We start from the raw sequence: 53,287 nt of genomic DNA on the forward strand, positions 1-53,287 counted from the left end.
TCCCTGTGGGAGCGGGTTTACCCGCGAAGAGGCCGGTACAGGCTAATGCTGAGCCTTGGGCAGCACCGCCAGAAAGTTATCCCGCGCCACCTTATTGGCTACTTCTTCCGGCAAGGCATCCAGAAACGGCCTGAACCCGTGCATCTGCTCCCCCAGGCTGCCAAAACGCCCCACCACATCCGACCCCAGCATGAACCGCTCCGGGTACTGTTCGACCAACGCCAGCCATTCCTTGCGCGGCACGCCCTTGTCGTCCAGCAGATAAGGCTGCAACACACTCCACGACAGGTCCACATACAGGTTTGGGTAATCCTCCAGCAACCGCGTCAGCACCGGCAGCAGGAAGTCCATCTGCGTCTGGTGCCGGTGAATTTCCATGCTGCTGCCGGCATGCGCCCAGATGAAGCGCGTGTGCGGGTGGTTGCGCAGCGGCTCTTCGATCTCCGCCAGGTACAGCGGGTTGCGCTCGCGCTTGGAGGTGATGTTGGAATGCAGGAGCACCGGGAGGTCGCGCTCGGCCGCCAGGTGGTAGATGCGCGTCATGGCTTCGTTATTGGCCCGCGGTGTATCGCCACTGGTCAGCGCAGTCAGGTCGTCATGCCGGGTAAACACCTCGCCGATCCCTTGCCACAGCCCCGGGTTAAGTTCGAGCATGCGCTCGATATGGCTGACAGCATTCTTGTCCACTGGATTGAAACCGGTCAGAAAAGGATGAAAACGTTTTCGCTGCTCGGCCGGCAGCTTTTCCAACGCGGCAGCGACATAGGTATCGGTGGCGCTATACCAATAGGCATCAGCGTCGTCGCCGGCGTAATAGCGCGGGCGCTTGGGCTCGTCTTCGTGCCATTTCTTAGCGACCGGAATACCAGAAATCATCGAGTGCTCGACACCCGCCTGATCCATGGCCTTGATCAGCGCCGGCATGCCCTCGGTCTCCTGGAAAAAGTCCACGTAGTGCAAATGGGCATCGCTGTAGCGGTAGTCACGAGCCTGTGCCGCCTGGCATAGCCAGCCAGACAACAGCATGCAGGCCAGCGCTCTGGCAATCATGGGCGTGCTCCTTCTCCATGCATGAACAGGGTAGACCGGGCAGCCAGCGCAACGGTTCAGCATTGCCCGGCAAACCGCTATGCTTGGGGCATTTCCACCTCGCCTGGAGCCCACCATGAGCAGCCCCCTGATCATCCGCCCACGCGCCGAATCGGTCGAGGGCCAACCGATCCTGCGCCCGCTGCCCTCGGCCCAGTGCCGCAGCGTCGGCCCGTTCGTGTTTTTCGACCATATGCTCGAGACCGACTATGCGCCGGGCCATGGCATGGATATCCGCCAGCACCCGCATATCGGCCTGTCCACCCTGACCTATCTGTTCGAAGGCGCGATCCTGCACAAGGACAGCCTTGGCTCGGAGCAGCGCGTACTGCCGGGTGATGTGAGCTGGATGACCGCCGGCAAAGGGGTAGCGCATGTCGAGCGTACACCTGTGGACGCCTTGGCCCATGGCTCACGCCTGCATGGGCTGCAGGTGTGGCTGGCCTCTCCCCAGGCACTCGAACAAGGCGAACCGAGCTACAGCCACCACCCCGCGGCGAGCTTGCCGGTCAGTGACAACCTGGGCGTGCGTATCTGCATGATTGCCGGCAGCGGGTTCTGCCTGGAGTCACCGGTGCCGGTGCTCTCCCCTACCCTTTATGCGCATGTGCTGATGCAGGCGGCCACTACCTTGGTAGTTCCTGACGAACATGCGCAGCGGGCGCTGTATCTGCTCGACGGCGAACTGTTCATGGACGGCGAGCAGGTCGAGGCCTGTAGCCTGATCGTGCTGGCGGAAGGGGAAGAGGTCACGCTGTATGCCGAGGAGGAGTGCCAACTGGTGCTCATTGGCGGCGAGCCGCTGGATGGACCGCGGCGGATGAACTGGAATTTTGTGGCCAGTGATGTGGAATTGATCGAGCAGGCACGGGCCAAGTGGGCAGCGGGGGATTGGCCGACGGTGCCTGGGGAAACGTCGAGAATCGAGTTGCCTCGCTGAATTGGGGCCGCTTTGCGGCCCCATGCAATGTCAGCGCTGGAACACTTCGGTGAGCAGGTTGTGCATCGAGCGGAACGCCCGCTCAGAGGTACGGCGGTCGTACTGCATCTTGCCCGGCACATTGGCATTCGGGTCAGTGAACGAATGCACCGCACCACCGTAGCTCAGCAACTGCCAATCCACCTTGGCCGCATTCATCTCCTCCTCGAACGCCGGCAGTTGCTCCTTCGGCACCAGCGGATCGGCAGCGCCATGCAGCACCAGCACCGAGCCCTTGATGCGCTTGGCGTCTTCCGGGTTCGGCGTATCAAGCGTGCCGTGGAACGACACCGCCGCCCTCAGGTCGGCACCGGTACGGGCCAGTTCCAAGGCGCAGCAACCGCCGAAGCAGAAGCCGAAGGTGGCGACCTTGCCTGGCTCCAGTAACGCCTTGGACTGCGCCAGCAGCTGCGACAACGCCTCGTTCATGCGCTTGCGCAGCTCGGCCCGGTCATTTTTCAGCGGCATCATCGCCGCGCCAGCCTCATCCGCATTGGACGGGCGTACCGACTGCCCATACAGGTCGGCAATCAGCACCACGTAACCCTTTTCGGCCACTTCCTTGGCAATGCGCTCGGCGCCTTCGCCAATACCCATCCAGTTCGGCGCCATCACCAGGCCGGGCTTTGGCAGCGCACCCGGCTCGTAGACCAGGCGGCTCTCATAAGTCTTGCCGGACAGGTGATAGACCAGCGATTCGACGATTACCTTGCTCATCAAGCACTCCTTAGGCACTTTTTCATAAAACAACCCGCCATGAAAAAAGCCCGCCGAAGCGGGCTTTCCTATGCATCAACTCAAGCAGACAGCTCGACCAGCAGCTTGTTCAGGCGACGAACGTAAGCCGCCGGGTCCTTCAGGCTGTCACCGGCCGCCAGCGCGGCCTGATCGAAGAGGATGTGCGACAGCTCGGCGAAACGGTCTTCGCTCTGCTCGTTGTCCAGCTTCTCGATCAACGGGTGAGTCGGGTTGAATTCGAAGATCGGCTTCGAGTCCGGCACCTTCTGCCCGCTGGCTTCCAGGATCTGGCGCATCTGCAGGCCCAGGTCCTGTTCACCGATGGCCAGAATCGCCGGCGAGTCGGTCAGGCGGTGCGACACCCGCACTTCGGCCACGCTGTCACCCAATGCACCTTTCAGACGCTCGACCAGGCCTTCTTTGTTCTTGGCGACTTCTTCCTGGGCCTTCTTGTCCTCTTCCGAGTCCAGCTTGCCCAGGTCCAGGTCGCCACGGGCGACGTCGACGAATGCCTTGCCGTCGAACTCGTTGAGGTAGCTCATCAGCCACTCGTCGATACGGTCGGTCAGCAGCAGTACCTCGATACCCTTCTTGCGGAAGACTTCCAGGTGCGGGCTGTTCTTGACCTGCGCGTAAGACTCGCCGGTGAGGTAGTAGATCTTGTCCTGGCCTTCCTTGGCGCGAGCCAGGTAATCGGCCAAGGCAACGCTCTGCTCGCCACTGTCGTCCTGGGTGGAGGCGAAGCGCAGCAGGCCAGCGATCTTTTCCTTGTTGGCGAAGTCTTCAGCCGGGCCTTCCTTCAGCACCTGGCCGAAGTTTTTCCAGAAGCCCTTGTACTGCTCAGGCTCGTTCTTGGCCAGCTTCTCCAGCATGTCCAGCACACGCTTGGTCAGCGCGGTCTTCATCGAGTCGATGATCGGGTCTTTCTGCAGAATTTCGCGGGATACGTTCAGCGACAGGTCATTGGAGTCGACCACACCCTTGATGAAACGCAGGTACAGCGGCAGGAACGACTCGGCCTGGTCCATGATGAACACGCGCTGCACATACAGCTTCAGGCCGCGCGGTGCTTCGCGCTGGTACAGGTCGAACGGTGCACGGGCCGGTACATACAGCAGCGAGTTGTATTCGAGCTTGCCTTCGACCTTGTTGTGGCTCCAGGCCAGCGGGTTCTCGAAGTCATGACCGATGTGCTTGTAGAACTCCTGGTATTCCTCGTCCTTCACCTCGGAGCGCGAACGGGTCCACAGGGCGCTGGCGCGGTTGACGGTTTCCCATTCCTGCGCAGGTTTTTCTTCACCCTCGGCGGCTTCGGCCTGCTCCTTGGGCAGCTCGATCGGCAGGGCAATGTGGTCGGAGTACTTCTTGACCACGTTGCGCAGGCGCCAGCCATCGGCGAATTCCTGCTCGTCCTTCTTCAGGTGCAGAACGATGCGGGTACCGCGCTGCGGCTTGTCGATGGTGGCGACTTCGAACTCGCCCTCACCTTTGGACGACCAGTGCACGCCTTCGGCGGCCGGCTGGCCGGCGCGCCGGCTGTAGACGTCGACCTTGTCGGCGACGATGAAGGCCGAATAGAAGCCCACACCGAACTGACCGATCAGGTGCGAATCCTTCTTCTGGTCACCGGTAAGGTTTTTCATGAAGTCGGCGGTGCCGGACTTGGCGATGGTGCCCAGGTGGGCAATGACATCCTCGCGGCTCATGCCGATGCCGTTGTCCTCGAGGGTCACGGTACCGGCGTCCTTGTCGAAGCTGAGGCGGATCTTCAGGTCGGCGTCGCCCTCGAGCAGCTCTGGCTTGGCCAGGGCCTCGAAGCGCAGCTTGTCGGCGGCGTCGGAGGCGTTGGAGATCAGCTCACGGAGGAAGATCTCCTTGTTCGAGTACAGCGAATGGATCATGAGGTGCAGCAGTTGCTTCACCTCGGTCTGGAAGCCCAGCGTTTCTTTTTGAGTCTCCACACTCATGGTCTTCAAAACTCCGATCTGATGGCAGTGGCGCCTGGCGGCCGACGTGGCCTGCCTTAACGGCGGATGTCATGCAGATGGGGGCTGCCCGGACGATTTCAAGGGCTTTTCCGGTTCGATCTTGAAATGTGCGCGAGCAGTGGCGATCGGCGACTGCCGGTCTGCCTGCCAGGCGGTGATGGCGACATTGGTCACCCGCCGCCCCTGACGCCACAGCTGGCAATGGGCGTAGGTATCGCGAAAATGCCCGGCACGCAGGTAGTCGATGGAGAAATCGATGATCTTCGGAATGCTCGCGCTCTCGCTGTAGATCAGCAGGTACAGGGCCGCGGAAAGTTCCATGAAGCCGGCAATGACGCCACCATGGATGGCCGGCAGCAACGGGTTGCCGATGTTGTCCTGGCTGGCCGGCAGGCGGAACAGCAAGTCGTCGCCATCGCGCTGGCACTCGATGCCGATCAGGCCGGCGTATGGGATCAAGGCCAGCAAGGGACCGTAGTCACCCACCGCGTGAGCCGCGTTCAACTGCCTGCGAACGTCTTCAGGGATCATGCCCCACCCTCCTTCAGGCTGCTGCCGAAACGGATGCCACCCTTGATCTCCTGACCCAGGCGCATGAAGGTCCCTACCGCATGGCAGATCGGCTGCCCAGGGTCGTCCTGATAGGCCGTGCCACGGGTGAAAATGACGTCGCGGGTCACGCGATAGCACTGGGCATGGCCGTAAATCGGCTTGCCCGGTACCGCGGCGTGCATGTAGTCGATACGCAGATCCAGCGTCGGGCACACCTCGAAGCGTGGCAGCACGCACAAGGTGGCCATGCCACACGTGGTATCCATCAACGTGGTCAACGCCCCGCCATGCACCGCGCCGGTTTGTGGGTTGCCGACGATCGCCGGCGACCAGGGCATGACCAACGTCATGCCGTCGCTGTCGGCCTGGGCCACACGCATCTGCAACAACTGGCAATGTTTCAATGCTGAAAGAAAGCGTTCGGCCATGGCCTGCAAGCTTGAATCGTTCATACGCTGCTTCCGTGATCACTGCAGTGGCGGCATAAAACCTGTAAAAAGTCTATCTAGCACGGGGTGTTATATATCTTTAAAACGTGTGGAACTTATTCCGCATGACTGAACTCGAAGGAACAACTCACTTATTCACCAAGAGGAAACACCCCCATGCGTAAACCTTTTGCTTTTGCTCTGATGCTGGCTGCTGCCATGGGCCTGGCTGCTTGCGATAAAGCGAGCGAAGACAAAGCCCAAGACGCACAAGAACATCGTGAACAAGCCCAGGAAAAGATGGGTGATGCTCAGGATAAGATGAACGACGCCGCCAAGGAAAACGCCGAAGCTGCCAAAGATCAGGCCGAAGCCGAGCAGAAGGCCGCCGAAGAGGCCGCCCCCGCTACTCCTGCGCCGTCAACTGCGCCTGCAGAACCTGCTAAGCAGTAATCGACCCAAACAAAAAAACCCGACATCGTCGGGTTTTTTTGTGCCTGCTTTTAGTGAGTTAAACGTTTCAGTTAATGCTGCTGGAACTTTCCCTGGGCACTTCTGTCATCGCACTCTCAGTGGGGGTGAACACCATCACGTCCAATACATCGGAATGGAACTCCCGTCGATACAGAATCAGCACGACACCCACACTCACGACCATGAACAGCCAGGGGCTGATGAACCAGGTAAGCATGGCCATCCCGAAGTAATAAGAACGCAGGCCAAAGTTGAATTGGTTGGCTGCAAGGGACAGCACCCGTGCTGCGCGCGAAGCGAAAGCCTTGCGCTCCAGTTCATTGACCTGGCGCTCACCGATCATAGGCGCGGACCCCACCAGCACTGCGGCAAAGTTGTACTGACGCATGCACCAGCTGAAGGTGAAGAAGGCGTAGACAAAGACCATTGCCAGGCACAGCAGCTTGATCTCCGACATGCCTTGGGACGCCTGCTGCACCAGAGGCAGGTCCGCCAGCAGTGACAGCGCGCGATCCGAAGCACCCAGCACGGTGAGAATACCAGCGAGGATGATCAGAGTACTGGAGGCGAAGAACGAGGCATTGCGCTCCAGGTTACCGATCACGCTGGCGTCGGCGATGCGGTTGTCGCGCAGTAGCATACGGCGCATCCAGTCTTCCCGGTACAGGTGCAGCACGCTGGCCAGGCACGCGGTGTCGCGGCCCTTCCAGATGGCATAGCGGGTGTAACCGCCCCAGCAGAGGGCGAACCAGCAGACAGCCAGGAGGTTGTGGAGGTTGCTTTGGATGAAGTTCATGCAGAATTCCCGAAGGCCAGGTGCACAAAGAATAGTGACCGGATTTCGACGCCTACAAGCGGTAAAAGGCACAAACATGAAATGAAAAAGCCCCGCATCCTTTCAGATGCGGGGCTTTCGAGTCTCCACCTTTGGCGAGCACCCTACGGCTTGTGGCCGGTGCCGCCCTCAGGCTTCAACTTCTCAGGCCAACGCTTCGCGCGGCTTGCCGAGCATGCGGTCGCAGGCCACGGCGCCGATCAATGTCACGACCGAAGGCACCAGCCAGGCCAGGCCCTGATCACTCAGCGGCAGGTGCGCCATGACGTCTGGCAGCACGTGGGCGATGTCGCTGCCCTTGATCGCGTCGACGATACCGAACACCAGCGAAACCAGCATCACTGGAGCCAGGATGCGAGTCGGCGAATTCCACAGGTCCTTCACGAAGCTCAGGCCCACCACCACGATGCACGGCGGATAGATCGCGGTCAGCACCGGGATCGAGAACATGATCAGCTTGGTCAGGCCCAGGTTGGAAATCAGCAGCGAGAAGCCTGCCAGGATCACCACCAGTGCACGGTACGACAGCGGCAGAATCTGGCTGAAGTATTCGGCGCAGGCGCAGGTCAGGCCAACGGCAGTCACCAGGCACGCCAGGGCGATCAGCACGGCAAGGAAGCCGCTGCCCAGGGAACCGAAGGTGTGCTGTACATAAGCGTGCAGAACAGCGGCACCGTTGGTGGCATCGGCGGCGATATCGTGGCTGCCGGCACCCAGGCGGAACAGGCTGATGTACACCAGGGCCAGGCCGACACCGGCGATCAGGCCGGCGATGATGGCATAGCGGGTGATCAGCTTCGGCGACTCGACACCGCGCGAGCGGATGGCGTTGACGATGACGATACCGAATACCAGGGCACCAAGGGTGTCCATGGTCAAGTAGCCATCGGAAAAGCCTTTGGAGAACGCAGCGGCGGCATAGGCCGGCTGTGCTTCACCGATGGTCCCGGCTGGCAAGGCGAAGGCAGCGATACCCAGCACCGCCAGGGCGATGATCTTCAGCGGCGCGAGGAAGCGGCCGACAGTGTCAAGCAGCTTGCCCGGGTACATGGACACGGCCAGTACCACGACGAAGTACACCAGGCTGTAGATGAACAACGCTGTCGGGCTTTCACCGGTCAACGGCGCCACGCCCACTTCGAACGACACGGTCGCGGTACGCGGCGTCGCGAACAGCGGGCCGACTGACAGGTAGCACACGGCCGCCAGCAGGCCACCGAAGAACTTGCCGATCGGACTGCTCAGGGCGTCCATACCACCACCGACCTTGGCCAGGGCGACCACGGTGATGACCGGCAGGCCCACGGCGGTAACCAGGAAGCCCAGGGCCGCCATCCATACGTGCGGGCCAGACTGCAGACCAACGATAGGCGGGAAGATGATGTTGCCAGCGCCTACGAAAAGCGCAAACGTCATAAAGCCAAGCGCCAGGATATCCTGGCCTTTGAGAACTTTCATTTAAGGTAGTACCACACTGCTGAAATCGGGATTCGAGAGGGGATTTCCCTTTGGATGAGGGGAAATGCTGCCCGGCTTGATAGGCCAGACCCGTTTAGCGTGTCGTTCCCTTTTGGGGTACGGGCACAGAGTGAACGCGTAGATTAACCGTTTTACCCGGTAAACGCACTGATACAGTGCTGCTTGTCCGATGTGCGTACATGTTTGTCCTCTGTGTGACCGAAGACAGTAGGAATTATCTCCGTATTGAAACGTTCGTCTGCTTCAAAATTCCTATGGTACCCATCGAAAATTCCGCATTGCCTGTGCCGGCCTCTTCGCGGGTAAACCCGCTCCCACAGATACCTCACAAGTATCAAGGCTAGTGATTTTCCTGTGGGAGCGGGCGTGCCCGCGAAGAGGCCGGTGCAGGCCCCCCCCCCCCCGAAAACGACAAAGGCCACCCGAAGGTGGCCTCTGTGCGCGTGGGGGGTGTAGCAGGTATTACTTCTTGGCTTCCCAGCCGGTCAGCTCGGCCAAGGCCTTGCCGATATCAGCCAGGGAACGCACGGTCTTCACACCAGCGTCCTGCAGCGCGGCGAACTTCTCGTCCGCAGTGCCTTTGCCGCCGGAAATGATGGCGCCAGCGTGGCCCATGCGCTTGCCCGCAGGTGCGGTAACACCCGCGATGTAGGAAACGACTGGCTTGGTGACGTTGGCCTTGATGTAGGCCGCAGCTTCTTCTTCAGCCGAACCGCCGATCTCACCGATCATGACGATCGCTTCGGTCTTCGGGTCTTCCTGGAACAGCTTCAGGATGTCGATGAAGTTGGAGCCTGGGATCGGGTCGCCACCGATGCCCACGCAAGTCGACTGGCCGAAGCCGGCGTCGGTGGTCTGCTTGACCGCTTCGTAGGTCAGGGTGCCGGAACGCGAAACGATACCGACCTTGCCTGGCAGGTGGATGTGGCCTGGCATGATGCCGATCTTGCACTCGCCCGGAGTGATGACGCCTGGGCAGTTAGGGCCGATCAGGGTCACGCCCAGTTCGTCGCACTTGACCTTGGCATCCAGCATGTCCAGGGTAGGAATGCCTTCGGTGATGCAGACGATCAGCTTGATGCCGCCGAATGCCGCTTCCAGGATCGAGTCCTTGCAGAACGGAGCCGGAACGTAGATGACCGAAGCGTCAGCGCCGGTGGCTTCTACGGCTTCTTTCACAGTGTTGAACACTGGCAGGCCCAGGTGGGTGGTGCCACCCTTGCCTGGAGTAACGCCGCCGACCATCTTGGTGCCGTAGGCGATGGCTTGTTCGGAGTGGAACGTACCCTGCGAGCCGGTGAAGCCCTGGCAGATGACTTTGGTGTCTTTATTGATCAGGACGCTCATTACTTGCCCTCCGCAGCTTTGACAACTTGTTGAGCAGCGTCGGTCAGGCTGGTTGCCGCAATGATGTTCAAACCGCTTTCTGCCAGTACTTTAGCGCCCAGTTCGGCGTTGTTGCCTTCAAGGCGAACGACAACCGGAACTTTAACGCCGACTTCTTTCACTGCACCGATGATGCCTTCGGCAATCATGTCGCAGCGAACGATGCCACCGAAGATGTTGACCAGAACAGCCGCGACATTGCTGTCGGACAGAATGATCTTGAACGCTTCGGTAACGCGTTCTTTGGTCGCGCCGCCGCCCACGTCGAGGAAGTTGGCTGGCTTGCCGCCGTGCAGGTTGACGATGTCCATGGTACCCATGGCCAGGCCGGCACCGTTGACCATGCAGCCGATGTTGCCTTCGAGGGCAACGTAGTTCAGTTCGAACTTGGCAGCGTGGGCTTCACGGGCGTCGTCCTGCGACGGGTCGTGGAAAGTCTTCAGCTTAGGCTGACGGTACATGGCGTTGGCGTCGATGTTGATCTTGGCATCGAGGCAGTGCAGGTCGCCATCGGCCTTGATCACCAGCGGGTTCACTTCCAGCAGGGCCAGATCGTGGTCTTTGAACAGCTTGGCCAGGCCAACGAAGATCTTGGCGAACTGTTGAACTTGCTTGCCTTCCAGACCCAGCTGGAACGCCAGCTCACGACCCTGGAACGGCTGAGCGCCAACCAGTGGGTCGATGGTAGCCTTGAGGATCTTCTCAGGAGTTTCGTGAGCGACTTTCTCGATGTCCACGCCACCTTCGGTGGAAGCCATGAACACGATACGGCGGCTCGAACGATCCACTACAGCGCCCAGGTACAGCTCTTTGGCGATGTCAGTGCAGGACTCGACCAGGATCTTGGAGACTGGTTGACCGTTGGCGTCAGTCTGGTAGGTCACCAGATTCTTGCCCAACCACTGCGCAGCGAACGCCTTGGCGTCTTCCTTGCTGCGAACCAGCTTGACGCCGCCCGCTTTACCGCGACCACCCGCGTGGACCTGAGCCTTGACGACCCATTCCGAACCGCCGATCTTGTCGCAGGCTTCAGCCGCTTGCTCAGGGGTATCGACAGCGAAACCCTTGGAAACTGGCAGGCCGTATTCAGCGAACAGCTGCTTACCCTGATACTCGTGAAGATTCATGCTTTTTACCGTCTTCGTTAGGTACTGCGCTTCGGCGCTGCGCCATTACTGGCGCCGCACCACCTGTGACCATTGACCCCGGGTTTTCCCGTGTAGTCCGGTCCGGCGGACGTTCCGCGGTGAGTCATGCACGCAAGACTCACGACGGGCAGCCCGCCGTGGTTTCTTATAATTAACGCTTCTTACGGTTGGCCACGTGAATGGCGCCGCCATTCACTGCCAGCGCTGCTTCATGCAGCGCTTCGGACAGGGTTGGATGGCTGAAGACCATCATGCCCAGATCCTCGGCACTGGTGCCGAATTCCATTGCGATTGCGCCCTGCTGTACCAGTTCGGCAGCGGATGGGCCAATCACGTGAACGCCCAGCACGCGGTCGGTCTTGGCATCGGCGATGACCTTGACGAAACCACCGGTATCGTTGGCTGCCATCGCACGGCCGCTGGCCGCGAACGGGAAGGTGCCTACGTTAACCTCAACACCCTCGGCCTTCAAGGCTTGTTCGGTCTTGCCGACCCACGCAATTTCCGGGTGGGTGTAGATGACCGACGGGATCAGGTCGTAGTTCATCTGAGCCTTGTGGCCCTTGATGCGCTCGACAACCATGATGCCCTCTTCCGAGGCCTTGTGCGCCAGCATCATGCCACGCACCACGTCACCGATGGCGTATACGCCAGGAACGCTGGTAGCGCAGTAGTCGTCGACGAAGATGTAGCCACGTTCGTCGATGGTAACGCCGCTGTCGGAAGCCAGCAGATCAGTGGTCACGGGGCGCCGGCCGACCGCGACGATCAGCTTGTCGAAGGTGATCTTCTGCTCGCCTTCGGCGTTGGTGTAGGTCACTTCGACTTCGTTGCCGTTGACTTTCGAGCCGGTGACGCGGGCACCCAGCTTGATGTCCAGGCCTTGCTTGGTCAGAGTCTTCTGGGCTTCTTTCGACACGGCGGTGTCGGCAGCCATCAGGAAGGTGTCCAGCGCTTCCAGGACGGTGACTTCAGCACCCAGGCGAGCCCATACCGAGCCCAGCTCCAGGCCGATCACGCCAGCACCGATCACGCCCAGGCGCTTCGGTACCGATTGGAATTCCAGGGCGCCGGTGGAGTCGACGATGACGTTCTGGTCGACCGGAGCCGGCGGAATGTCGATCGGACGCGAACCGGAAGCGAGGATGACATTCTCGGCTTCAATGACTTCGGTGGTGCCGTCAGCCTGGGTGACTTCAACCTTCTTGCCAGCCAGCAGTTTGCCGTGGCCCTGGATCGAAGTAACGCCGTTGGCCTTGAACAGGGTGGCAACGCCACCGGTCAGGTTCTTGACGATGCCCGCCTTGCGGCCAACCATCGCGGCGACGTCCATCTTCACTTCACCCGTGGAGATACCGTGGACGTTGAAGCTCTCTTTGGCTTCCTTGTACTTCCAGGAGCTGTCCAGCAGCGCCTTGGACGGAATGCAGCCTACGTTCAGGCAGGTGCCGCCCAGGGCCAGCTTGCCCTCGGCGTCGGTGTACTTCTCGATACAGGCAGTCTTCAGACCAAGTTGTGCGGCCTTGATGGCAGCAACATAGCCGCCAGGGCCTGCACCAATTACCACTACGTCGAATTTCTGGGTCATAAAAGATTCCTTATCAGCTACAAGCTACAGGCCGCGGACCGCGCGGCATGGCTTCTCGCGAAGCCAGGGCCGGCACGGTACGCAGCCAGAGGGTTAGATGTCCAGCAGCAGGCGAGACGGATCTTCCAGCAGGTTCTTGATGGTGACCAGGAAGGTTACCGCTTCCTTGCCATCGATCAGGCGGTGATCGTAGGACAGTGCCAGGTACATCATCGGGCGGATAACCACTTGGCCGTTGATGGCCATCGGGCGCTGGATGATGTTGTGCATGCCCAGGATGGCAGCCTGTGGCGGGTTGACGATCGGGGTCGACATCATCGAGCCGAAAGTGCCGCCGTTGGTGATGGTGAAGGTACCACCGGTCATCTCTTCGATGGCCAGCTTGCCGTCACGGGCCTTCTTGCCGAAGGTGGCGATGCCGTTCTCGATTTCAGCCAGGCTCATCGATTCCGCGTTACGCAGAACCGGTACCACCAGGCCACGGTCGCTCGACACGGCAACGCCGACGTCGGCATAGCCGTGGTAGACGATGTCGTTGCCGTCGATCGAGGCGTTGACAGCCGGGAAACGCTTCAGCGCTTCGGTGGCCGCCTTGACGAAGAACGACATGAAGCCCAGGCGTACGCCGTTGTGGGTCTTCTCGAACAGGTCCTTGTACTTCGAACGCAGGGCCATGACTTCGGTCATGTCGACTTCGTTGAAGGTGGTCAGCATGGCCATGTTCGACTGGGCTTCGACCAGACGCTCGGCGATCTTGGCGCGCAGACGGGTCATCGGCACGCGCTTCTCGGTGCGGTCGCCAGCGGCAACGACAACCGGGGCAGCAGCGGCGGCGGCAGGCTTGGCCGCTGGGGCCGGAGCCGACTTCTTGTTGGCGACGGCGGCAACGACGTCTTCCTTGGTGATGCGGCCGCCTTTGCCAGTGCCGGCAACGGCAGCCAGATCGATACCGCTCTCTTCAGCCAGCTTGCGAGCGGCAGGAGCTGCGATCGGGTCGTCTTCGCCAGCGTCGGCGGCAGCAGCGGCTGGAGCAGCGGCGGCCGGTGCAGCTGCAGGCGCTGCGGCAGCAGCGCCACCTTCAACGATCGAACCCAGTACTTCGTCGGACAGGACGGTGTCGCCCTCGCCCTTGACGATAGCGCCCAGCACGCCGTCGGCGGTAGCCAGAACTTCCAGGACGACCTTGTCGGTCTCGATGTCGACGATCAGCTCGTCACGCTTGACGGCGTCGCCCGGCTGCTTGTGCCAGGTGGCAACGGTGCCATCGGCAACCGATTCCGGGAAGGTTGGGGCTTTGATCTCGATAGCCATTATCTGTGTTTCCTTAAATTCGGTTTCAGGTGCGCGAAGGCATTAAACAGTGAAGGCGTCTTGCAGCAGTTTTTCCTGCTGCTCGGCGTGCTTCGATGCGTAACCACAGGCTGGCGCGGCGGAAGCGTCGCGGCCGGCGTATTCCAGGACCAGCGCCTTGTTGTGGCGGCCCAGGATACGGCGCATGTGGTGCTGACTGCTGTACCAGGCGCCCTGGTTCATCGGTTCTTCCTGGCACCAGACCGCATGCTTGAGGTTGGTGTATTGCGCCAGGATCTCGACCAGGTCGTCCTCAGGGAACGGATACAGCTGCTCCAGACGCAGGATCGCGATGTCTTCGCGGCCTTCGGCACGGCGTTTTTCCAGCAGGTCGTAGTAGACCTTGCCGCTGCACAGCACCAGGCGCTCTACCTTGGCCGGGTCGAGGTTGTCGATTTCCGGGATCACGGTCTGGAACGAGCCTTCTGCCAGGTCTTCCAGGGTCGAGATGGCCAGCTTGTGGCGCAGCAGCGACTTCGGCGTCAGGACTACCAGCGGCTTGCGCAGCGGGCGGATGACCTGGCGACGCAGCAGGTGGTAGATCTGTGCAGGGGTGGTCGGTACGCAGACCTGGATGTTGTGCTCGGCGCACAGCTGCAGGTAACGCTCCAGACGCGCGGAGGAGTGCTCCGGGCCCTGCCCTTCATAACCGTGTGGCAGCAGCATGGTCAGACCGCACAGGCGGCCCCACTTATGCTCGCCGCTGGTGATGAACTGGTCGATCACGACCTGGGCACCGTTGGCGAAGTCACCGAACTGGGCTTCCCAGATCACCAGCGCATTCGGCGTGGTGGTCGAGTAGCCGTATTCGAAGGCCAGTACCGCTTCTTCCGACAGGAAGGAGTCGTACAGGTCGAAACGCGGCTGGCCCGGGAACAGGTTCTTCAGCGGTACGTAGGTGCTGGCGTCCTTCTGGTTGTGCAGCACCGCGTGACGGTGCGAGAAGGTGCCACGGCCGATGTCCTGACCGGTCATGCGGATCGGGTGACCTTCGAATTGCAGGGTGGCGTAAGCCATGGTCTCTGCATAACCCCAGTTGATCGGCAAGCCACCGGCCTGCATCTTCTGACGGTCTTCGTAGATCTTCGCGACCTGACGCTGTACGACGAAGCCTTCGGGAAGTTCCAGCAGCTTGGCCGACAGGTCCTGCAGGGTCTTGAGGTCGAAGCGGGTGTCGTGACGCGCGGTCCAGGCATGGCCCAGGTACGGACGCCAGTCGACGAACAGCTCGCGGTTCGGCTCCTTGACCAGGCTCTTCACCACGTGCAGGCCGTTGTCCAGGGCGTTGCGGTACTCGTCGATCTTGGCCTGAGCGCGCTCGGCCTCGATACGGCCCGCCTGGATCAGCGAATCGGCATACAGTTCACGGGTGGTGCGCTGCTTGGTGATCTGCTGGTACATCAAAGGCTGGGTGCCGTTCGGCTCGTCGGCCTCGTTGTGGCCGCGGCGACGGTAGCAGACCAGGTCGATGACCACGTCACGCTTGAACTGCATGCGGTAATCGATGGCCAGCTGGGTCACGAACAGTACGGCTTCCGGATCATCACCGTTGACGTGCAGGATCGGCGCCTGAATCATCTTGGCAACGTCGGTGGCGTACTCGGTGGAGCGCGCATCCAGCGGGTTGCTGATGGTGAAACCAACCTGGTTGTTGATCACGATGTGCACGGTGCCGCCGGTCTTGAAACCGCGGGTCTGCGACATCTGGAAGGTTTCCATGACCACGCCCTGGCCGGCGAACGCAGCGTCGCCGTGGATCGAGATCGGCAGAACCTTGTCACCCACGGTATCGTTGCGGCGGTCCTGACGGGCGCGCACCGAACCTTCAACCACTGGCGAGACGATTTCCAGGTGGGACGGGTTGAACGCCATGGCCAGGTGAACTTCGCCACCCGGGGTCATCACGTTCGAAGAGAAGCCCTGGTGATACTTGACGTCACCGGAGCCCAGCTCGTTCATCTTCTTGCCTTCGAACTCGTCGAACAGCTCGCGCGGGTTCTTGCCGAAGGTGTTGACGAGCACGTTCAGGCGGCCACGGTGGGCCATGCCGATCACGACTTCCTTGACGCCGTAGGAGCCGGAACGCTGGATCATTTCGTCCAGCATCGGGATCAGGCTTTCGCCGCCCTCGAGGCCGAAACGCTTGGTGCCTGGGTACTTGGTGCCCAGGTATTTCTCAAGGCCCTCACCGGCGGTCACGCGCTCGAGCAGGTGTGCCTGCACGTCGGCCGAGAATTCCGGACGGCCGCGCACGCTTTCCAGGCGCTGCTGGAACCAGCTGCGCTGCTCGGAATCGACGATGTGGGTGAACTCGGCGCCAATGGTGCGACAATATGTCTTCTGGAGTGCCTCGAAGATCTCGCGTAGGCTCGCCTCCTCTTTGCCGATGAACAGGTCGCCGGCACGGAAGGTCGTATCAAGATCGGCATTGGTCAAGCCGTAGTGATTGATCGACAGGTCTACAGGCGCAGGTCGCTGCCACAACCCCAACGGGTCGAGCTTGGCAGCCTGATGACCGCGCATACGATAGGCCTGGATCAGTCGCAGAACTTCAACCTGCTTCTTCTCGTGTTCTGTGCTCACGCTCCCGGCGGAAACCGGTTGGGCGCGGCGCTGGTTCTTTGCCAGCAGTACGAAATGGTCGCGGATCGTCGAGTGCGATACATCGGTAGCGGTGCTGCCGTCGGCGGGCAACTTCTGGAAGTAAGTGCGCCACTCTTCTGGCACAGCGTTAGGGTCGTGCAGGTAGAGTTCGTAGAGCTCTTCCACATATGCAGCGTTACCACCTGAAAGGTGGGCGCTTTCCCACATGCGCTGCATCACGCTTTCTTGCATGCTTGGTCACCCTCGGTTAGGGGACTGATCGGCGAGAGCCACAGCAAACCTGGAAAAGTCCGAATAAAGCGACTGAACCACGCCACTTGGATCCTGCTGATTTTCCGGGTACCAGCCCGGAAAGCCCCTGCTGGTCTCATATCTTCATAGGTATCGAGCGCGAGCTTTGTGGGCCCTTGCTCAGGTTTTACCTCAGTGCGGGCTCACCACCCGCACCTCGGCTTACTGCAGTTACAACGCTTTGTATCAGGTGCCGCTTTGCAGCAGCATGTTACGTACGTGACCGATTGCCTTGGTCGGATTCAGACCCTTCGGACAAACGTTGACGCAGTTCATGATCCCGCGGCAGCGGAATACGCTGAACGGATCATCCAGGGACGCCAGGCGCTCCTGGGTCTTGGTGTCACGGCTGTCGGCCAGGAAGCGGTAGGCCTGCAGCAGAGCGGCCGGGCCCAGGAACTTGTCTGGGTTCCACCAGAACGACGGGCAGGAGGTCGAGCAGCAAGCGCACAGGATGCACTCGTACAGACCGTCCAGCTTGTCGCGATCTTCCGGCGACTGCAGACGCTCGATGGCCGGAGCCGGCGTGTCGTTCTGCAGGAACGGCTTCACCTTCTCGTATTGCTTGTAGAAGATGCTCATGTCGACCACCAGGTCACGAATGACCGGCAGGCCTGGCAGCGGACGCAGAACCAGCTTGTTGCCCTTGACCACGCCCGACAGCGGGGTGATGCAGGCCAGGCCGTTCTTGCCGTTCATGTTCATGCCATCGGAACCGCAAACGCCTTCACGGCAGGAGCGACGGTACGAGAAACCCTCGTCCTTCTCCTTGATCAGCGCCAGCACGTCCAGCACCATCAGGTCCTTGCCGCCGGTATCGACGTCGAACGACTCCATCTTGGGCGCCGAGTCGGTGTCCGGGTTGTAACGATAAACTTCGACTTTCAACATAGCAGCCACCCTTAGTAAGTCCGGACTTTTGGTTCGAAGGCTGGAACAGTCTTCGGCGCAAAGTTGACGTCACGCTTGGCGACGCGCTTCTCACCCGGGTAGTACAGGGTGTGGCACAGCCAGTTTTCGTCGTCACGGTCTTCGAAGTCTTCACGGGCGTGAGCGCCGCGGGACTCTTTACGGGCTTCGGCCGCAATGGCGGTCGCTTCGGCGACTTCCAGCAGGTTCTGCAGCTCCAGCGCTTCGATACGCGCGGTATTGAAGGCCTGGGACTTGTCGTTGATCTTGACGTTGGCGATGCGCTCACGCAGGCCGGCCAGCTGCTCGATACCCTTCAGCATGTATTCGCCAGTACGGAATACACCGAAGTAGTTCTGCATGCAGCTTTGCAGCTCGCGCTTGAGGCTGGCAACGTCTTCGCCAGTGGAGCGCTCGTTGAGCTTGTTCAGACGGCTCAGGGCAACATCGATGTCGGTGTCGCTGGCGTCGAGGTGCTCGATGCCGTCGCTCAGCGCCTTCTCCAGGTGCAGGCCGGCAGCACGGCCGAACACCACCAGGTCGAGCAGCGAGTTGCCGCCCAGGCGGTTGGCACCGTGAACCGATACGCACGCCACCTCACCTACGGCGAACAGGCCAGGGATGATGTGATCCTTGCCTTCTTCGTCCATGGTGATGGCCTGGCCATGAATGTTGGTGGCAACGCCGCCCATCATGTAGTGGCAGGTTGGAACGACCGGAACCGGGGCGACCACTGGGTCGACGTGGGCGAAGGTCTTGGACAGCTCGCAGATGCCTGGCAGGCGGCTGTGCAGCACTTCCTCGCCCAGGTGGTCCAGCTTCAGCAGTACGTGGTCCTTGTTCGGGCCCACGCCATTGCCGGCGATGATTTCCTTGACCATGGAACGGGCGACCACGTCGCGGCCGGCCAGGTCTTTCGCGTTCGGCGCATAACGCTCCATGAAGCGTTCGCCGTGGGCGTTGATCAGGTAGCCACCTTCACCGCGGCAGCCTTCGGTGACCAGTACACCGGCGCCGGCGATGCCGGTCGGGTGGAACTGCCACATTTCGATGTCCTGCACCGGAACGCCTGCACGCAGGGCCATGCCGATACCGTCACCGGTGTTGATCAGGGCGTTGGTGGTGGAGGCGTAGATACGACCGGCACCGCCAGTGGCCAGAACGGTGGCCTTGGACTTGATGTACATGGTTTCGCCGGTTTCGATGCAGATCGCGATCACGCCGACGAAAGCGCCTTCCTTGTTCTTCACCAGGTCAACGGCATAGTACTCGTTGAGGAAGGTGGTGCCTGCCTTCAGGTTGCCCTGGTACAGGGTGTGCAGCAGCGCGTGACCGGTACGGTCGGACGCAGCACAGGTACGGGCGGCCTGGCCACCCTTACCGAAGTCCTTGGACTGGCCACCGAACGGACGCTGGTAGATACGGCCGGTTTCGGTACGCGAGAACGGCAGCCCCATGTGGTCCAGCTCGAAGACCGCAGCCGGGCCTTCCTGACACATGTATTCGATAGCGTCCTGGTCACCGATGTAGTCGGAACCCTTGACGGTATCGTACATGTGCCAGCGCCAGTCGTCGTTCGGGTCGGCCGAAGCGATGGCGCAGGTGATGCCGCCCTGGGCGGATACAGTGTGCGAACGGGTCGGGAAGACCTTGGTGACTACGGCAGTCTTGTGACCGCCCTGGGCCAGCTGCAGCGCTGCGCGCATGCCGGCGCCGCCGCCACCGATGATGATGGCGTCGAAGGAAATGGTTGGAATGCTAGCCATGGATCAGATACCCCAGAGAATCTGCACACCCCAGACGAAGTAAGCGAACATCGCAACGCCGCATACCGCCTGGAACAGGAAACGAATCGCAGTCGCCGACTTGCCGAACGACATTGGCGTCAGGTAGTCGGTGGCGATGGTCCACATGCCGACCCAGGCGTGAGCGCCCAGGGCAACGAGGGCCAGCAGACTGAAGATCCGCATCGCGTTGTTGGAGAACAGACCATGCCACTGGGTGTAGTCGATGCCCGGGTGGCAGACCACGTAGCCGATCAGGAAAATGAAGTAAGCCGCGAGAACGACCGCCGATACGCGCTGCGCCATCCAGTCATAGAGGCCCGAACGCGACAGGTTCGTGACATTGGTTACCATACCCAAACTCCCACCAGAACGATCAGCACCACGGAGATGACGATCACGATTTTCGAGCCCAGCTTGCCGCCTTCCAGCGTCTCACCGATACCCATGTCCATGATCAGGTGGCGTACACCTGCCACGAGGTGATAAAGCAGGGCGGACAGCAGGCCCCAGGTCACGAACTTGGCCAGCGGGCTGGTCAGACACGCCTTCACCTCACCGAAGCCTTCCTCGGAACCCAGCGACTTGCCCAGTGCATAAAGCATGATGGCAAGGCCGAGGAACAGGATGACGCCGGAGATACGGTGCAGAATGGACGTGTACGCAGTGACAGGAAGCTTGATGGTCCTTAGGTCTAGGTTTACAGGTCGTTGGCTTTTCACGGCTTTTTTCACACTGAAGAGCCCCTAGCGAATCAGGGCAAAGTTGTTGGTAAGTGTACTGGTCAGGTACCCACCACCCAGGGAACGGCGACCCCCAGCAGTTCGGGCTTGCAAGCCCCTGGGAGTCGGGTGCCGAGTATAGACAGTTAGGCTGCTTATGACAACGTGACGGGGTAGCCCAAATAGCGGATTGCCTTTAGTGAGCAAAAGGCGTAAATGGGCGAGAAATTCGTGAAAAATCAGGCCTTGAAGGCCGTTTCAACCAGCCTTTAGGCAAATTGACATTCGAATTTACTTCTCTATAGTGGTGCGGGCCCTGCGTGGGGGGCTGTCTGATGATTTCAAGCATTAATAGGAGGCCACATGGCTGACAAAAAAGCGCAGTTGGTCATCGAGGGCGCTGCCCCCGTCGAGCTGCCCATTTTAACCGGCACCGTTGGTCCTGATGTAATCGACGTCCGCGGGTTGGGGGCCACTGGTCACTTCACCTTCGACCCTGGTTTCATGGCGACCGCCTCGTGCGAGTCGAAGATCACCTACATCGATGGCGACAAGGGCGTGCTGCTGCACCGCGGCTACCCGATCGAACAGCTCGCCGAGAAATCGGATTACCTGGAAACCTGCTACCTGCTGCTCAACGGCGAACTGCCGAACGCCGAGCAGAAGGCCCAGTTCGTCAGCACCGTCAAGAACCACACCATGGTTCACGAGCAGCTGAAGTCCTTCTTCAACGGTTTCCGCCGCGACGCTCACCCAATGGCGGTGATGTGCGGCGTGGTCGGCGCCCTGTCGGCGTTCTACCACGACTCCCTGGACATCAATAACCCGCAACACCGCGAAATTTCCGCGGTGCGCCTGGTCGCCAAGATGCCGACCCTGGCCGCGATGGTTTACAAGTACTCCATGGGCCAGCCGATGATGTATCCGCGCAACGACCTGTCGTACGCGGAAAACTTCCTGCACATGATGTTCAACACGCCGTGCGAGATCAAACCGATCAGCCCGGTGCTGGCCAAGGCAATGGACCGGATCTTCATCCTCCACGCCGACCACGAGCAGAACGCTTCCACTTCCACCGTGCGCCTGGCGGGCTCCTCGGGTGCCAACCCGTTTGCCTGTATCGCCGCCGGTATCGCCGCACTGTGGGGCCCGGCCCACGGCGGTGCGAACGAAGCAGTCCTGACCATGCTCGATGAAATTGGCGATGTTTCGAACATCGACAAGTACATCGCCAAGGCCAAGGACAAGAACGATCCGTTCAAGCTCATGGGCTTCGGGCATCGCGTCTACAAGAACCGCGACCCGCGCGCCACCGTGATGAAGAAGACCTGCGACGAAGTCCTGGGCGAGCTGGGCATCAAGAACGATCCTCAGCTGGAACTGGCCATGCGCCTTGAAGAGATCGCCCTGACCGATCCGTACTTCATCGAGCGCTCGCTGTATCCGAACGTCGACTTCTACTCGGGCATCATCCTGAAGGCGATCGGCATTCCGACCAGCATGTTCACCGTGATCTTCGCCCTGGCACGCACTGTCGGCTGGATCTCGCACTGGAAAGAAATGCTCTCCAGCCCGTACAAGATCGGCCGCCCTCGCCAGCTTTACACCGGCGAACTGCAGCGCGACATCGTCGAGCTGAAGGACCGCAAGTAAGCTCTACGAGCCGAACGCAAAAAGGCTGCCCTCGGGCAGCCTTTTTTATTGCCAACTCAAAGCCGCGCAGTACTGAAGAAGCGGCCTTGTGTCGCGAAAGGGCCGCGAAGCGACCCCTGCTGGATCACGGCAAACCGATGATCCGGGGGTCGCTCAGCGACCCTTTCGCGACACAGGGCCGCCCCCACAAAGGCCGCAGCCCGCCTGAACCTCAGTTCTTCTCGGCCCGCTCGCGCAGCCCTTTCAGGGTATTGAAAGGCGCATCCACCACGAACTTGTTGGCCACCATCGCAGGCACGCTACCACCTGGCTCGGTGTGCACCTGATAGGTCACCTCGGTGCCGTCACCCTTGGGCACCAGCTTCCAGAAGCCCTGCACCTTCGCCACCCGCACAAAGCCCTTTTCTTCCGGAATGTAAGTCGGCTCTTCGACCAGATTGCGGGTCAGGCTGCCGTCAGCCCCCTTGACGGTGGTGATATGCAACACGGAATCACGCGGCGTCACCGGCCACGGCGTATTGAACTGGGTATAGGTCCAGCTCTGGTCACCTTCATGCTTGAGCAGCTTCTGCGACTTGCACTCATGTATCCAGGCACAGGCCCCCGCCACATCCTCCTGCAGCGCCTGGACCTTGGCCAGCGGCGCCTTGATCAGGGTCACGCCCTGGTAAGCCTTGTACTTGGAGCCCGGCACCTCACTCAGCGAGACCTTGATCCCCTCTTCGTCCTTGGCCACCTGCCAGTTTTCGGCCCAGGCAGCCGGCGCCAGCAGGACACCCATGCCACACAGCAGTGCAATACGCTTGAACGATCTCATCATGTTTATCCTTGTTTTCGAAGATCCAGCCTCTCACGCCGCCGTTATCTGCTCCCACCAGCCAAGAATCCTGATCGCCTCGTCGCGGTCACTGCCGCACACCTCGATATCCGCCTTGAAACCACCGCACACCGCCGGCCGCTCGGGCTTGCCGAACAAGTCGCAGAGATTTTCTGCAGTCAGGTGCAAGCAGCGCTCGCCCGCCGGCTTGCCTTGAGGCATGCGCGGCATCGCCGAGCTGATGGACGGGGCGATGCAGCAGGCACCACAACCCTCACGACAATTCATGACTAAATCAGGACCCCCTGAAGCAAAACGGGACGAACGCCCCTGGATAGTAACCGCTCAAACAGATGTTTGAAATTGCTGGCCCAATGAAATCTGCCGTGACCCGGCAGTCAGTTGGACCTGCTCAGTTGCGGAACTCGAAATCGATTGCAGCACCTTCCACATCGCGGCGGCTATCGTTGCGCAGCTGCAGCTGCATCTCGTTGCTGATCAAGCGGCCATTGAGCTGAAACGGGCTGTCGCTGGTTTCGGGCTTTTCCGTGAACATGGCGGGCAGCAAAGGTTTGCGGCGAGTCGAAGCATCGCCCACCTCAGGCTCGAGGTTCTTCACCATGTCGGTCGGCAGGCTCAGGTCCAGCTTGGCTTTGGGCAAAGACTGCGAGACTGCCTTGCTGACCGGCTTGGGCTTGGCTTTAGACTTGGCCTTGGCCTTGCTGCTCGCCGGCTTGGCCTTTGCTGCAGGCTTTGCTGGCGCCTTGCCCTTGGCCTTGTCGTGCCCCGCCTGCACCTGGACAGCTGGCTGCGCAGCCTGAACCACACCACAAGGCAGGCAGAACGGGGCAATACAGATTATCAGGGCAGCACTTCGCAACAGATTCATGGACATCGACAGACAGGTGGAATTGTAAAAGTGCGTATGCTCTCTGTTCCACCCGTTGCTGGCAAGCCTACAAAAGTGAGGGCTGCGATTCTCTGCACAATTGCTGGGCCAACAGCCCCAGCGTGATAACTGCCCTTTCGGCCTCCTTGTTCCAAGGAATGCCACAGTTGAGCCGTATGCAGTGGTTGAACTGCTCGGTGTTACTGAAGATCAGCCCGGGCGCGATACTGATGCCCTGCTCCAGCGCGCGCACATGCAACTCCTGGGTATTGACCCGCCCTGGCAGGCTGACCCAGAGGATGAAGCCGCCGGTTGGCCGCGTCATCTGGGTACCCTCCGGGAAGTGCTGCTGCACCGCCAGCTGGTAGGCACTGAGGTTCTTGCGGTATTCCTGGCGGATATAGCGCAGGTGCCGGTCATAACCACCGTTCTCCAGGTACGCCGCCACGCCCATCTGCGTCACACTGCACGCCGAGTGGGTGGTGAAGGTCTGCAGGCGCTGAATTTCATCCTGATAACGCCCCGCCACCATCCAGCCGACGCGCACCCCAGGCGAAAGGGTCTTGGAAAAGCTCGAGCAGTAGATCACCCGGTCCAACCGGTCGAAGGCCTTGAGCGCCTTGGTCTTGCCCTGCTCGAACATCAACTCGCCGTAGATATCGTCTTCGACGATCTGGATATCGAAGTCCGACGCCAGGCGCAGCAACTGCTTCTGCCGCTCTTCAGGCACGGTGCCACCCAGCGGGTTGCTCAAGCGCGTGGTCAGCACCAAGGCCTTGATCGACCATTGATTGGCCGCCAGCTGCAAGGCTTCGAGACTGATGCCGGTGGACGGGTCACTGGGGATCTCGATCACCTTCAACCCCAAGAGGTCGGCCAGCTGCAGAAGCCCATAGTACGTCGGCGACTCGGCCGCGATCAGGTCACCCGGGCGGGTCAACACCCGCAGCGACATCTGCAACGCATCGACACAGCCATGGGTGACGATCACTTCACGTGGGTCGACCAGCACGCCAGCATCACGCATGCGGATGGCGATCTGCCGACGCAACGGCTCGAAGCCGGGGCTGAACATGTAGCTGAAGGCACGTGGACTGTGAAAGCGGGTGACCTTGGCGATCTGTTGATGCAGGGCGCGCACCGGCAGATAGTCGACGTGCGGCACGGCGGCGCCGAATGGGAACACGCCATCGCGACGCGCCTCGGTCAGTACCTGCTGGATGATGCTGGCACGCGTCACCAGGCCAGGGCGCTCGACCCGGGCAATATCCGGCGTTTGCGCAGTCAGGGCAGGCGTCTGGTGCACGTAGTAGCCCGACTGCGGCCGGGCACGAATCAGGCCCTGATCCTCGAGATTGGCATAGGCCTGCAACACCGTGGCATGGCTGACGTTAAGCTGGGCGCTCATCTTGCGCACGGACGGCACGCGCTCGCCTGGCTGGTAGACACCGCGACGGATGTCATCGGCCAGTTGCTGGGCGATACGCTGGTACAGCAGCAGGTTGGTCATGGGGCAGTCTCGGCACGCGGGCGGGCTCGTTGTTCTTGTACGACACACTGACGGTAGAGCATACCGTAACAGTTGCAAAGTGTACTGGGACAGATGGCAAGGCAGTCAACAATAGAGTTGTGTGACACCTGTCTAAACAATTAACCCGAGGCCGCACAGCGGCCCCGTTTCCCGATCCTCAGCGGGCCGGTGCGAGTTTGCCCTTGTCGTCCGAAAAGACGATCTCAACCCGGCGGTTCTGCGCCCTGCCCCGCTCCGAGGCATTGGCCTCGATCGGATACTGATCGCCATAACCTTCGACTTGCAGGCGCTTCTCATCGATGCCCAGGTCGACCAGCATGTCGGCCACCGACTGGGCACGATCCCGCGACAACTTGAGATTGTCTTCAGGCGCACCCGTGCTGTCGGTATAACCTTCGATCCGCACCACGCGACGCGGGTTGAGCTGAAGGAACTGCACCAGCTTGAGCACGGTGCGGCTAGCCGAGTTCTTCAGGTCGGCACTGCCGGTGTCGAACAGCACATCGCTCAACGTCATCACCAGGCCTCGGTCTGCCTGCTCGGAGGCCAGCGCCGCAATCTGGCTTTCCAGCCATTTACCCTGCTGCTGCACGCTGTCCAGCTTGGCCTCACGCAGAGCCAGTTGCAGGCGCTGGCGTTCGAGGTCGAGCTTGGCCCGACGCTCCTCGTTCAGCGCCAGCCTGGCGTGCTCGCTGGCGATCTCGCTATAGCGCTGGCTCAGGTAGGCATAATGACGTACGTCGCTGCCTGTGCCGATGTAGCTGGACAGGCGCTCGGCGCGGGACAGCGACTCACCGGCACGGATCACATCACGCGGGGCACTGCGCAGCACGTCGGCATCGTCCTTGACCTTCTGGAAGGCCGCGGTCGCGTCATCCAGCGCCGCCGAACTGCGCTGGCTGGCACAACCCTGCAGGCCGGCCGTCAGCACCAGCAGCGCCAATGCGGCTTTCGCATTGAAGCGCATCATGGCTGCACCTCCAGCTGCTTGCGCAGGCGCTTGACCCGTGACTGCAGCAACTGAAGTTGCTCTTCGCTTTTCTGGTTCAGCACCTGCGCCTCGGCCAGGCGTGCGTCCAGCTCGGCCTGCTCAGCACGCATGCGCGCATCACGGTAGTCCTCGGTCAGCATGTTGGTCTTGGCCCGAGCAAACTTGTCTTCAGCCAGTTTCAGCGCCTCGACCTGGTCGGTGGCACCAACTGCCTTGGCTTGCTCCAGCGCCTGCTCGGAAATTCGCATCTGCTCATTGGGCGCCGGGTCGCTGGCGCAGCCAGCCAGGCCGAGCATGGCCACGGCTAGGATCAGGGATTGGGTTCTCACGCACTCTTCCTAATGTTTTGGGGCATCCGCCTGCACGTGCATCTGCGCTTTCCAACGCTCGACATTACGTTGCAGCACGGCTTCGGACGCACCGGAGATCGGCAATTCTGTCAGCTTTTTTGCCAGTTGCCCACGCAACCACGCGTCATTGCAGGCTGAATTGTGCGACACGGCCAAGTACAAGCCAGGGCGGTCCACTGGCAAGCCGCGCGCGATGAGGTTGTTGCTCATGCCCAGGCTCTGGGTCATGGCCATGCCTGAATAGCGCCCGGCCAACACATAGTCGACCTGGCCCAGCACCAGCTTCTGGAAGGCCTGGGTGAGGTTTTGCGCCGGCACCAGCTTGAGCTGAGCCTTGGCGAAGGCAGTGAACGCAGGGGTCAGGCGCGCGCGCTCGGACAGGCTGCCTTGATACCTGGCCAGGTCAGCCGGGCCATCGAACTCGAGCGCGGCGTCATGGCGAGTCCAGACCAGGTATTCATTGAGCTGCAGGGGTGGATGGATGTAGTCCAGCGCAGTCAGTTGCTCCACGTGCATGGGGGTATCGAGCAGCAGGTCCATGCGCCCGCTGCGCACCTCTTCCAGCGCCTGATCACGCCGACCAGCACTGAGCACCTCGACTTTCACCCCCAGCTCGCCGAGAACCTGGCGCAGCAGGTCGACATTGGCGCCGATCAGGTGTTTCGGGTCACTTGGGTCCTGCCAGGAGTATGGCGGTGCGTCCGGGCTGCCAGTCGCCACAAGGCGCTCGCACTTGCCTGCCGCCATCACCATTGGCGACAACAGCGCCACCATGCATGCCAGCACCCTGCCCGCTTCGCGCAACACCATCCTTTACTCCTTGCCCGGCAACAAAAAAGCCCGGCCCTCAGTGCGAGGGCCGGGCTTCTTTATAAGTGAAGCAGGCGAATCAGACCAGCTTTTCCAGCTCTGGAACGGCTTCGAACAGGTCTGCGACCAGGCCGTAATCGGCTACCTGGAAAATCGGCGCTTCTTCGTCCTTGTTGATCGCGACGATCACCTTGGAATCCTTCATGCCGGCCAGGTGCTGGATCGCGCCGGAGATACCGACGGCGATGTACAGCTGAGGCGCAACGATCTTGCCGGTCTGGCCGACCTGCATATCGTTCGGTACGAAGCCTGCGTCGACCGCGGCGCGCGAGGCACCAACGGCGGCGCCGAGCTTGTCGGCCAGGCTGTACAGGTGCTTGAAATTGTCACCGTTGCCCATGCCACGGCCGCCGGAAACGACGATCTTGGCAGCGGTCAGCTCTGGGCGGTCGGACTTGGCCAGCTCTTCGCCAACGAAGGCCGAGATACCGGCGTTGTGCGCAGCAGCCACCGCTTCGACGGCAGCAGAGCCACCTTCGGCGGCCACGGCGTCGAAGCCGGTGGTACGCACGGTGATGACCTTGATGGCCGCGCTCGATTGCACGGTGGCAATGGCGTTACCGGCGTAGATCGGGCGCTTGAAGGTGTCGGCGGACTCGACCGAGATGATCTCGGAGATCTGGTCCACGTCCAGCAGCGCGGCAACGCGCGGCAGGATGTTCTTGCCGTTGGTGGTAGCCGGGGCCAGCACGTGGCTGTAGCCCTTTGCCAGCTCGACGATCAGCGGCGCGACGTTTTCCGGCAGCACGTGGGCATAGGCGGCGTTATCGGCCACCAGCACCTTGGCCACGCCGGCGATCTTGGCAGCGGATTCGGCGACGCCACCGACGTTCTGGCCAGCGACCAGCACGTGCACATCACCACCAATCTTGGCGGCAGCGGCGACAGTGTTCAGGGTGGCCGGGGCTACGGCACCTTTTTCGTATTCAGCGACAACCAGGATAGTCATTTAGATTACCTTCGCTTCGTTCTTCAGCTTCTCGACCAGTTCGGCCACCGATTTGACCTTGATGCCAGCGCTGCGAGCAGCCGGGGCTTCGACTTTCAGGGTCTTGGTGGTGGAGGCCAGGGAAACGCCCAGCGCGTCTGGCGTGACGGTTTCCAGCGGTTTTTTCTTGGCCTTCATGATGTTCGGCAGCGACGCGTAGCGTGGCTCGTTCAGGCGCAGGTCGGTGGTGACGATGGCGGGCAGGTTCAGCGATACGGTCTGCAGGCCGCCGTCGATTTCACGGGTGACGTTCAGCTTGTCGCCAGCCACTTCCACCTTGGAGGCGAAAGTGCCCTGGGCGAAGCCGGTCAGCGCAGCCAGCATCTGGCCGGTCTGGTTGTTGTCACTGTCGATGGCCTGCTTGCCGAGGATGACCAGCTGTGGCTGCTCTTTGTCGACAACGGCTTTCAGCGCCTTGGCCACGGCCAGGGAATTCAGCTCGTCAGCGGCTTCGACCAGGATGGCGCGGTCGGCACCCAGGGCCAGGGCAGTACGCAGCTGCTCCTGGGCAGTGGTCGGCCCGACGGAGACGACGACGATCTCGGTCGCGACGCCCTTTTCCTTCAGGCGTACGGCTTCTTCCACGGCGATTTCGCAGAAGGGGTTCATGGACATTTTGACGTTAGCAAGGTCGACGCCGGAGTTGTCCGCCTTGACGCGAACCTTGACGTTGTAGTCGACCACTCGTTTGACAGCTACAAGAACCTTCATGGATTCCTCGTTACTCTCCGGTGAATAGATAGTCGCCTGGGGCTGAGCCCGGCGATGCGCGTGGGTACAAGGGCACCTCTAAAAACGTACCGGGAGGGGGCGAACTTCATGGTGACCGAACAGTCTTGTCGCGACTGTTGCGGCAAATACCCACGGGTCATTTTCTGTCGTGGCGTGTAAACTCCACTACAAACCGGCCAAAAGCCGCAAAACCCTGCTCCACACCTGGTCTTTAGAGGTGTACCTGCGCCCGGCTGCAAGCCTACGGCGAACGTAAAACCGCTCGTATCTTGACCGTAACACCCAATCCGGTCAATACGGCAAATCGGTCACCCTCCAGCCGTGTTCCTGTGATTTTACTGGGCTCCGGCAAATTCAAACAAACGTTTGTATTGGACCCGCCAAGTGGTGTAGATATAATGCGCGCCAAGACAAAACGGTGTAGTCCGTACATTGCGTAGCTACAGTTTCGCGCCAGTGAAGCGCCCCGCACGCAAGCACCCATAAGACAAAGCAACAGCACGAGCCTTGATGAGTAGGAGAGAACCTGTGGAACGCGAATACATGGAATTCGACGTGGTCATCGTCGGCGCAGGCCCCGCGGGCCTGTCCGCCGCCTGCCGCCTGAAGCAGAAGGCCGCCGAAGCCGGTAGCGAGATCAGCGTCTGCGTGGTGGAAAAAGGCTCCGAAGTAGGTGCTCATATTCTTTCCGGCGCGGTCTTCGAACCCCGCGCCCTGAACGAGCTGTTCCCAGACTGGAAAGAGCTCGGCGCGCCGCTCAACACGGAAGTGAAGCGCGACGATATCTATGTGCTCAAGGACGCCGGCAGCTCGACCAAGGTCCCGGACCTGTTCGTGCCCAAGACCATGCACAACCACGGCAACTACATCATCTCCCTGGGTAACCTGTGCCGCTGGCTGGCCCAGCAGGCCGAGAACCTGGGCGTGGAAATCTACCCTGGCTTCGCGGCCCAGGAAGCGCTGTTCGATGAAAACGGCGTGGTGCGCGGCATCGTCACCGGCGACCTCGGCGTCGACCGTGAAGGCAACCCGAAGGACGGCCTGTACACCCCGGGCATGGAACTGCGCGCCAAGTACACCCTGTTCGCCGAAGGCTGCCGTGGCCATATCGGCAAGCAGCTGATCAAGCGCTTCGACCTCGACAGCGAATCCGACGTCCAGCACTACGGCATCGGCCTCAAGGAAATCTGGGAAATCGACCCGGCCAAGCACGAGCAGGGCCTGGTGGTGCACACCGCTGGCTGGCCGCTGGACGTGGTAGCCAAGGACAACACCGGCGGTTCGTTCCTCTATCACCTGGAAAACAACCAGGTGGTGGTCGGCCTGATCGTCGACCTGTCCTACGCCAACCCGTACCTGTCGCCGTTCGACGAATTCCAGCGCCTCAAGCACCACCCGGTGATGAGCCAGTATCTCGAAGGCGGCAAGCGCATCAGCTACGGTGCCCGCGCCATCTGCAAGGGCGGCCTGAACTCGCTGCCGAAGATGGTCTTCAACGGCGGCGCACTGATCGGCTGTGACCTCGGCACCTTGAACTTCTCCAAGATCAAGGGCAGCCACACCGCGATGAAGTCCGGCATGCTCGCTGCCGAAGCGGTCGCCGACGCACTGATCGCCGGCAGCGAGGGCGGTGACCAGCTCAACGGCTACGTCAGCGCCTTCAAGGCCAGCTGGCTGTACGAAGAACTGTTCGCCAGCCGCAACTTCGGCCCAGCACTGCACAAGTTCGGCCCGCTGCTCGGTGGCGCGTTCAACTATGTCGACCAGAACTGGTTCGGCGGCAAGCTGCCCTTCACCCTGCACGACACCAAGCCCGACTACGCCTGCCTCAAGCTCGCGGCAGAGTCGAAGAAGATCGATTATCCGAAACCGGACGGCAAACTCAGCTTCGACAAGCTCAGCTCGGTATTCCTCTCCAGCACCAACCACGAAGAGGAACAACCCTGCCACCTGAAGCTGACCGACCCGAACGTGCCGATCGCCAGCAACTTGCCGCTGTACGACGAGCCGGCCCAGCGCTATTGCCCGGCGGGCGTGTACGAAGTAGTCAGCCAGGATGACGGCAGCAAGCGCTTCCAGATCAACGCGCAGAACTGCGTGCACTGCAAGACTTGCGACATCAAGGACCCGGCCCAGAACATCACCTGGGTCACCCCTGAAGGCGCCGGCGGGCCGAACTACCCGAACATGTAAGGCCACTGTCCCTCGCCGCAACAAAAAGCCCCCGGTTCGAGTGAGCCGGGGGCTTTTTGTATCGGCTGCCGCTATTTTTCAGCGCACATGATCGGCATCGGCTCGGCGGCAAACGTCAACGGCTCACGGCGCCCGAAATACAAGCCGGTCATCAGCCCCACCATACCCATGATCAGACAGAAGCCGACACACACCCACGGGCTCCACGGCATCAGCGCGATCAAGGCCAGCGGCGTGGTGCTGGCCCAAAGCGCGTAAGCCACGTTGTACGTGAAGGAAATCCCCGAAACGCGGATCTCGGCCGGGAACAGCCCGACCATCACCGACGGCACCACACCGACAACGCCACAGGCTAGCCCGGCCATGGCATAGGCCAGCCAGGTCATGCCCCACTGCCCCACCAGGCTGGCGTAAAGCGCACCGATGCCCAGCGGCAGCAGCAGGCTGTAGATCATCAGTGCGCGCCAGGCACCCAGGCGGTCGACCAGCAACCCGGCCAGCACGCAGCCGATATTGAGGAAGACGATGCCCACGCTGCTCAGGGCGAAGGTATGCCCCGCCGTCATGCCAAAGCGTTGCTGCATCACGGTCGGGGTAATCACCACCAGCACCACTACCGCAGAAGTCAGCACGCAGGTCAGCAGTGCCGCCGGGATCAACGCCGAACGGTACTCGCCCAACACCCGCCGCAGCGGAAACTGCACCGGCCGCTCCTGACGCTCGCGCAGGGCCAGGAACACCGGAGTCTCGCTGAGCCAGCGGCGCAACCACACACCCATCACGCCGAACACCCCACCGAGCAGGAACGGGTAACGCCAGGCGTAATCGAGAATCTCCTGCGGCGTGAACACTTGCGCCAGCAGTGTCGCCGTCAGTGCGCCCAGCAGGTAACCAAAGGTCAGCCCCGCCTGCAGGAAGCCCAGTGCATAGCCACGACGCCCGTTTGGCGCATGCTCGGCGACGAAGGTCCAGGCGCTCGGCACTTCACCGCCCACCGCAGCACCCTGCAGGATGCGCAGCGCCAGCAGGATCAACGGTGCCGCATAGCCAATGTCTGCATAGGTCGGCATCACCCCGATCAGCAGGCACGGCAAGGCCATCATCAGGATGCTCAGGCTGAACACCCGCTTGCGCCCGAGGTGATCGGCAAAATGGGCCATCAGGATGCCGCCCAGCGGCCGCGCCAGGTAGCCGGTAACGAAGATGCCGAAGCTCTGCAACAGACGCAGCCACTCGGGCATTTCCGGCGGGAAGAACAGCTGGCTGAGGGTCAGGGCAAAGAACACGAAGATGATGAAATCATAGATTTCCAGCGCGCCGCCCAGTGCCGCCAGGCCCAAGGTCCGGTGGTCGCCGCGGCTGAACCGGGGCGGGCGAACGGTATCGATGGCAGTCATGGCAGAAGTCCGCAGATCGGCAAAAGGCTAGAGGATAACAAATGCCCGCCACCTTGCCCCACCCGAGCCACTAACGGCTGAAGACGGTATGGCCGAAATTTCTCGGTTTGCGCGCATGAACGGCGCCAGAAGCAAGCCCGGAAGGCAGGGCTATCGTGCCCACCAGCACTGGGCTGTCAATGATCGCCATGAAGCACTGCAACGCATCGTTGTCGGGCACCTGCGGCAAGCTCACGCTGACGGCCTGACGCTCGGTCTGCGGCACCACAGGCACTTTCAAGTGGTGCGAATGGTAAAGCAGGGCATGCTGGATCTGCGTACTGACCCGGCAAAAACGCGCCAGATCGACGCCAGCATGGCTGGCCAGTTCGATGTTGCCCAGCAGCAGGTTGAACGGTTGCAATGCGCACTGCACCAGGCGCTGCAACTCTTCAAAAGATTCGACCGGGGCAATCCGGTAATAACCAAGGCCATTGAGTAGTTTTTCCAGCTGCAGGCGCTGCTGCGGGTGCTCGTCGGCAATCAGGATGCGCAGGGTCTTGTTTGTCATTGTCGGACCTGGCCCGTCAGGTGAATTAGGGAAAGCTCCCTGACCAAACTGCGCCAGAAACAGGCAACCGCCAGGGCTGCACCTGGAGGGGTCAATCTAGATAGTTGTCGGGAAACCGGGAGAAATCAAGTGGCCATCACACAGAATTTTCACTTGCCCTTCACCCCACGTTCAGGACTCCCACTGACGCATGCGCACACGGCAATGCTTCATGGCATTGACGATGTGCTTTTCCACCAGGCTGCGGGAGATACCGAGGCGCTCTGCGATCTGCTGGTGTGACAGGCCATCGATCTTGCGCAACAGAAAGCAGTCCCGGCAAACCTTGCTCAGTTCATCCAGGGCCTTTTGCATCAAGGCCAGACGCTGATCGAGCTGCATGTCCTGCTGCAATTCTGCACTGAGAAAGCGCCCGTCGGCATCCAGCGCATCCAGTGATTCGGCCTGGCGAACCTGATGGCGCCGGTGCCTGTCGATCACCAGGTTGAGCGCAGTACGGTAGAGGAACGCTCGCGGATGCTCGATCTGCCCGCTGGCGGTACGCTCCAGCACCCGCAGATAGGCATCATGGGCAACGTCCTCCGCAGCCTGGCGATTGCCCAGCCGCGCACTAAGGAAGCTCACCAGTTCGCGATAGTAATGTTCCACAACAGCACCTGAAATCGTCCTTGCAACCCACGTGCGGGACTGAGTGACACCGGGCTGTGATAGTACAAATTATAACTATTCTCAGCAACACACCCTCCACCCGCTCATTCAGGCTAAATCCGCCCGGCCAGCCTTCGTTTATCTGGGACTTCGATGCGCACCACGATTGGCGGCGCGTGACCATTACCCAGGCTGGAAGTGCGCATGAGCCGTTCAACCTCACCCCGTCGCCGGTTCACCCTCGCTGCCGCGGGCCTGCTGAGCCTGGGCTGCCTGCTGGCCTGGCAAACCCTGCCCTTCGGCGCGCAACCGCTCGGTACCGTCACGGTCACACGGGCAGACATCGAAAGCAGCGTGACAGCCCTGGGCACCTTGCAGCCCAGGCGTTACGTGGATGTAGGCGCCCAGGCCTCCGGGCAGATCCGCAAACTGCACGTGGAAGCGGGCGACCCGGTGCGCCAGGGGCAACTGCTGGTCGAGATCGACCCCTCCACCCAGCAGGCACGGCTGGATGCCGGGCGCTTCTCGATCGACAACCTCAAGGCCCAGCTCGCCGAACAGCGCGCGCAATTCGAACTGGCCAGCCAGCAACTCAAGCGCCAGCGCGATCTTGCCGCCGCTGGCGCCACCCGTGATGAAGACGTACAGGCCGCTGCAGCACAGCTCAAGGTGACCCAGGCGCGTATCGACATGTTCCAGGCCCAGATTCGCCAGGCCCAGGCCAGCCTGCGCAGCGACGAGGCGGAACTGGGCTACACGCGCATCTATGCGCCGATGGACGGCACGGTGGTTGCCGTGGACGCCCGCGAGGGCCAGACCCTCAATGCCCAGCAACGCACCCCGCTGATCCTGCGCATCGCTAAACTGTCGCCCATGACCGTATGGGCGCAAGTTTCCGAAGCCGACATCGGCAAGGTCAAGCCGGGCATGACCGCCTATTTCACCACGCTGTCCAGTGGCAAGCGCCGCTGGAGCAGCACCGTGCGGCAAATTCTGCCGATCCCGCCCAAGCCACTCGAGCAGACCAGCCAGGGCGGCGGCAGCCCGGCCAACGCCGGCAGTACCGGCAACCAAGTGGTGCAGTACACCGTGCTGCTGGATGTCGACAACCCGGATGGCGCCTTGATGGCCGACATGACCACCCAGGTGTTCTTCGTTGCAGGCCAGGCCAGCCAGGTGCTGACCGTGCCACTTGCTGCGCTGGACAACAATGGCAGCCTGTTCACGGCGCGAGTGCTCGACCCGCACGGCAAGGTGGTGCAGCGCCAGGTGCGCACCGGCCTCAGTGACCGCCTGCGGGTTCAGGTGCTGGACGGGCTCAGCGAAGGTGAACAACTGCTGATGGGCGCCCCCAGCGCCAGCGGAGGCTGAATGAGCGCGCCGCTGATCGAGCTGGTCGATATCCGCAAATCCTACGGCGGCCAGGACAGCCCCAAGGTCGATGTGTTGCGCGGCATCAGCCTGAGCATCCATCCCGGGGAGTTCGTCGCCATCGTCGGGGCCTCCGGGTCGGGCAAATCTACCTTGATGAACATACTCGGCTGCCTGGATCGCCCGACTGCGGGCAGCTACCGCTTCGCCGGCAAGAACGTGGCCGATCTGGGTAACGACGAACTGGCCTGGCTGCGCCGCGAGGCGTTTGGCTTCGTATTCCAGGGCTACCACCTGATCCCGTCAGGCTCGGCCCAGGAAAACGTCGAAATGCCGGCCATTTATGCCGGCACTCCCGCCAGTGAACGGCATGCCCGCGCCGCCGCCCTGCTCGCCCGCCTGGGCCTGGCCAGCCGCAGCGCAAACCGCCCGCACCAGCTTTCGGGTGGCCAGCAACAGCGGGTGTCGATCGCCCGGGCGCTGATGAACGGTGGCCATATCATCCTTGCCGACGAACCCACCGGTGCGCTCGACAGCCACAGCGGCACCGAAGTCATGGCACTGCTCGACGAACTGGCCAGCCAAGGCCACGTGGTCATCCTGATCACCCACGACCACAAGGTGGCGGCGCGGGCACAGCGGGTAATCGAGATCCGCGACGGCCAGGTGATCAGCGACACCGCGACCGACCAGGCGCCCAACCTTCCCCACCAAGGGCTGCAGGCCGATGACCTGCGCCAGCGCCTGGACCGCGGCGCAACCCTGCGCAGCGCCTGGAAAGGCGAGCTGATCGACGCCCTGCAAGCCGCCTGGCGGGTGATGTGGGTGAACCGCTTTCGCACCGCCCTGACCCTGCTCGGGATCATCATCGGGGTAGCCTCGGTGGTGGTCATGCTGGCCGTCGGCGAAGGCAGCAAGCGCCAGGTGATGGCGCAGATGGCCGCCTTCGGATCGAACATCCTCTACCTCAACGGCAAACCCGCCACACTGGGCGAACCTGCCGGCACCATTACCCTCGACGACGTCGCCGCCATCGGCCAACTGCCGCAGGTCAGGCAGATCATGCCGGTGCTGGGCGAAAAGGTGATGGTGCGCCACGGCAACAACAGCCAGCGTTTCTACGTGGGTGGCAACAACAACCAGTTCCCGCTGATCTTCAACTGGCCGGCAGTCGAAGGGGCGTTCTTCACCGATGCCGACGACGCCAGTGGCGCAGCGGTGGCCGTGATCGGCCAGAAGGTCCGGGAGAAGATGCTCGAACCTGACCGCAACCCGCTGGGCCAGTACATCCTGATCGGCAATGTGCCGTTCCAGGTCATTGGCATCCTCGCCGGCAAAGGCGCGAGTTCCGGCGACCAGGATGCCGATGGGCGCATCGTGGTGCCCTACTCGGCAGCGGCGATCCGTCTGTTCGGCCAGCGCGACCCCGACTACGTCACCATCGCTGCTGTCGACGCCGCGCGGGTCGATGAAACCGAAGCTGCTGTCGACCGCCTGCTGCGCCAGCGCCACCACGGCCGTCACGATTTCGAACTGACCAACTCGGCCGCGCTGATCCAGGCCGAGGCCCGCACCCAGAACAGCCTGTCGCTGATGCTCGGGGCGATTGCCGCGATCTCGCTGCTGGTCGGTGGCATCGGGGTGATGAACATCATGCTCATGACCGTGCGCGAGCGCACCCGCGAAATCGGCATCCGCATGGCTACCGGTGCGCGCCAGCGCGACATTCTGCGCCAGTTCCTCAGCGAGGCGGTGATGCTGTCGATGGTCGGCGGCATGGCCGGAATCGGCCTGGCCCTGCTGATCGGCGGCACATTGATGCTGGGCAAGGTTGCCGTGGCTTTCACTCTGCCTGCCATGCTCGGTGCCTTCTCCTGCGCCGTTCTCACCGGCGTCGCGTTCGGCTTCATGCCAGCCCGCAAAGCCGCCCGACTCGACCCGGTCAAAGCCCTCACCAGCGAATAGCCCATGACCCTGCCAAGCCGCATCAGCCTGTTGTCCCTGTGCCTGGGCCTCGCCGCCTGCAGCCTGCCGTCGGCGCCACCCAGCGGCATCACGGCCCCTACAGCCTGGCAAGGCGCAGCCGCCCAGGCCACTGCCAGCTGGCCTTCAACCCAGTGGTGGCTGGCCTTCGACAGCGCCGAACTGGACCGCCTGGTCGAACGTGCCCGGAACAATGCCCACGACCTCGCCGCCGCCACGGCGCGCGTGCGCCAGGCCCAGGCACGGGCAGTGATCGCCGGCGCGCCACTGCTGCCGGAGCTCAGGTTTGAACTCGACGGCAGCCGCCAGCGCCTGCTGCATGGCGAGGGTTATGACCAGCTCGATGTCAGCAAGTACGAACCGACCAGCACGTCGTTCGGCATGCAGCTGGTCGCCCGCTACGAGATCGACTTCTGGGGTGGCCTGCGCGCTGCCCGTGCAAGCGCCCTGCACAGCCTCGACGCCAGCCGCTTCGATCGCCAGACCGTCGAATTGACCCTGGTCAGCAGCGTGGCCAACAGTTACCTGCAGGGCCTGGCCCTGGAAGAACAACTGCGCATCGCACGCCTCAACCTGCGTAACGCCCGTGATGTCCTGGCCCTGGTCGAAACTCGTCGGCGCGCAGGTTCCGCGACACGCCTGGAGCTGGCCCAGCAACGCAGCCTGGTGGCCGCCCAGCAGCGGCAAGTGCCGCTGCTCGAACAGCAGTGGCAAGACAACCGCGTGACCCTGGCCACACTGCTTGGCGACCCAGTCCAGGCCCTGCCCACCACAAGCGAAGCCCTGCAGGCTGTAAATTGGCCGCAGATTGGCAGCGGCATACCCAGCGAGCTGCTGACCCGTCGCCCAGACATCGCCGCCGCCGAATCACGCCTGGCCGCCGCCAACGCCAATGTCCTGGTGGCCAGGGCCGCCCTGCTGCCCAAAGTGACCTTGGGTGCCAACATCGGCACCGGCGCACGCACCTTCGCCGAGGTGTTCGACAGCTCCTACTACACCCTGACCTCCGGCCTGGTCGCACCGATATTCAATAATGGCCGGCTGCGAGCGGCACAGAAGTTGGCCGAAGCCGAGCAGGACGAGTTGCTGGAAAGCTACCGCAGCAGCATCCTGGCCGGCTTCGCCGACGTCGAGAAGGCCCTGAATGCCATCCACGGCGTCGAACAGCAGCGCCAATGGCAGGATCAGGAGGTCGAACAGGCGCGCCTGGCCTTCGACCTGGCCCAACGGCGCTACGCAGCCGGCGCCGAAACCCTGCTCAGCGTGCTCGAAACCCAGCGCACGCTCTATCTCGCCCAGGACCAGCAGGCCCAGTTGCGCCTGGCTCGCCTGCAGGGCAGCGTGGCGCTTTACAAAGCGTTGGGGGGTGGCTGGCAGCTCGCGAACACGGATCAGGGTTAATTCGCCACACTGGCAGCTCGTTCATAAGGAAAGCCGCTTGCAAGAGGATTTCCCCATGACCCGCTCCGCCAGCATGCTCAAGGCTTGGCAACAAGGCCTGCGCCGCCTGGTTCAGGGCCAATCGCCAGGCGCCCGCGCCTACCGCGCGTTCGAACTGGTTCTGGCTCGGCGCATCCGCCTCAGCCCATCGTTCGCTCGCTTGGTGTTCACCGGCCCGGATGTCGACTTCATGCACACCTTGGCGCCGGACCAGCGCGTAAAACTGCTGTTTCCTGCACCAGACGGTTCATTGCCAACCCTGCCCCACGACGTCCACTGGAAGACTGCGCTTAGCGCACTGCCCGCCGAACAGCGCCCGCCCATGCGCACCTACACCATCCGCGCATTGCGCCCGGGTGCGTTGGAAGTCGACGTGGACTTTGTACTTCACGGGGTCAATGGGCCGGCCTCGGCCTGGGCAACCCATGCCCAGGAGGGCGACCGGCTGCTGATGGTGGCACCGAACCTGGCCCACGCCGGCGACCCCGGCGGCTATGAGTGGAAGCCGCCACAAGGTACCCGCCATGTGCTGCTGATCGGCGACGAAACGGCATTGCCCGCCATTGCCGGTATTCTCGAAGCGCTGGCCGAGGAACAGCCCGAACTGGCCGTGGAAGCCTTCATCGAAGTCCCTCAGGAAGCTGATTGCCTGCCCCTGCGCCACAGCGCCAACACTCGCCTGCACTGGCTGCCCCGGGAGCTGCTGCGCTGCGACCATGGCCAGGCCATGCAGCACGCCATGCGCGAACTGGCCAGCCTGCCACCGGAAAGCGCGTTCTACGCCTGGGTGGCCGGGGAGTCTGCGACGGTGCTGGATATTCGCCGTTACCTGACCAAACAGCGCGGGCTGGCGCGTGAAAGCCTGATGACGATGGGGTATTGGCGCCTGGGTGAAACCTGCGACTGAGCAGGCCGAACGAAAGGGCCGCAGCGCGGCCCTCCCGGAATCAAACGGCCGCAGCCAGCGCTTCGGCAAAGCGCTGCGCCACTTCGTCCACCTGCTGTGCGCTGATGATCAGCGGCGGCAGGAAGCGCACCACGGCGCCATGGCGCCCACCCAATTCGAGAATCAGGCCACGCTTGAGGCATTCGCGCTGCACTTTCGGTGCCAGCACCCGATTGGCGGGCGGGTGGCCCAATGCATCGGGTTGCCCCTGCGGGTCGACCAGTTCCACCCCAAGCATCAAGCCACGGCCACGGATATCGCCCAGTTGTGGGTAATCCCGCTGCAGCCGCTGCAGGTGCTCGCGCAAACGCTGGCCCATGGCCTCGGCATGTTCGGCCAGGCGATGCTCGACCAGGTAATCGATTACCGCCGAACCGGCGGCCATGGCCATCTGATTACCGCGGAAGGTGCCGGCGTGGGCGCCTGGCTTCCAGGTATCCAGCCAGTCGCGGTACACCACCACCGCCAGTGGCAGGCTGCCGCCAATGGCCTTGGACAAGGTGACCACATCCGGCACGATGCCAGCATGCTCGAAGGCAAACATCCGCCCGGTGCGGGCAAAGCCGCTCTGGATCTCGTCGACGATCAGCGCCACACCGGCCTGCTCGGTGATACGCCGCACGCCTTTGAGCCACTCGATGTCGGCCGGAATTACGCCGCCCTCACCCTGCACCACTTCAAGAATCACCGCCGCCGGCAGCGGCACGCCGCTTTCCGGGTCCAGCAGCAGGTTTTCCAGGTAATGCAGGTTGGCCTTGACCCCGGCTTCGCCACCAAGGCCGAACGGGCAGCGGTAGTCATAGGGGTACGGCATGAACTGCACGCCATTGCTCAGCAGCGCACCCAGCGGCTGCTTGGGGCCGTGGCTGCCCATCAGGCTCAGCGCACCTTGGCTCATGCCATGGTAGGCGCCCTGGAAGGCCAGCACGGTACTGCGCCCGGTGGCACCGCGCACCAGCTTAAGCGCTGCCTCCACTGCATCGGTGCCGGTTGGCCCGCAAAACTGCACCTTGGCTTCGCGGCGCAGGGCTTCGGGCAGGATGCCGAACAGGTCCTGGACGAAGCGGTCCTTGACCGGCGTGGTCAGGTCCAGGGTATGCAGCGGCAGTTCGTCGGCCAATACGCGCTGGATTGCTTCGATCACCACCGGGTGGTTGTGGCCCAGGGCCAAGGTACCAGCGCCGGCCAGGCAATCGATGAATTGGCGGCCTTCAACGTCTTCTACATAGATGCCACGTGCGCGTTTGAGCGCCAGCGGGATGCGCCGGGGGTAGCTGCGGGCATTGGACTCCTGTTGCTGCTGGCGTTGCAGCAGCGCAGATTCGCTGAATTCGTACAGAGGGTGCGGCGCGCCGGCCGGCAGGACCTGGGCAAGGCTAGTAGCGGTGGACATGGGTAAATCCTCGCGAGCAAGCGAATGGGCAGTTATCGCTTGGAAAACGCTTGAGTGCGGGGAGGATTTAGCGGTTGTTGCGGGATTTTGCTGTACCTGTACCGGCCCTTTCGCGGGTAAACCCGCTCCCACAGATGTTGCATGGACTTCCAGCCCTGTGCAGTACCTGTGGGAGCGGGTTTTCCCGCGAAGAGGCCGGTGCTGGCAGTTAAGATCAGTTAGCGGAACGCGCCGGCACCTGCAGCAGCACTCGCAACCCATCATTGCGGCTGTCGAACTTGAGGCTACCGGCACATCGCTGCACGATCGCCTGAACAATCGCCAGCCCCAACCCACACCCACCGCTCTGGCCATTGCGCCAGAAACGCTCGGTCAGGTGCTGCAGGTCGTCATCGGCAATGCCCGGCCCATGGTCACGGACCATGAACCCCACCTGCCCATCGGCCATCTGCACCTCCAACTCCACCTCGGTATCACCACCGTGGCGCAGGGCGTTGTCCAGCAGGTTGCGCAAGGCCGCCACCGCAAGCGGCGCGGGCATGCCCAGGTAGATCTGCGTGGCCTCCTGCGGCAGGCGCAAGACGATGCGCCGGTTGTCACCGCCGCCAGCATCTTGTACCGCCTGGCGGGCGACCTGCTCTGCGCTGCACTGCACACCATCCTCGAACGACAGGCTGCCCTCGACCCGCGCCAGCATCAGCAGTTGCTCCAGGGTCCGGTGCATGCGGTCGGCGCCCTGCTCGGCATGTTCCAGGGCCTGTTCACGCACCGCGCCGTCGGTCATGCGCGCCACCTGCAAGTGGGTCTTGATCGCTGTCAACGGGCTGCGCAGTTCGTGGGCGGCATCGTCGGTCAGGCGCCTTTCGCGCTCGATGGTCTGGGCGATGCGCAAAAACAGCTGGTTCTGGGTGTCGAGCAAGGGTTGCAGTTCGCTGGGCAGGCCAGCCACCTGCAACGGCTCGACACTGTCGGCGCGCCTTCGGCGCAGGGCATCACGCATGCGGTTGAGCGGCTCCAGGCCTTTGCCCAGGCCGATCCACAGCAACCCGAGGCTGCCGAGCAAGGCCATCAGCACCGGTGCCGAGGCGGCCAGCAGAATCGACTGGTTCAGCGCCTCACGCTCCATGTGCCGGTCGGCGGTGGTGATGCGCACGTCACCGTGGTTGTAGGTAAAAGTACGCCACAAAGCGCCATCGATGGTCTGGTCGCGGAAGCCGCTACGCTGGTCGTCCATGGCGCCGTCATGCTTGTGGTTGCTGGCGAGGATCTCGCCGCGCAGGGAACTCACCTGGCAGGCCATGCCATCGGGCACGCTCAACTGGTCGGCGGAAAAATGCGCATCCTCGCCCTTGGCCGCCAGCGGTTGCGGCAGTTGGTCGATCAGCCCAGCGACCATGCGCGCAGAGGCCACCAGGCGCTGGTCGAGGGAGAACATCATCTGCTGGCGCAGGTCGCGCAGCATCCACGCCGCTGCCAGTGCCCAGATGATGATGAAGGCGGTGCCGAGGATCAGGCTCAGGCGTACCCGCAGGCTCATGAGGCAGCCTCTTCCGGCGCCTGCGCAGGCCCCAGCCGGTAACCCAGGCCACGCACGGTCTCGACGATGCTGTTGCCGAGCTTGCGCCGCAGGTGATGGATATGCACGTTCAGCGCGTTGCTCTCGACTTCATCGCTGAAGCCGTATACGCAGTCCTTGAGTTGCTCGCTGGACAGCACTCGGCCGGGGTTCTGCAGCAATGCCTGCAGTAACGCTTGCTCGCGCCGCGAAAGGTCGACCGGCTGGCCGGCCAGGGATGCTTCGCAGCTGCTCGGGTCATAACGCAGCGGGCCATGTTCGATCACGTTGACCGCACGCCCCGCCACCCGACGCAGCAGGGTATGCAGGCGTGCGGCCAGTTCGCGCAGGTCGAAGGGCTTGAGCAGGTAGTCATCGGCACCGGCCTGCAGGCCGTCGACGCGGTCGGTGACCGCGTCGCGCGCAGTGAGTACCAGTACGGGCAGGTCTACACCTTGCTGGCGCAGGCGGCGCAGCAGTTTAAGGCCATCTTCGTCAGGCAGGCCGAGGTCGAGGATCATCACATCGAACTGTGCCGCCTGCAGCAAGGCCCGGGCACTGGCGGCATTGGCCACGCGGTCCACGGTCAGGCCCTGGGCGGTGAGGCCGGCGCAGATGCCGCTGGCGATCAGGTCGTCGTCCTCGCAGAGCAGAACGTGCATGGTGAAGCTCCCGGAGTGATGTGGCTGGCATTGCACTATGGGGGGATTAAGGGGGGATTATGGACCTTTTTGTGGGGGTTGGGGTTCGCCGAAAGCCTTGCAGTGCCTATGAGATCAAGCGCCACGTGGGCGGCGCTCGGTCAAAAGGGAGACAAGCCATTCCAGATCCTGCTTTACCGGTTGGCGAACTGGAACCTTATGAACTCGACGGCGAGGAAAATGAGTAGAACGTGATAGTCAAACTTATTGGCGCAGTGCATCAGGCGTATCGACATCGCGCAGCACACCCGCATCCTCGACTGCCAGCCTGACGCAACTGTCCGGATGGGCTCTCACCACCGAACGCGCACCCTCATCGCCCGTCAGCCGCGCAAGCGCTGGCCAGAAATCACGCCCGAACACCACCGGATGGCCCTGCTGCCCAGCGTGACAAGGCAGGACTATCGAAGACCCACTGGCCTCACGTGCAAGCAAGCCGAGGGTCGCGGGCTCCAACCAGGGCATGTCCCCCAGCAGAATCGCCACCGCCTGCGCCTGGCTGTCGACCAGCGAAGCGGCGCCAGCCGCCAGGCTATGGCCCATCCCTAGCCTGAAATCCGCGTTGCAGATGACCCGGCACGCCGATGGCAACCCCAGTTCTTCGCCACGCTCGCCATCACGCAATACCACCCGCACGTCATCGAACACCGTGCAGGCCCGCTCGACGCTATGCACCAGCAAACTACGACCATCGGCCATCAGCGCTCGCCGCTTGTCCGCGCCAAAACGCGTACTGCTGCCGGCTGCCAACACCAGCGCCACCACACTCACAGGGCTGCCCGCCCGATGCCGTTGCGCAGGCGCAGGATATCGGCGAGCACCGCCAGGGCGATTTCGGCCGGGGTCTTGCTGCCCAGGTTGAGGCCGATCGGCGCGTGGATCCGCGCCAGCTCGTCAGAGCCCAAGCCGCCAATACGGTGCAAGCGTTCGCGACGCTTGTCGGAAGTGGCCTTCGAGCCCATCACGCCGATGTAGAACGCCTCGGTACGTACCGCTTCAAGCATGGCCAGGTCATCGATTTTCGGATCATGGGTCAATGCAACCACTGCCGTATCGGCATGGCAACCACCATGGGCGATGAACTCCGACGGCAGCTCACGGCGCACCTCGATACCCTCCAGCATCACGCCTTCGAGCACCTCCTCACGCGGGTCGCAAAGGATGACCTCGAAACCCATGCCTTTACCGAACTCGGCACAATAATGCGCAACGCTGGAGTAACCAGCCAACAGCAGGCGCTGGGCGGCGCCGACGCGCAAACGCACGCGGCCGCTTTCGCGCTCCACCCGCGGCCCCTGGCTGTGGTCGTCGCTGAGATGGCGCTCGCCTTGCGGCACACTCACTTCGCGCAGCAGCCGACGCTGGCCGCGCAACGCGCCTTCCAGCTCACGCAAGTGGGCCTGCACTTCGCAGTCGGCCGGCAGGTTTTCCACCAGTACTTCGAGCACGCCGCCGCAAGGCAGGCGAATGCTCGAACGCGTGTCGCTGCCATCGCCATAGCGCACGATGGCAATCGGTTCGGGAAACTCGCCCCGCCCTACCCGCTCGAGGAAGTCATCTTCGACGCAGCCGCCCGACAGCGAGCCCAGCCACTGGCCGCTGGCGTTGACCGCCAGCAGCGAGCCCGGCGCACGAGGCGCCGAGCCGTAGGTGGCGAGCACCGTGCACAACCACACCCGCTGGCCATCGCACGACCACTGCAGCGCCTGGCTGATCACCTGGAGATCGAGATGCTGCACGGTTTACTCCGCCTTCAGCTCGGCGAGCTGCTGTACGGTCAGGTCGCCGGGCAATCCACCCCAGGCCTGGCGCAGGTAGTTGACCATGTCCGTCACGTGCTGGTCGTCGAGCTTGTCAGCAAAGCCCGGCATCGGCTGCATGCGCTCGAAGCCGGTGAACTGCTGTTCACGGATGCCCTCAAGGATCGCCTTCGCGAGGTTGCGTGAGTCGCTCTGGCGCAACACGGTGTTGCCCTGCATGGCCACGGCGATATGCGGTTTGCCCTCACCGTCCACACCGTGGCAGCCGGCACAGACGTTCAGGTACTGCTGACGCCCCCGTTTAGCGCTGTCGGTGAGCTGCTCCAGTGGCACTGCCTCGATCACCTTGGCCTTCGGCGGCTGGTCTCCGAGCAGGTAGGTGGCCATGGCGGCCAGGTCGGCGTCTTCAAGATGCTGGGTGCTGTGGTGCACCACCGGGAACATCTCGTTGAACATGCTACCCTGGGCGCTGATGCCATGCTTGAGGAAAGTGGTCAGGTCCGGCTGGGTCCAGCCGCGCTCGGCCAGGTCCTGGGCCAGCAGGCTCGGCGCCAGGTAGCCAGCCAACAGGCCGCCGGTCAGGCGCTTGTCCTGTTGCAGTGCACCGATCGGGTTGCGCGGGGTATGGCACTCGCCGCAGTGGCCCATGACCTCGACCATGTACTGCCCGCGCTGCCAGGCCGGGCTGTTGCCTTCGGTTGGCTGCAGTTGCACGCTCTTGCCATAGAGCATGTTCCACCCCGTCAGGCCCAGACGCACGTTGAACGGGAAGCTCAGCTTGGTTTCCGGCGCCGGGCGGTTGATCGGCGGGATGGTCATCAGGTAGGCCAGGATCGCGTCCGAGTCTTCCCGCTTGATCAGGTGATACGAGGTGTAGGGCATGGCCGGGTAGAGGTTGGCGCCATCCTTGCGTTTGCCCTCGGTCACGGCAGCGAAGAACTCGTCGGCCGTGTAGTTGCCGATGCCGTACTGCTTGTCCGGAGTGATGTTGCTGCCATAGATGGTGCCGAACGGCGAATGGATCGGCAGGCCACCGGCAAACGGTGCGCCGCCTTCGGCCGTGTGGCAGGCCATGCAGTCGGCCGCACGGGCCAGGTATTCACCGCGCTTGACCTGCGCCTCGTCGGCCGCCTGGGCAAGCGAGACGACCGCAAGGCCCAGGGCCAGCGCGAGAGTGCTGCGAATGAAGCCCATGCTCAACCCTCCTTGACCAGGCCGAGGTCATTGAGCACCGTGCGGGTGGCGTCGTAGTAACGCACGTACCCGGTGCAGCGGCAGATGTGGTGGCCGAGGCTGGCCTCGATGCGGTCTTGCACTTCGCTCTTTTTCAACGGCTGGCGCTGGGCGGTTTCCACCAGCACCGTGGCGGCGTTGACGAAGCCTGGTGCGCAATAGCTGCACTGGAAGGCGAACAGGTCGACAAACTTCTGCTGGATAGGGTTCAGCGTCAGGTTGCCGGCCTCGTCCTGCTTGGCATGGCCTTCGATGGTACGGACCTTCTTGCCTTCGAAATAATGTGCACCGGTGATGCAGGTACGCACTTCCTCGCTGGTGCCGTCGGGGTTGTCGACGATCACCACACAGGCGTGGCAGATGCCCTGGCCGCAGCCCAGGCGGGAACCTGTGAGGTTCTGGTGTTCGTGCAGGTAGTCGATCATCGCCAGGTCATCAGGGACCTCGACCGGGCCGACCGGTTGACCGTTGAGGGTCAGTTGCAGTGGACGGTTAGCCATTGAGGGCCTCCTTGATACGGGCTGGGGTGATAGGGAGATCGCGCACGCGCTTGCCAATGGCATGCGCCACGGCGTTGCCGATGGCACCGACGACCGGGATCATCACCACTTCGGCGATGCCCTTGGACGGGTCGGTCGGTGACAGCGGCGGGAGGATTTCGCTGGTCTGCTTCCACACCGCCACATCGCGCGCATGCGGCAGGCGGTAGCGGTTGAAGTTCCAGTCGCCCTCCCCGGGCCCGCCCTCGTACAACGGCATTTCTTCGGTCAGCGCATGACCGATGCCCATGGCAATACCACCTTCGAGCTGGCCTTTGACCAGTTCCGGTACCAGCACCCGGCCACACTCGACCCAGCTGTGGTGGTTGAGCACCTGCACTTCGTGTGTGCCCTTGTTGACCTTGACCTCGACGATGGTCGCCACCGGGCTGTAGTAGGTGACCATGGCGTTGTTCAGCTGGGTATCCGGGTACGCGGCATTCTGCCGGTCGAGCAAGTGGTAGCCATGGCTGCTCATCTGCGCCTTCTTGGCATTCACCGCGCCGTCGCCGTATTTCACCGCCACGGCATCGAGCGGGAAGCGTTCGCGCACGCCATCGATGACAAAGTCGGCCTCGGCCCAGCTCCAACGGTTGAAACCGTGCACGCTGGCACCGGTGACCAGGCCCATCTCGTGGGCCTTCTGCGCCAGCTGAGCGAACGGGATCGGCGCCAGGCCGTTGCCGGTCAGCTCGCCGTTGACCCACACCGCATTCTCGCGGCGCACCACCAGCGGGTTGGCCTGGCCGCCATGCGGCCCCTGGCTCCAGATGGCCATGGCTGCCGGCCACAGGCCGTGGTTGAACAGCACACGGGCCGCTTCACGGGTGGCGTGGCTGAAGTAGAACGCCGAGTTGGTCGCCGACGACGGCGAGGCCAGCTTGCCGACCCAGCGCGGGTTGCGCAGCGCAGCGTCCTGCTCGGGCTGGCTGATCAGGTACGGGTTGCCGCTGGTGCTCAGCTGCAACTCCGGCCATTCGGTGACCGCAGTCTTGACCTCATCAGCCGAGCGGCCCAGGAAGTCACTGACCACCAGGGCCTGGGACGTGGACATGCCGGTGCCCAGTTCGGTGCCGATGTGACGCAGCGTGATACGGCCATCGGCGGTGAACTCGACGCTGGCCATGGGGGCTTCGGAACCTGTGCCGAAGTCTTTCTGGCAGATGGCAAAGCCGACGCCGTACCAGTGGTCCGGGTCCTTGGCGTCCATCTGTTGCTTGCGCGTATCGCGGTTGCGCCACCAGTCGTGCACGGCAGCCTTGTCGAGGATCTCGTACAGGCGCAGGGCACCGGCCGGGACTGCGCCCTGGGTGTTCTTCATGCCTGACTTCAGCGCGTTGGCGCGGCGCAGGTCGATGGCATCGACGCCCAGTCGACCGGCTATCTCATCCACCATCATTTCGGTGGCCGCCATGCTTTGCAGGGTGCCGTAGCCGCGCATGGAGCCCGCCTCGACACCGCGCGAGAAGTAGGCAGTCACCGACAGGTCGTTCTGCGGCATGTAGTAGATCGATTGCGCTGCAGTGGCGCCCACTGCGGCCACCGACGGGCTGTAGTTGATACGCCCGCCACCGTCGCAGCTCATGTCGGCACGGAAGATCTTGAAGCTGTTGTCCTTCTTGTCCACGGCCAGCTGGTAACGGATGTCGAAGGCATGGCGCTTGATGCCGCTCTGGAACTGCTCGTAGCGGTCGTTGGCCAGGCGGATCGGCACGCCGTTGCCATACAGCGCGGCCACGGCAGCGTAGAAGACAAAGATGTTGTTGTCTTTCGAACCGTAGCCCACGGTATAGCCCGGGTGCATGTTCAGCGTGTTCAGGACGAAGCGCGACGGCTTGATCATGTGCACGCATTCCTGTGCCGCTTCGAACGGGCACTGGGTTGCGACCACGAAGTGCAGCGTGCCGGTCGCAGGGTCGTACCAGCCGTTGCCGTTGTCCGGCTCCAGCGCGGCAGGCTCGATCGACGGCGTCTTGTAGCGTTCGTCGAACACCAGCCAGTCCTCGGGCGGATTGTCCAGTTGTTCACCCATGCGCTTGGCGTAGAACAGGCCCTGTTCGGTCAGGTCACCGTGCTGGTTGGGCGCTTTGGACCACACCGGCTTGCGGTTGAGGATGGTGGGGAACAGCATGGAGTTCTTCAGGCTGGAGAACTCATCGTCGTCGAACGGCGTGGCACCGCCCACGCGCACGAAGCGGAAGCTGCCATAGGGGTCACGCTGGTACAGCGGAGCCTGGGCGCCGTACTTGATCGCCTTGTCGTTGAACTGCAGTTTGCGCTTGGCCTGGCGGAAGCGCTCGAAGTCGTGCCAGATCAGGATCGCCACCGGGTGGCCGATGAACATCGGCACCTGGCCAGGCGGCAGCAGCGGGTCGGGCGAGTGGGCCTCGGGCCAGGCGATGCCGTCCTTCGCCAGGTCGGCGGCGGTGACGATACGGTCCGGCTGCAGGTCGGCGCCGAGCAGGCTGAGGTCATGGCCGGCGTAGATACGGTCGGCCTTGGTCGCCTTGAGCAGCAGCGCATGGCCTTGCTGGGTCGGCCAGCCGGGCATGTCCTTGGCGCGGATGTCGCGGGCAAAGACCTTGTTGCCACAGACCTTTGACAGCGCGTCATTGCGAAAACGAGCCTTGCCGTCGTGGTTCATCCACTTTTGCGGCGAGGTGGTGACGCGCTCCTCCATCAGGGCGGCGAATGCCTGGCTGCCGAGCGGCGCCATGGTCACACCGACACCAGCGATCAGGCCGCCTTGCAAGAAGGCGCGCCGGGAAATATCACGGTTGGACATGCTTGATCCTCTGGGCAGAAGAGTATCTGCCCATCTTTTTCTGATTCTTATGCGGGGAACTCGGAAGGGTGAGAACCTTGTCGCTTGAGCCAGGAAAAACTGACTTCTGCGTCAACTTTACAACAAGAATATGGGCATAAGCAAAGTCAAGCCGACAATATGTCGCGGTGTTTCGAAGACCGACACGCGGCGCCGCCGCAACAGCTTCACCAGGAACGGTTAACCTTGGGTTAATCGACCCCCGCCAGCATGGCCACCATTCCGTATTGCCAAGGCGAAGACATGCGCATCCTTCTGCTCTTCCTGACGTTGCTCCTGGCCGGCCCGTTGCAGGCCAACCCGTTCGACGTCAAACCCGACTTCCTGCCGGTCAACCAGGCGTTCGTGCTGACCCACGACCGCCAGGCCGACGGCCAGATGCGCCTGTACTTCCAGATCAAGCAGGGTTACTACCTGTACCAGAAGCGCCTGAAGTTCGACGGCCTGTCCGCCGACCAGCAACCGCAACTGCCTGCTGGCCTGAATCACCACGATGAGTTCTTCGGTGACACCACGGTGTACCGCGACCAGCTCGAACTGTTGATCCCGGCCAATGCCCAAGGCCAGCTACGGCTGGGCTGGCAGGGCTGTGCCGATGCCGGCCTGTGCTACCCGCCGCAAACTACCCCCATCGACCTAGGCGGCAGCGTGGCGCCGGCCGGCGAGCAAGCCAGCGACCAAGCACTGGCCAGCGGCTTGCAGAGCGCCAGCCTGGGCTGGAGCCTGCTGGCGTTCTTCGGCCTTGGCCTGCTGCTGGCCTTCACCCCCTGCTCGCTGCCGATGCTGCCGATTCTCGCCGGCCTGGTCCTGGGCAACGGTGCCAGTGCCCGGCGTGGCTGGCTGCTGGCCGGGGTCTATGTACTGAGCATGGCGCTGGTGTACGCGGCCCTTGGCGTAGTCGCGGCACTGCTGGGCGCCAGCCTGCAGGCGTGGCTGCAGCAGCCCTGGCTGCTGGGCAGCCTGGCCGGCCTGTTCATCCTCCTTGCCCTGCCGATGTTCGGCGCCTTCGAACTGCAACTGCCGGCCGCCTTGCGCGACCGCCTCGACCGCGCCGGGCAAGGCACCCGTGGCGGCAACCTGTATGGCGCGGCGCTGCTTGGCGCACTGTCTGGCCTGCTGCTCGGCCCGTGCATGACCGCGCCACTGGCCGGCGCACTGCTGTACATCGCGCAGAGTGGCGATGTGCTCCAAGGCGCATTGGTGTTGTTCAGCCTCGGCCTGGGCATGGGCGTACCGCTGCTGTTGCTGGTGACCCTGGGCAACCGCTACCTGCCGCGCCCGGGGGCGTGGATGAACCGGGTAAAAGGTGTGTTTGGCTTCGTGTTCCTGGCCATGGCCCTGTACACCGTGCGCAGCCTGCTTGCCGCCCCTGTATTGCTGGCCCTGAGCGGCGCCTGGCTGATTGCCCTGGGCTGGGCCAGCTGGCCGGCGCTGCAGCGCTTGCCGGCACTGCGCGCGGTACCGCTGCTGGGCGCGTTGTGGGGTGGCTTGCTGCTGGTCGGCGCGGCAGCCGGTGGTGACGATCTGTGGCAACCGTTGCGGCCGTTCGCCGGCGGTACTGCCACCGCCACTGTGCAAAAGGCCGACGAGCACTTCGTCACGGTCAGCAGCCCTGAAGCCCTGCAACGCGAGCTGGATGCCGCCAACGCTCGCGGCCAGTGGGTCATGGTCGACTACTACGCCGACTGGTGCGTGTCGTGCAAGGTCATGGAAAAGCAAGTGTTCAACCGCCCTGACGTGCAAGCCAGCCTGGCGGGCGTCCACCTGCTGCGCCTGGACGTGACTGCCGATTCCGAGGCCAGCCGCGCGCTGCTGCAGCGCTACCAGGTACCCGGCCCCCCCAGCATCATCTGGCTCGGCCCGGAAGGTGAAGAACGCCGCGCACGGCGCATCACCGGTGAGGTAGATGCCGCCGCATTCCTGCAACACTGGACCCAGACCCGGAGCCAAGGCTGATGCTGACGGTAACCCTTGGGCCACTGACCATGGCCCTCAACCACCTGCTGATGCTCGCCGCCCTCGGCGTGGCCTGCCTGGTCGGCTGGTGGGTCGCCCGGCGCGGCGGCGAAAGCCCGGAATCGGCGTTGTTCAACCTGTTCCTGATCGGCCTGCTGTGCGCCCGCCTGGGGTTCGTGCTGGCCTACTGGCCGATGTACCGCGACGACCTGCTGCAAGTCATCGATATCCGTGATGGCGGTTTCCTGCTCTGGTCGGGCCTGGTCGGCATCGTCCTCGCCACCTTGTGGCAGGGCTGGCGCCAGCCTGGCCTGCGTCGCCCGCTGGGCTGGGCACTGTTCAGCGGTGCGCTGTTCTGGGGCCTGGCCAGCCTGGGCAGCCACCTGTACAGCAAGGGCACTGCACTGCCCGAACTGAGCTTGCGCAATGCTGCTGGCCAGTCCGTGGCCCTGCACAGCTACCGTGGCAAGCCGCTGGTGATCAATATCTGGGCCACCTGGTGCCCGCCCTGCCGCCGGGAAATGCCGGTACTGCAACAGGCCCAAGGCGAATACCCCCACGTGACCTTCATCTTCGTCAACCAAGGCGAGACGCCGGAGAACGTCACAACGTTCCTCGCCACCACCGGGCTGAGCCTGACCCACGTGCTGTTCGACGGCACCGGCGTGCTGGCCCAGCGGGTAGGCTCGATGGCCCTGCCCACCACCCTGTTCTACGACGCCGACGGCCGCCTGATCGGCAGCCACCTGGGCGAGCTGTCGCGGGCCAGCCTGCGCCATGCCCTGGAACCTTTCGAGCGGGCCAAGCCGCCCGCCTCTGCCGCACAAGGAAACTGACATGCGATTGACTGCCCTGCTGCCCCTGTCCCTGGCCCTGCTGGCCGCCCCGCTGGTGCAGGCCGAAGACCTGCCCAAGGCGATCCAGCAACTGCAAGCCAAGGGCGCCGAGATCAAGGGCAGCTTCGATGCGCCCAACGGCCTGCGCGGCTATGCCGCCGAGTACCAGAACAATGCCCTGGCGCTGTACCTGACACCCGACGGCAAGCACGTGCTGGTCGGCAGCCTGTTCGACGAACAGGGCAAGGACCTCAGCGCCGAGCCGCTGCAGAAGCTGGTGTATGCGCCGATGAGCAAGGAAATCTGGGCGAAGATGGAGAAAACCTCCTGGATCCCCGACGGCAAGGACAGTGCGCCACGCAAGGTGTACCTGTTCAGCGACCCCAACTGCCCCTACTGCAACATGTTCTGGGAACAAGCGCGGCCGTGGGTGGAATCGGGCAAGGTGCAGTTGCGCCATATCATGGTCGGTATCATCCGCGAGGACAGCCCCGGCAAGTCGGCGGCACTGTTGGCAGCCAAGGACCCGGCCAAGGCGCTGCATGAGCACGAGAAAGCAGGCAAGGCGAGTGCCCTGAAGCCGCTGGACAAGGTGCCAGATGCCGTGCAGCAGAAGCTGGCGGCGAACATGGCCCTGATGGAAGAGATGGGGCTTCAGGCGACCCCGGCGATCTTCTACCAGGATGAGCAGGGCAACCTGCAGAGCCAGCAAGGCGCGCCGCGGCCGGAGCTGCTGGGGAAGATTCTCGGCAAGCGGTAGTGCATGCCTTGAAATTTGTATTTGCAGGTAGATCGAG

The 53,287-nt window shown here is 62.6% G+C and carries 47 protein-coding genes; 11 read left to right on the forward strand and 36 right to left on the reverse strand.

Features of this window, described 5'->3' with window-relative positions; translation table 11 throughout:
* Positions 1-42: 42 nt before the first annotated feature.
* Positions 43-1,050 carry an amidohydrolase family protein gene (locus APH27_RS19010; protein WP_027921333.1) on the reverse strand — a complete coding sequence of 336 codons (1,008 nt, stop codon included), beginning with the start codon at positions 1,048-1,050 and terminating at the stop codon, positions 43-45.
* 115 nt (positions 1,051-1,165) lie between these two features.
* Here APH27_RS19010 and APH27_RS19015 point away from each other — a divergent pair, with 115 nt between their 5' ends.
* On the forward strand, positions 1,166-2,029 hold the full coding sequence (locus APH27_RS19015) for a pirin family protein (RefSeq protein ID WP_060485633.1): 864 nt from the start codon (positions 1,166-1,168) through the stop codon (positions 2,027-2,029).
* Between the two features lie 30 nt (positions 2,030-2,059).
* Here APH27_RS19015 and APH27_RS19020 read toward each other — a convergent pair whose 3' ends face one another.
* From APH27_RS19020 to APH27_RS19035, 4 genes are all read right to left on the reverse strand, one after another.
* On the reverse strand, positions 2,060-2,785 hold the full coding sequence (locus tag APH27_RS19020; protein ID WP_027921331.1) for a dienelactone hydrolase family protein: 726 nt from the start codon (positions 2,783-2,785) through the stop codon (positions 2,060-2,062).
* An 80-nt stretch (positions 2,786-2,865) separates the two neighbouring features.
* Positions 2,866-4,773: a molecular chaperone HtpG gene (gene htpG, locus APH27_RS19025; RefSeq protein ID WP_027921330.1), complete on the reverse strand. Its 1,908-nt coding sequence runs from the start codon at positions 4,771-4,773 to the stop codon at positions 2,866-2,868.
* Positions 4,774-4,842: 69 nt separating this feature from the next.
* Positions 4,843-5,325: a PaaI family thioesterase gene (locus APH27_RS19030; protein ID WP_027921329.1), complete on the reverse strand. Its 483-nt coding sequence runs from the start codon at positions 5,323-5,325 to the stop codon at positions 4,843-4,845.
* On the reverse strand, positions 5,322-5,798 hold the full coding sequence (locus tag APH27_RS19035) for a PaaI family thioesterase (RefSeq protein ID WP_060485634.1): 477 nt from the start codon (positions 5,796-5,798) through the stop codon (positions 5,322-5,324). Before APH27_RS19035 ends, APH27_RS19030 begins: the two co-directional genes overlap by 4 nt.
* Positions 5,799-5,951: 153 nt before the next feature.
* On the opposite strand from APH27_RS19035, the gene APH27_RS19040 reads away from it, so the two are divergent.
* Entirely contained in the window at positions 5,952-6,227 is a 276-nt protein-coding gene (locus APH27_RS19040; protein WP_027921327.1) for a hypothetical protein, read from the forward strand.
* A gap of 67 nt (positions 6,228-6,294) precedes the next feature.
* Here APH27_RS19040 and APH27_RS19045 read toward each other — a convergent pair whose 3' ends face one another.
* The 11 genes from APH27_RS19045 to sdhC form a co-directional block, all read right to left on the reverse strand.
* Positions 6,295-7,044, reverse strand: a complete 750-nt coding sequence (locus APH27_RS19045) for a DUF599 domain-containing protein (protein ID WP_060485635.1) — start codon at positions 7,042-7,044, stop codon at positions 6,295-6,297.
* Between the two features lie 183 nt (positions 7,045-7,227).
* The gene (gene brnQ / locus APH27_RS19050) at positions 7,228-8,541 is read right to left on the reverse strand and encodes a branched-chain amino acid transport system II carrier protein (protein ID WP_027921325.1); all 1,314 of its coding nucleotides are present in this window, start codon (positions 8,539-8,541) and stop codon (positions 7,228-7,230) included.
* A 483-nt stretch (positions 8,542-9,024) separates the two neighbouring features.
* Positions 9,025-9,909: a succinate--CoA ligase subunit alpha gene (sucD, locus tag APH27_RS19055; RefSeq protein ID WP_016393102.1), complete on the reverse strand. Its 885-nt coding sequence runs from the start codon at positions 9,907-9,909 to the stop codon at positions 9,025-9,027.
* Complete coding sequence (sucC, locus tag APH27_RS19060; protein WP_011534748.1) at positions 9,909-11,075, reverse strand: ADP-forming succinate--CoA ligase subunit beta; 1,167 nt, start codon at positions 11,073-11,075, stop codon at positions 9,909-9,911. Before sucC ends, sucD begins: the two co-directional genes overlap by 1 nt.
* Before the next feature lie 172 nt (positions 11,076-11,247).
* Complete coding sequence (lpdA, locus tag APH27_RS19065; protein WP_027921324.1) at positions 11,248-12,684, reverse strand: dihydrolipoyl dehydrogenase; 1,437 nt, start codon at positions 12,682-12,684, stop codon at positions 11,248-11,250.
* 93 nt (positions 12,685-12,777) lie between these two features.
* Positions 12,778-13,995, reverse strand: coding sequence for a 2-oxoglutarate dehydrogenase complex dihydrolipoyllysine-residue succinyltransferase (odhB, locus tag APH27_RS19070; RefSeq protein WP_060485636.1), 1,218 nt, complete (start codon positions 13,993-13,995; stop codon positions 12,778-12,780).
* 42 nt (positions 13,996-14,037) lie between these two features.
* On the reverse strand, positions 14,038-16,869 hold the full coding sequence (locus APH27_RS19075) for a 2-oxoglutarate dehydrogenase E1 component (RefSeq protein WP_027921322.1): 2,832 nt from the start codon (positions 16,867-16,869) through the stop codon (positions 14,038-14,040).
* A 246-nt stretch (positions 16,870-17,115) separates the two neighbouring features.
* Positions 17,116-17,820, reverse strand: coding sequence for a succinate dehydrogenase iron-sulfur subunit (locus tag APH27_RS19080; RefSeq protein WP_012315348.1), 705 nt, complete (start codon positions 17,818-17,820; stop codon positions 17,116-17,118).
* 11 nt (positions 17,821-17,831) lie between these two features.
* On the reverse strand, positions 17,832-19,604 hold the full coding sequence (sdhA, locus tag APH27_RS19085; protein WP_060485637.1) for a succinate dehydrogenase flavoprotein subunit: 1,773 nt from the start codon (positions 19,602-19,604) through the stop codon (positions 17,832-17,834).
* A gap of 3 nt (positions 19,605-19,607) precedes the next feature.
* Entirely contained in the window at positions 19,608-19,976 is a 369-nt protein-coding gene (gene sdhD / locus APH27_RS19090; protein WP_027921320.1) for a succinate dehydrogenase, hydrophobic membrane anchor protein, read from the reverse strand.
* Complete coding sequence (sdhC, locus tag APH27_RS19095) at positions 19,970-20,356, reverse strand: succinate dehydrogenase, cytochrome b556 subunit (protein ID WP_012315350.1); 387 nt, start codon at positions 20,354-20,356, stop codon at positions 19,970-19,972. The genes sdhD and sdhC overlap by 7 nt, the downstream gene beginning before the upstream one ends.
* 351 nt (positions 20,357-20,707) lie before the next feature.
* Here sdhC and gltA point away from each other — a divergent pair, with 351 nt between their 5' ends.
* The gene (gene gltA, locus APH27_RS19100; RefSeq protein WP_054899921.1) at positions 20,708-21,997 is read left to right on the forward strand and encodes a citrate synthase; all 1,290 of its coding nucleotides are present in this window, start codon (positions 20,708-20,710) and stop codon (positions 21,995-21,997) included.
* A gap of 211 nt (positions 21,998-22,208) precedes the next feature.
* Here the strand turns inward: gltA and APH27_RS19105 are convergent, their stop codons facing one another.
* From APH27_RS19105 to APH27_RS19145, 9 genes are all read right to left on the reverse strand, one after another.
* The gene (locus tag APH27_RS19105; protein ID WP_060485638.1) at positions 22,209-22,814 is read right to left on the reverse strand and encodes an START domain-containing protein; all 606 of its coding nucleotides are present in this window, start codon (positions 22,812-22,814) and stop codon (positions 22,209-22,211) included.
* A gap of 33 nt (positions 22,815-22,847) precedes the next feature.
* The gene (locus tag APH27_RS19110) at positions 22,848-23,102 is read right to left on the reverse strand and encodes a YkgJ family cysteine cluster protein (RefSeq protein WP_027921317.1); all 255 of its coding nucleotides are present in this window, start codon (positions 23,100-23,102) and stop codon (positions 22,848-22,850) included.
* 124 nt (positions 23,103-23,226) lie between these two features.
* The gene (locus APH27_RS19115; RefSeq protein WP_060485655.1) at positions 23,227-23,703 is read right to left on the reverse strand and encodes a hypothetical protein; all 477 of its coding nucleotides are present in this window, start codon (positions 23,701-23,703) and stop codon (positions 23,227-23,229) included.
* A gap of 67 nt (positions 23,704-23,770) precedes the next feature.
* Positions 23,771-25,213, reverse strand: coding sequence for a PLP-dependent aminotransferase family protein (locus APH27_RS19120; protein ID WP_027921315.1), 1,443 nt, complete (start codon positions 25,211-25,213; stop codon positions 23,771-23,773).
* 178 nt (positions 25,214-25,391) lie between these two features.
* Positions 25,392-26,204, reverse strand: coding sequence for an OmpA family protein (locus APH27_RS19125; RefSeq protein WP_060485639.1), 813 nt, complete (start codon positions 26,202-26,204; stop codon positions 25,392-25,394).
* A complete protein-coding gene (locus APH27_RS19130; protein ID WP_027921313.1) occupies positions 26,201-26,554 on the reverse strand; it encodes a DUF4398 domain-containing protein in 354 nt (117 codons plus the stop codon). The genes APH27_RS19125 and APH27_RS19130 overlap by 4 nt, the downstream gene beginning before the upstream one ends.
* A 9-nt stretch (positions 26,555-26,563) precedes the next feature.
* Entirely contained in the window at positions 26,564-27,385 is an 822-nt protein-coding gene (locus APH27_RS19135) for an ABC transporter substrate-binding protein (RefSeq protein ID WP_027921312.1), read from the reverse strand.
* 79 nt (positions 27,386-27,464) lie between these two features.
* Positions 27,465-28,394, reverse strand: coding sequence for an electron transfer flavoprotein subunit alpha/FixB family protein (locus APH27_RS19140; protein ID WP_060485640.1), 930 nt, complete (start codon positions 28,392-28,394; stop codon positions 27,465-27,467).
* Positions 28,395-29,144 (reverse strand): electron transfer flavoprotein subunit beta/FixA family protein, encoded by a 750-nt coding sequence (locus APH27_RS19145; protein WP_060485641.1) that lies wholly within the window; start codon positions 29,142-29,144, stop codon positions 28,395-28,397.
* Between the two features lie 531 nt (positions 29,145-29,675).
* Between APH27_RS19145 and APH27_RS19150 the strand changes: the two genes are divergently transcribed.
* Positions 29,676-31,358, forward strand: coding sequence for an electron transfer flavoprotein-ubiquinone oxidoreductase (locus APH27_RS19150; protein ID WP_082435203.1), 1,683 nt, complete (start codon positions 29,676-29,678; stop codon positions 31,356-31,358).
* Positions 31,359-31,429: 71 nt separating this feature from the next.
* Here the strand turns inward: APH27_RS19150 and APH27_RS19155 are convergent, their stop codons facing one another.
* The 3 genes from APH27_RS19155 to APH27_RS19165 all read right to left on the reverse strand — a co-directional run bounded on the left by APH27_RS19155 (position 31,430) and on the right by APH27_RS19165 (position 33,953).
* On the reverse strand, positions 31,430-32,755 hold the full coding sequence (locus APH27_RS19155) for an MFS transporter (RefSeq protein WP_060485643.1): 1,326 nt from the start codon (positions 32,753-32,755) through the stop codon (positions 31,430-31,432).
* A 70-nt stretch (positions 32,756-32,825) separates the two neighbouring features.
* Positions 32,826-33,305 carry a response regulator gene (locus APH27_RS19160; protein WP_027921307.1) on the reverse strand — a complete coding sequence of 160 codons (480 nt, stop codon included), beginning with the start codon at positions 33,303-33,305 and terminating at the stop codon, positions 32,826-32,828.
* A 171-nt stretch (positions 33,306-33,476) separates the two neighbouring features.
* On the reverse strand, positions 33,477-33,953 hold the full coding sequence (locus tag APH27_RS19165) for a sigma-70 family RNA polymerase sigma factor (protein ID WP_027921306.1): 477 nt from the start codon (positions 33,951-33,953) through the stop codon (positions 33,477-33,479).
* 204 nt (positions 33,954-34,157) lie between these two features.
* Here APH27_RS19165 and APH27_RS19170 point away from each other — a divergent pair, with 204 nt between their 5' ends.
* From APH27_RS19170 to APH27_RS19185, 4 genes are read left to right on the forward strand one after another with little or no spacing between them, the layout of a single operon-like run.
* Positions 34,158-35,324 carry an efflux RND transporter periplasmic adaptor subunit gene (locus APH27_RS19170; RefSeq protein ID WP_027921305.1) on the forward strand — a complete coding sequence of 389 codons (1,167 nt, stop codon included), beginning with the start codon at positions 34,158-34,160 and terminating at the stop codon, positions 35,322-35,324.
* Positions 35,325-37,289 (forward strand): MacB family efflux pump subunit, encoded by a 1,965-nt coding sequence (locus APH27_RS19175; RefSeq protein ID WP_060485644.1) that lies wholly within the window; start codon positions 35,325-35,327, stop codon positions 37,287-37,289.
* Positions 37,290-37,292: 3 nt separating this feature from the next.
* Complete coding sequence (locus APH27_RS19180; protein ID WP_060485645.1) at positions 37,293-38,708, forward strand: efflux transporter outer membrane subunit; 1,416 nt, start codon at positions 37,293-37,295, stop codon at positions 38,706-38,708.
* 55 nt (positions 38,709-38,763) lie between these two features.
* Positions 38,764-39,654, forward strand: coding sequence for a siderophore-interacting protein (locus tag APH27_RS19185; protein WP_060485646.1), 891 nt, complete (start codon positions 38,764-38,766; stop codon positions 39,652-39,654).
* A gap of 40 nt (positions 39,655-39,694) precedes the next feature.
* Here APH27_RS19185 and APH27_RS19190 read toward each other — a convergent pair whose 3' ends face one another.
* The 8 genes from APH27_RS19190 to APH27_RS19230 form a co-directional block, all read right to left on the reverse strand.
* Positions 39,695-41,086 (reverse strand): aspartate aminotransferase family protein, encoded by a 1,392-nt coding sequence (locus APH27_RS19190; protein WP_060485647.1) that lies wholly within the window; start codon positions 41,084-41,086, stop codon positions 39,695-39,697.
* Positions 41,087-41,300: 214 nt separating this feature from the next.
* A complete protein-coding gene (locus APH27_RS19195) occupies positions 41,301-42,623 on the reverse strand; it encodes an ATP-binding protein (RefSeq protein ID WP_027921300.1) in 1,323 nt (440 codons plus the stop codon).
* Positions 42,620-43,303: a response regulator transcription factor gene (locus APH27_RS19200; protein WP_027921299.1), complete on the reverse strand. Its 684-nt coding sequence runs from the start codon at positions 43,301-43,303 to the stop codon at positions 42,620-42,622. Before APH27_RS19200 ends, APH27_RS19195 begins: the two co-directional genes overlap by 4 nt.
* A 243-nt stretch (positions 43,304-43,546) precedes the next feature.
* Complete coding sequence (locus tag APH27_RS19210) at positions 43,547-44,113, reverse strand: NTP transferase domain-containing protein (RefSeq protein ID WP_060485649.1); 567 nt, start codon at positions 44,111-44,113, stop codon at positions 43,547-43,549.
* On the reverse strand, positions 44,110-45,081 hold the full coding sequence (locus tag APH27_RS19215) for an XdhC family protein (protein WP_060485650.1): 972 nt from the start codon (positions 45,079-45,081) through the stop codon (positions 44,110-44,112). Before APH27_RS19215 ends, APH27_RS19210 begins: the two co-directional genes overlap by 4 nt.
* A gap of 3 nt (positions 45,082-45,084) precedes the next feature.
* On the reverse strand, positions 45,085-46,296 hold the full coding sequence (locus tag APH27_RS19220; protein ID WP_060485651.1) for a cytochrome c: 1,212 nt from the start codon (positions 46,294-46,296) through the stop codon (positions 45,085-45,087).
* 2 nt (positions 46,297-46,298) lie between these two features.
* Positions 46,299-46,835, reverse strand: a complete 537-nt coding sequence (locus APH27_RS19225; RefSeq protein ID WP_060485652.1) for a (2Fe-2S)-binding protein — start codon at positions 46,833-46,835, stop codon at positions 46,299-46,301.
* Positions 46,828-49,659 carry a xanthine dehydrogenase family protein molybdopterin-binding subunit gene (locus APH27_RS19230; protein WP_060485653.1) on the reverse strand — a complete coding sequence of 944 codons (2,832 nt, stop codon included), beginning with the start codon at positions 49,657-49,659 and terminating at the stop codon, positions 46,828-46,830. The genes APH27_RS19225 and APH27_RS19230 overlap by 8 nt, the downstream gene beginning before the upstream one ends.
* Positions 49,660-49,941: 282 nt before the next feature.
* Between APH27_RS19230 and dsbD the strand changes: the two genes are divergently transcribed.
* The 3 genes from dsbD to dsbG are packed head-to-tail and all read left to right on the forward strand — an operon-like array spanning position 49,942 to position 53,250.
* A complete protein-coding gene (gene dsbD / locus APH27_RS19235) occupies positions 49,942-51,654 on the forward strand; it encodes a protein-disulfide reductase DsbD (protein WP_060485656.1) in 1,713 nt (570 codons plus the stop codon).
* Positions 51,654-52,490, forward strand: a complete 837-nt coding sequence (locus tag APH27_RS19240) for a TlpA family protein disulfide reductase (protein ID WP_060485654.1) — start codon at positions 51,654-51,656, stop codon at positions 52,488-52,490. The genes dsbD and APH27_RS19240 overlap by 1 nt, the downstream gene beginning before the upstream one ends.
* Before the next feature lies 1 nt (position 52,491).
* Positions 52,492-53,250, forward strand: coding sequence for a thiol:disulfide interchange protein DsbG (gene dsbG, locus APH27_RS19245; protein WP_027921291.1), 759 nt, complete (start codon positions 52,492-52,494; stop codon positions 53,248-53,250).
* Positions 53,251-53,287: the final 37 nt, after the last annotated feature.

It is taken from the genome of Pseudomonas sp. NBRC 111123, assembly GCF_001320205.1.
GTDB classification, from domain to species: domain Bacteria; phylum Pseudomonadota; class Gammaproteobacteria; order Pseudomonadales; family Pseudomonadaceae; genus Aquipseudomonas; species Aquipseudomonas putida_J.

Excerpts from the sequence above, each read along its gene's own strand:
- APH27_RS19135 (WP_027921312.1), bottom strand. The coding sequence starts at position 27,385 with ATGGTGTTGCGCGAAGCGGGCAGGGTGCTGGCATGCATGGTGGCGCTG.
- APH27_RS19125 (WP_060485639.1), bottom strand. The coding sequence starts at position 26,204 with ATGATGCGCTTCAATGCGAAAGCCGCATTGGCGCTGCTGGTGCTGACG.
- gltA (WP_054899921.1), top strand. The coding sequence starts at position 20,708 with ATGGCTGACAAAAAAGCGCAGTTGGTCATCGAGGGCGCTGCCCCCGTC.
- APH27_RS19145 (WP_060485641.1), bottom strand. The coding sequence starts at position 29,144 with ATGAAGGTTCTTGTAGCTGTCAAACGAGTGGTCGACTACAACGTCAAG.
- APH27_RS19185 (WP_060485646.1), top strand. The coding sequence starts at position 38,764 with ATGACCCGCTCCGCCAGCATGCTCAAGGCTTGGCAACAAGGCCTGCGC.
- dsbD (WP_060485656.1), top strand. The coding sequence starts at position 49,942 with ATGCGCATCCTTCTGCTCTTCCTGACGTTGCTCCTGGCCGGCCCGTTG.
- APH27_RS19115 (WP_060485655.1), bottom strand. The coding sequence starts at position 23,703 with ATGAATCTGTTGCGAAGTGCTGCCCTGATAATCTGTATTGCCCCGTTC.
- APH27_RS19190 (WP_060485647.1), bottom strand. The coding sequence starts at position 41,086 with ATGTCCACCGCTACTAGCCTTGCCCAGGTCCTGCCGGCCGGCGCGCCG.
- APH27_RS19160 (WP_027921307.1), bottom strand. The coding sequence starts at position 33,305 with ATGACAAACAAGACCCTGCGCATCCTGATTGCCGACGAGCACCCGCAG.
- APH27_RS19040 (WP_027921327.1), top strand. The coding sequence starts at position 5,952 with ATGCGTAAACCTTTTGCTTTTGCTCTGATGCTGGCTGCTGCCATGGGC.
- APH27_RS19170 (WP_027921305.1), top strand. The coding sequence starts at position 34,158 with ATGAGCCGTTCAACCTCACCCCGTCGCCGGTTCACCCTCGCTGCCGCG.
- APH27_RS19150 (WP_082435203.1), top strand. The coding sequence starts at position 29,676 with ATGAGTAGGAGAGAACCTGTGGAACGCGAATACATGGAATTCGACGTG.
- APH27_RS19195 (WP_027921300.1), bottom strand. The coding sequence starts at position 42,623 with ATGAGCCTGCGGGTACGCCTGAGCCTGATCCTCGGCACCGCCTTCATC.
- APH27_RS19120 (WP_027921315.1), bottom strand. The coding sequence starts at position 25,213 with ATGACCAACCTGCTGCTGTACCAGCGTATCGCCCAGCAACTGGCCGAT.
- APH27_RS19045 (WP_060485635.1), bottom strand. The coding sequence starts at position 7,044 with ATGAACTTCATCCAAAGCAACCTCCACAACCTCCTGGCTGTCTGCTGG.
- APH27_RS19155 (WP_060485643.1), bottom strand. The coding sequence starts at position 32,755 with ATGACTGCCATCGATACCGTTCGCCCGCCCCGGTTCAGCCGCGGCGAC.
- APH27_RS19080 (WP_012315348.1), bottom strand. The coding sequence starts at position 17,820 with ATGTTGAAAGTCGAAGTTTATCGTTACAACCCGGACACCGACTCGGCG.
- APH27_RS19175 (WP_060485644.1), top strand. The coding sequence starts at position 35,325 with ATGAGCGCGCCGCTGATCGAGCTGGTCGATATCCGCAAATCCTACGGC.
- sdhA (WP_060485637.1), bottom strand. The coding sequence starts at position 19,604 with ATGGCTAGCATTCCAACCATTTCCTTCGACGCCATCATCATCGGTGGC.
- APH27_RS19200 (WP_027921299.1), bottom strand. The coding sequence starts at position 43,303 with ATGCACGTTCTGCTCTGCGAGGACGACGACCTGATCGCCAGCGGCATC.
- APH27_RS19010 (WP_027921333.1), bottom strand. The coding sequence starts at position 1,050 with ATGATTGCCAGAGCGCTGGCCTGCATGCTGTTGTCTGGCTGGCTATGC.
- sucD (WP_016393102.1), bottom strand. The coding sequence starts at position 9,909 with ATGAGCGTCCTGATCAATAAAGACACCAAAGTCATCTGCCAGGGCTTC.
- sdhD (WP_027921320.1), bottom strand. The coding sequence starts at position 19,976 with ATGGTAACCAATGTCACGAACCTGTCGCGTTCGGGCCTCTATGACTGG.
- odhB (WP_060485636.1), bottom strand. The coding sequence starts at position 13,995 with ATGGCTATCGAGATCAAAGCCCCAACCTTCCCGGAATCGGTTGCCGAT.
- dsbG (WP_027921291.1), top strand. The coding sequence starts at position 52,492 with ATGCGATTGACTGCCCTGCTGCCCCTGTCCCTGGCCCTGCTGGCCGCC.
- APH27_RS19110 (WP_027921317.1), bottom strand. The coding sequence starts at position 23,102 with ATGAATTGTCGTGAGGGTTGTGGTGCCTGCTGCATCGCCCCGTCCATC.
- APH27_RS19030 (WP_027921329.1), bottom strand. The coding sequence starts at position 5,325 with ATGATCCCTGAAGACGTTCGCAGGCAGTTGAACGCGGCTCACGCGGTG.
- APH27_RS19015 (WP_060485633.1), top strand. The coding sequence starts at position 1,166 with ATGAGCAGCCCCCTGATCATCCGCCCACGCGCCGAATCGGTCGAGGGC.
- APH27_RS19105 (WP_060485638.1), bottom strand. The coding sequence starts at position 22,814 with ATGAGATCGTTCAAGCGTATTGCACTGCTGTGTGGCATGGGTGTCCTG.
- APH27_RS19035 (WP_060485634.1), bottom strand. The coding sequence starts at position 5,798 with ATGAACGATTCAAGCTTGCAGGCCATGGCCGAACGCTTTCTTTCAGCA.
- brnQ (WP_027921325.1), bottom strand. The coding sequence starts at position 8,541 with ATGAAAGTTCTCAAAGGCCAGGATATCCTGGCGCTTGGCTTTATGACG.
- sucC (WP_011534748.1), bottom strand. The coding sequence starts at position 11,075 with ATGAATCTTCACGAGTATCAGGGTAAGCAGCTGTTCGCTGAATACGGC.
- APH27_RS19180 (WP_060485645.1), top strand. The coding sequence starts at position 37,293 with ATGACCCTGCCAAGCCGCATCAGCCTGTTGTCCCTGTGCCTGGGCCTC.
- APH27_RS19225 (WP_060485652.1), bottom strand. The coding sequence starts at position 46,835 with ATGGCTAACCGTCCACTGCAACTGACCCTCAACGGTCAACCGGTCGGC.
- lpdA (WP_027921324.1), bottom strand. The coding sequence starts at position 12,684 with ATGACCCAGAAATTCGACGTAGTGGTAATTGGTGCAGGCCCTGGCGGC.
- APH27_RS19020 (WP_027921331.1), bottom strand. The coding sequence starts at position 2,785 with ATGAGCAAGGTAATCGTCGAATCGCTGGTCTATCACCTGTCCGGCAAG.
- APH27_RS19240 (WP_060485654.1), top strand. The coding sequence starts at position 51,654 with ATGCTGACGGTAACCCTTGGGCCACTGACCATGGCCCTCAACCACCTG.
- APH27_RS19220 (WP_060485651.1), bottom strand. The coding sequence starts at position 46,296 with ATGGGCTTCATTCGCAGCACTCTCGCGCTGGCCCTGGGCCTTGCGGTC.
- APH27_RS19140 (WP_060485640.1), bottom strand. The coding sequence starts at position 28,394 with ATGACTATCCTGGTTGTCGCTGAATACGAAAAAGGTGCCGTAGCCCCG.
- APH27_RS19075 (WP_027921322.1), bottom strand. The coding sequence starts at position 16,869 with ATGCAAGAAAGCGTGATGCAGCGCATGTGGGAAAGCGCCCACCTTTCA.
- htpG (WP_027921330.1), bottom strand. The coding sequence starts at position 4,773 with ATGAGTGTGGAGACTCAAAAAGAAACGCTGGGCTTCCAGACCGAGGTG.
- APH27_RS19230 (WP_060485653.1), bottom strand. The coding sequence starts at position 49,659 with ATGTCCAACCGTGATATTTCCCGGCGCGCCTTCTTGCAAGGCGGCCTG.